The sequence below is a fragment of the Agromyces indicus genome (assembly GCF_031432295.1).
In the GTDB taxonomy this organism is placed as follows: domain Bacteria; phylum Actinomycetota; class Actinomycetes; order Actinomycetales; family Microbacteriaceae; genus Agromyces; species Agromyces indicus.
In genome coordinates this window covers 622360-677500 of the sequence record NZ_JAVKGS010000002.1, presented here as the reverse complement: position 1 = coordinate 677500, position 55141 = coordinate 622360, and the positions used below count along the sequence as shown (strand labels likewise).

Genomic DNA, 55141 nt, shown 5'->3' with positions numbered 1-55141 from the left:
CTCTGATGAGGCGTGGGAACTGCGTGCCGCCCTGGAACGCGCGCTGGGCGAACTCGGCGTCCCGGTGCCCGACCCCGACCCCGGAACCCGTCCGATGGCGATGCGCGCACTCGCGGCGCTGCTGCTCCGCGACCGCATCTCGGTGCGCGAGCTCGTCGACTGGGCGCGCGGCGTCGTCGGCGACGCCGACCCCGGCGAGGCGCGCCGCTTTCTCGAGATCGGCGACGAGCTCGACGCGGGGCGGATCACCCCGCACGAGGCGCAGCTCGCTGCGATCGACGAGGCGGCTCGCTACCTCCGCGTCACCGCCGCCCACGGGGCGTGATCGGCGGACGTGTCCGCTGCGGCGGCACGGGCACGACGAAGGCCCCGTCGATGCGACGGGGCCTTCGGGTGCGGCAGTGTCTTACTTGCCGAAGTTCTTGAAGCGCTGGTTGAACTTCTCGACGCGACCGGCCGAGTCCATGATGCGCTGCTTGCCCGTGTAGAACGGGTGCGAGGCCGACGAGATCTCGACGTCGATGACCGGGTAGGTCTGGCCGTCGAGCTCGATCGTCTTGTCGCTGGTCACCGTCGAGCGCGTGAGGAACGTCTCGCCCGAGGCGAGGTCGCGGAAGACGACGGCGTTGTAGGCGGGGTGGATGTCGGTCTTCATGGAGACTTCCTTGTTGATTCGGATTCGGATTCGCCCCGCCTTCGGGCAGGGAAAGCATGTCGGCCGTCGGGCCAGCACACAAGTCTAGCAGAGGGTGAGCGGATGGCGCGTCAGCGGGCGGCGCGCGCCGCGTAGCGCCCGTCCCGCTCGGTGAGCTCGATCGGAAGTCCGAACGTCTCGGTGAGCGTCTCGGACGTCAGCGCCTCGCCGATCGGCCCGGCGGACCGGATGGTGCCGTCGGCGAGCAGCATGGCGTGCGTGAAGCCCTGCGGGATCTCCTCGACGTGGTGGGTCACCATGACGATCGCCGGCGACGAGGCCGACGACGCGTAGCCGCCGAGCAGCTCGACGAGCTCCTCGCGCGCACCCAGGTCGAGCGACGCCGCGGGCTCGTCGAGCAGCAGCAGCTCGGGGTCGGTCATGACCGAGCGGGCGATCTGCACCCGCTTCTGCTCGCCGTCGGAGAGGCTGCCGAAGCGGCGGTCGGCGAACCCCTCGAGCTGCCATTCCTTGAGCACCCGCTGGGCACGGCGGTCGTCGATCGTCTCGTACTCCTCGTTCCACCGGCCCGTGACCGAGTACGCGGCGGTGAGGACCGAGTCGATGACGGTCTCGTTCTTCGGGATCCGGCGCGCCATCGCGGTGGAGGCGAAGCCGATCATCGGACGGAGCTCGAAGACGTCGGTCTTGCCGAGCGGCTCGCCGAGGACCTCGACGGACCCCTTGGTCGGGTGCATGGCGGCGGCGGCGATCTGCAGCAGCGTGGTCTTGCCGGCACCGTTCGGCCCGAGGATCACCCAGCGCTCGTCGGAGGCGACGTTCCAGTCCATGTCGTCGAGGATCGCGTTCCCGTCGCGGACCACCGACACGTGCTGGAACTGCAGAACCGTAGACGCCATGCTGACCATGCTAGTGGGACGTTCGAACCCGTCCCGCGCACCGGCGGCGGGGTCAGCGCCCGGCGAGGACCCGCTCGTAGAGCGCGCGCGTCTCGTCGGCGATCGCGGCCCACGCGAAGTGCTGCTCGGCCCGCACCCGCCCCGCCGCGCCCATCTCGCGGGCACGCCCGGGGTCGCTCACGACGCGCGTGAGCGCCGCCGCGAGGTCGGCCACGAACCGATCCGGATCGAGCGGCGTGCCCGTCCCGTCATCGGCCTGGTCGATGGGCACGAGCACCCCCGTCACGCCGTCGTCGACGACCTCGGGGATGCCGCCCGTGGCCGTGCCGACGACCGCCGCCCCGCAGGCCATGGCCTCGAGGTTCACGATGCCGAGGGGCTCGTAGACCGAGGGGCACACGAAGCACGTCGCCGCGGTGAGCAGTGCCGTGAGCTCGGCGCGCGGGAGGTGCCGATCGATCCACACCACGCCACGGCGGGTCTCCGCGAGCTCGGCGACGAGCCCGGAGACCTCGGCCATGATCTCGGGCGTGTCGGGGGCGCCCGCGCACAGCACGAGCTGCACGTCGTCCGGGAGCGAGCGCGCCGCGCGCAGCAGGTACGGCAGGCCCTTCTGCCGCGTGATGCGCCCGACGAACACGATCGACGGCAGGTCGGGGTCGACCCCCAGCGAGCGCACCAGGTCGGGGTCGTGGTTCGGACGCCAGTCCTCGAGGTCGATGCCGTTGTAGACGACCGAGACGCGCGCCGGGTCGATCGAGGGGTACGACCGCAGGATGTCTCGTCGCATGCCGTCGCTCACCGCGACCACCGCGTCGGCGTCCTCGAAGGCGGCGCGCTCGACCCAGCTCGAGACGCGGTAGCCCCCGCCGAGCTGCTCCGCCTTCCACGGCCGGAGCGGCTCGAGGCTGTGCGCCGTGACCACGTGCGGGATCCCGTGCAGCTTCTTGGCGACGAAGCCGGCGAAGTTGGCGTACCAGGTGTGCGAGTGGACCAGGTCGGCGCCCGCGGCATCCGCGGCCATCAGCAGGTCGACGCCCATCGTCGACAGCGCCGCGTTGACGTCGGTGAACTCGGCGGGCGTGCCGTAGCCGGTCGTGCCCTCCTCGTCGCGGGGCGCGCCGAACGCGCGGACCCGCACGTCGACGTCGCGGCGGAGCGCTCGGACCAGTTCGGCGACGTGCACCCCGGCCCCTCCGTAGATCTCGGGCGGGTACTCGCGGGTGAGCAGGTCGACGCGCATGCGGCAACGTTAGCCCGTCGCGGTCACGCGCCGTCAACCTCCTGTGCCATGCGGCATCCGTCTGACTACGCTGGGCACATGGTGGCGACGCGCAAGATCTTCGGCATTGTCCTTGCTGGCGGCGAGGGGAAGCGCCTGATGCCCCTGACCGAGGACCGCGCGAAGCCCGCGGTGCCGTTCGGGGGGCAGTACCGGCTCATCGACTTCGCGCTGTCGAACCTCGTGAACTCGGGCCTGCGCCAGATCGTCGTGCTCACCCAGTACAAGTCGCACAGCCTCGACCGGCACGTGTCGCAGACCTGGCACCTCGACGGGCTCCTCGGGTCGTACGTCGCCTCCGTGCCCGCGCAGCAGCGGCTCGGCAAGCGGTGGTTCTCCGGTTCGGCCGACGCGATCCTGCAGAGCCTCAACCTCATCTACGACGAGCAGCCCGACATCATCGTCGTGGTCGGCGCCGACCACGTCTACCGCATGGACTTCAGCCAGATGATCGAGGCGCACATCGAGTCCGGAGCGGATGCCACGGTGGCCGCCATCCGCCAGCCGATCTCGCTCGCCAACCAGTTCGGCGTCATCGAGGTCGACCCGAACGCGCCCGACCGCATCCACCAGTTCCTCGAGAAGCCGAGCGACCCGGAGGGGCTGCCCGACTCGCCGAACGAGGTGCTCGCCTCGATGGGCAACTACGTCTTCAACGCCGACGCCCTCATCGACGCCGTGCTGCGCGACGGCGAGCGCACCGACTCCAGCCACGACATGGGCGGCGACATCATCCCCGCGTTCGTGGCACAGGGCAACGCCGGCGTCTACGACCTCAAGCGCAACGACGTGCCCGGCTCGACCGATCGCGACCGCTACTACTGGCGCGACGTGGGAACGATCGACTCGTTCTTTGAGGCGCACCAGGACCTCATCTCGGTGCTGCCGATCTTCAACCTGTACAACCGCGAGTGGCCGATCTTCAGCCAGCAGGTGAACTCGCCGCCCGCGAAGTTCACGCGCGATGCCCGCGGTTCGCTCGGCACGGTCATCGACTCGATCGTGTCGCTGGGTTCGGTGATCTCGGGCGCGCACGTCGAGCGGAGCGTGCTCGGTCCGTGGGCGATCGTCGGCTCGGGCGCGAACGTGTCCGACTCGATCCTGTTCGACCGCGCGCGCATCGAGGCCGGGGCGACGGTGCGTCGCGCCATCCTCGACAAGGAGGTCGTCGTCGAGGAGGGCGCCCACATCGGGCTGAACCGCGCCGAGGACCTCGCGCGCGGCTTCGTCGTCACCGAGAGCGGCGTGACCGTGGTGGGCAAGGGCTCGCACGTGCGAGCCTCGGCGTGACCGCGGGCCCATCCGGCCGCGAGGGCGGCCTGCTCGTCGTGCTCGACGCCGACTCGACGCTCATCCGCGAGGAGGCGATCGAGCTGCTCGCCGAGGCGGCCGGGAGCCTGCAGCACGTCGCCGACGTGACCGAGCGCGCCATGCGCGGCGAACTCGACTTCGCCGCGAGCCTCAGGGAGCGCGTCGCGACGCTCGCGGGGTTGCCCGTCGCCGAGGTCCTGGCGGCCCGAGACCGGCTCACGCCCACGCCGGGGGTCCGCGAGCTCATCGATGGGGTGCACGCCGCGGGCGGCCGCGTCGGCGTGGTCTCCGGCGGGTTCCACGAGCTGCTCGATCCGCTCGCCGAGCGGCTCGGGCTCGACTTCTGCCGCGCGAACCGGCTCGAGACGGACGGCGATCGACTCACCGGGCGCGTGCTCGGCGACGTCGTCGACGCTGAGGCGAAGCGTCGTGCGCTCGAGGAGTGGGCGGCGGCATCCGGCACCCCGATCTCGCGGACGATCGCCGTGGGCGACGGTGCGAACGACCTGCGGATGCTCGATCGCGCGGCGCTCGGTGTCGCGTTCTGCGCCAAGCCCGTGGTGCGGGCGCAGGCGGATGTCGCGATCGACCGCGTCGACCTCAGCGGCGTGCTCGCGCTCGCCGGGCTCCGCGGGTAGCGGCTCGGGTAACGCCGTCCTCCCCGGCCGACGATCTGGCCGCCGGCTGGTCGAGGTCTGCGAGTTCCATCCGAATGCATGGATCGTGCTCGCGTCCGGCCTAGCGTGAGGGCATGAAGACTCGAACCGCCGTCGTTTCGTCCGCTTCCCTCGCCGCCCTGGCGCTCGTCGCCCTCGGGTTCACCCCGGCCGCCTCGGCGGCGCCGGCGCCTTCAGCCCCACGCGGGGCGCTGCAGGACGCCATCCCACTCCCCGACGGCTTCCAGCCCGAGGGGATCGCCATCGACGCGCGCGGCACCGCCTACTTCGGGTCGCTGGCCGACGGCGACATCTACGCGGCCGACGTGCGCAGCGGCGCCGGCGACGTCATCGCCGAAGGCCCCGGCACGCCGTCGGTCGGCCTCGACGTCGACCAGCGCGGCCGCCTGTTCGTCGCCGGCGGCCCGGCCGGCGATGCCCGCGTCATCGACACGCGCACGGGCGAGTTGCTCGCGAGCTACCGGCTCGGTTCCGGCGCGACGTTCGTCAACGACGTCATCGTCACGCGGGACGCCGCATGGTTCACCGACAGCCAGCAGGCGCAGCTCTACCGGCTCCCCCTCGGACCGGCCGGGGCGCTGCCCCCGCAGGACGCGGTCGAGGCCCTTCCACTCACCGGCGACTTCGTCCTGCAGCCGGGCTTCAACGCGAACGGCATCGAGGTGACGCCGGACGGAAAGGCCCTGCTCGTCATCCAGTCGGCGACCTCGACCCTCTTCCGGGTGGATCCCGCGACCGGTGTCGCGACCGCGGTCGACCTCGGCGGCGTGCCGCTCACGAACGGCGACGGACTCCTCGTCGAGGGGCGCACCCTGTACGTCGTGCAGAACCGGCTCAACCTCGTCGGCGTGGTGGAGCTCGCCGCAGACGGCCGGAGCGGGACGTACGTCGACCAGCTCACGAGCCAGGCGTTCGACGTGCCAACGACGGTCGCGTCGTACGCGAACTCGCTCTACCTGCCGAACGCGCGCTTCGGCACGCCTCCGCAGGGCGCCGAGTACTCGGCGAACCGGATCGACCGCTGATCCCTGCGCGACCGCTCTCCCCTGTCGGCGGTGGTCAGTGCCCCATGCCGAGGCCGCCGTCGACCGGGATGACGGCGCCCGAGATGTAGCCGGCGTCGTCGCCCGCGAGCCACGCGACGACCTTCGCGACCTCGCCGGGCGTGGCGAAGCGGCCGGCGGGGATGTTCTTCCTGTACTCGGCCTGCTGCTCCGCGGGCAGCGCATCCGTCATGTCGGTCTCGATGAACCCGGGGGCGACGACGTTGGCGGTGATGTTCCTCGCGCCGAGCTCGCGCGTGATCGAGCGCGCCATGCCCACGAGGCCCGCCTTCGACGACGAGTAGTTCACCTGCCCGGCACCGCCGAACAGCCCTACGACGCTCGAGATGAGCACGACGCGACCGAAGCGCGCCTTGAGCATGCCCTTCGACGCGCGCTTGACCACGCGGAAGGCGCCCGTGAGGTTCGTGTCGACGACGCTCGTGAACTCCTCCTCGCTCATGCGCATGAGCAGGGTGTCGCGGGTGATGCCGGCGTTGGCGATGACGACCTCGACGGGTCCGAGCGCGGCCTCGATCTCGGTGAACGCGCGGTCGATCGACTCGGCGTCGGTGACGTCGGCGCGCACGGTGAGCGCCCCCTCGGGACCCTCGCCGGAGCGGGCCGTCACGGCGACCCGGTGCCCCTGCGCGAGGAACTCCTCGGCGATCGCGTAGCCGATGCCGCGGTTGCCCCCGGTCACCAGAACGGTACGGCTCGTGGTCATGGCGGACTCCGTCTCTCTCCAGGGGGTGCGCGTCAAGGCCGAACGGCCCGTCCCAGCATAGAGGTTGCCGTGTAGCGGCATCCGCTGCCCCTATCGGACGTACCCTTGGAGGTGAGGAGCGCCGCCAGCCCCGGCGACCACCATGAAGCACCAGCCCACCCAGTCGATCACGTCGTTGCCGGCGTCGCCGGACGACGAGCGGCGTGCGCGCATGATCAAGTACTCGGTCATGATGGGCATCCGCGTCGCCTGCATCTTCGCGCTGCTGTTCGCGCAGGGCTGGTGGATCCTCGTCTTCGCCGCCGGGGCGGTCTTCCTCCCCTACTTCGCGGTGATCGTCGCGAACGTCGGCACGTCGCGCCGCGACCAGGAGGTGCTGCGGCCCGGCGGGCTGATGCCGCTGCCCCCGGGCTCGCCCGGCGCTCCCCTGTCCGACGACGCAGCGGCGGGCGACGACGAGACGCGCGAGCCGCGCTCCCGGGGGGACGCCGCGTGATCGGCTCGCTCGACGCCGCCCCCGCGGGCGGCTGCTCCCGCGCGGGGTGCCGCAAGGCGGCGACCAGCCGCATCGACTGGCGCAACCCCAAGATCCACGCCGAGGACCGCGTCAAGACCTGGCTCGCGTGCGACGAGCACGTCGACTACCTGCGCGAGTTCCTCGCCGCACGCTCGTTCCCGGTGCGCGTGTCGTCCTTCGAGGCGACGGATGCCGCAGCACCCGCGCCCTCGCCCGGCGCCGGCCCGGTCGGGGGTGGCTCGGCGTGAGCCGATGGCGATTCCTCGCCTCGCCGCGCTGGGCGGGGTACCTCGCGCTCGTGGTGGTCTTCGCGATCGCCTGCTCGGCGCTCGGCACCTGGCAGTTCAATCGCCGCGCCGAGGCGCTCGCCGAGGTCGCGCGGATCGACGCGAACTACGACGCCGACCCGATCCCGGTCGCCGAGGCGCTGCCCGATCCCTACTCGTTCGACATCGACCAGCGCTGGCAGGTCGTGGCCCTGTCGGGCGAGTACCTCCACGACGAGGAGGTCGTGGTGCGCAACCGCCCGGGGGCCGGGAGCACCGGCTTCGAGGTGCTGACCCCCCTCCGGCTCGACGACGGCACGGTGTTCGTGGTCGATCGCGGATGGATCCCGCAGGACTCCGAAGGGCGCCCGTCCGAGTTCCCGGCCGCGCCCGACGGCCGCGTGGAGGTGACGGCGCGCCTCAAGGCGGGCGAGCAGCAGATCGCCGGCCGAACCTCGTCGGGTGCCGAGTTCGCCACGATCGACCTCGACGAACTCGCCGAGCGGGTCGGCGAACCCACCTACACGGGCGCCTACGGCATCCTCGTTCAGACCGGAGCGGATGCGTCCGAGCCACCCGTCGCCCTGCCCCGCCCCGAGCGCGACGAGGGCCCGCACCTCTCCTATGCGCTGCAGTGGTTCGTGTTCGCCCTCATGGGCTTCGTCGCCCTGGGCTGGTTCGCCAACCAGGAGCGCAAGCTGCTCGCCGCGGATGCCGCAGAGCGGTCGGGCCCGCCGCGGCATCCGTCGACCGAGCCCAAGCGGCCGCCCAAGCCGTCGCGCAGCCGGAGCGACGCCGACGTGGAGGACGAGATCCTCGATCGCCGATGACGCGTCGGCGCGTCATCCGGGAGCGAATCGGAACCTGCTGCATCGTTACCCCAGTTCACGATTCGATCGGGGTCATCGCATCGTGTCGAGGATGGCGGCGAGCTGCTCGAACGTCGTGAGCGGGTTCACGATGGCGAAGCGGGTGTTCGGCCGGCCGGCGTGGGAGCTCGGCGTGACGAACGCGTGCTGGGCCTCGAGGAGCCGCGCGGACCACGCGTCGTAGTCGGCCTTCGTCCAGCCCTCGCGCTCGAAGACGACGACGGAGAGCTGCGGGTCGCGCACCAGGCGGAACCCGCCGCGCCGGTCGATCTCCGCGGCGATCTCGTGCGCGAGCCGGATCGAGGCGGTGATGGCGTCCCGGTACGCCGCGGCACCGTGGGTGGCGAGCGAGAACCACAGCGGGAGGCCACGCGCCCGGCGCGTGAGGTGCGCGGCATAGTCCGACGGGCTCCACTCGCTCGTCTCGGTGAGCGTGTCCAGGTACTCGGCGTGCTGGGTGTGCGCGCGCCGGCCGGCCTCGGGGTCGCGGTAGATCAGCGCGCAGGCATCGAAGGGCGCGAACAGCCACTTGTGCGGGTCGACGATGACCGAGTCGGCGCGCTCCACCCCGGTGAACCGGTCGCGCGCGAGGGGCGAGAGCATCGCGGCCAGGCCGTAGGCCCCGTCGACGTGGAGCCAGAAGTCGTACTCGTCCTTCAGGGCCGCGATCGAGGCGAGGTCGTCGACGATGCCGAAGTTCGTCGATCCCGCCGTCGCGACGACGGCGAACACGGAGGCCCCGTGCTCGTCGAGCGCGGCGCGCACGGCGTCGCCCCGCAGCATCCCGTCGTCGCCGGGCGCCACGGGAACCACCTCCACGTCCATGACCCGGGCCGCGGAGGCGATCGAGGAGTGTGCCTCGCCGCTGCACACCACGCGCCAGCGATCCGGCATCGGCGCGCCCGCGAGGGTCATCGCGAGGCGGGCGTGCTCGCGCGCGGCGACGAGCGCGGAGAGGTTGCCGAGGGTGCCGCCCTGCACGAAGACGCCGCCCGCGGTGGCCGGCAGGCCGAATTCGCGAGCGAGCCACGCGAGCACCTCGTTCTCGGCGTACACGGCACCTGCGCCCTCGAGCCACGATCCGCCGTAGAGGGCGCTCGCGGACACCACGAGGTCGAACGCGATCGCGGCCTTGGTCGGCGCGGTCGGGATGAACGACAGGTACTGGGCGTGGTCGGTCGTGATGCAGGCCGGTGCGAGCACGTGCTCGAAGCGCGACAGCGCCTGCTCCGCGCCGATGCCGTGCTCATCGATGCTGCGACCGGCGCGACGGTCGAGCTCGAACTCCGAGATCGGTCGGTCGAGCGGGGTGTCGTCCGCGAGCAGGCGGCGGCGCGAGTAGTCCAGCACGAGGTCGACGAGGTCGGTGGTCTCGGCGGACACCTCGTGCATGCGGGTGGGGCGGGGCGAGCGCGACGGTTCGGACGTGGTCATGCGGGGAATCCCTCCGGTCGATCTGGAGCCTGCGCAAGTGTGCGTCAAAGACCGGGCGGATGCAACTCGACAGCGCTTCGACGCCACCAAGCGCATCATCAATGCGTCAGTCGACGTTCGGACGCAACGATCGCGCGCAGAGTACGAGTCGCCCGAAGCGCGCCCGAGACCGGCTCGGCCCGCACCGCGACGCCGATCAGGCGAGCTCGATGAGCTCCTGGTAGTCCCGGCTCCAGTGGTCCTCCGTGCCATCCGGCATGATGAGCACCCGCTCGGGGTTCAGCGCCTCGACCGCGCCCGGGTCGTGCGAGACGAGCACGACCGAGCCCTCGTAGTGGGCGAGCGCGTCGAGGATCTCTGCGCGGCTCGCCGGGTCGAGGTTGTTCGTGGGCTCGTCGAGCAGGAGCACGTTCGCGCCCGAGACGACGATCATGGCGAGCGCCAGCCGGGTCTTCTCGCCGCCAGAGAGCACGCCGGCGGGCTTGTGCACGTCGTCACCGGTGAACAGGAAGGACCCGAGCACCTTGCGCGCCTCGGTCTCGGTGAGGTTCGGCGACGCGCTGACCATGTTCTGCAGCACCGTGCGAGCGACGTCGAGGGTCTCGTGCTCCTGGGCGTAGTAGCCGATGCGGAGCCCGTGGCCGGCCTCCACGACGCCGGTGTCGGGTCGGTCGACGCCCGCGAGGATGCGCAGCAGCGTCGTCTTGCCGGCGCCGTTCAGGCCGATGATGACCACCTTGGAGCCGCGATCGATCGCGAGGTCGACGGCGGTGAAGATCTCGAGCGACCCGTAGCTCTTCGAGAGGTCGGATGCCGTGAGCGGCGTGCGGCCGCAGGGGGCGGGCGTCGGGAACCGCAGCTTCGCCACCCGGTCGACCGACCGCACCTCCTCGAGGCCGGCGAGCAGCTTCTCGGCGCGCGCGACCATCTGGTGCGCGGCCGCCGCCTTCGACGCCTTCGCGCCGAACTTCGCCGCCTGCGCCTGCAGCGCTCCCGCCTTCTTCTCGGCGTTGGCCCGCTCCTTCTTCCGACGCTCCTCGTCGGCGGCGCGCTGGCGGAGGTAGTGCTTCCAGCCCATGTTGTAGATGTCGATGAGCGCGCGGTTCGCGTCGAGGTAGAACACGCGGTTCACGACCTCGCCCACGAGCTCCACGTCGTGGCTGATGACGATGACGCCGCCCTTGTAGTTCTTCAGGAACTCGCGGAGCCACACGACGGAGTCGGCGTCGAGGTGGTTCGTCGGCTCGTCGAGGATCATCGTGTCGGCGTCGGAGAACAGGATGCGCGCGAGTTCGATGCGCCGGCGCTGACCGCCCGAGAGGGTCTTCAGCGGCTGGTCGAGGATCCGGTCGGGCAGGTTGAGGTTCGACGCGATCGACGCCGCCTCGGCTTCGGCGGCGTAGCCGCCGAGCGCCTGGAACCGGTCGGTCAGGGTGCCGTAGCGCTTCATGGCCTTCTCGGCGACCGCAGGATCGTCGGAGCCCATCTTCTCGGACGCCTCGCGCATGCCGAGCACGAGCGAACCGAGACCGCGGGCGTCGAGGATGCGCGTGCGCGCCAGCATCTCGGGGTCGCCCGACCGCGGGTCCTGCGGCAGGTAGCCGATCTCGCCCGATCGGTCGATGCGACCGCCGGTGGGCAGCGTCTCGCCCGCGAGCGTCTTCGTGAGCGTCGTCTTGCCGGCGCCGTTGCGACCGACGAGGCCGATCTTGTCGCCCTCGGAGACGCGGAAGCTGACGCCCTCCATGAGCAGGCGCGCGCCAACGCGGATCTCGAGGTCCTGGACGGCGAGCACGGACGACCTCCGGTCGGGATGGGCGGGGTGGGCGTGCCGAGCGGCACAGCCCTCCAGTCTACCGGGCGGTGACGGATGCCGCAGGTCGGCGGTCCACGGCAGACTGACGGCATGCCGGCCGGAGACTCCCCCGCGATGCGCGCCGCACGACTCGCCTCGCACGGATTCCGCGAGCTCGCCGATGATCCCGTCGCGGTCGTCGAGCGGCTGGGTGCGGTGCAGGCGCAGGACCTCGGTGCCGCGAAGTGGGCGGTGGGCAGCCGGATGTCGCGACCGTCGGTGGCGGCGGTCGACGCGGCCATCGAGTCCCGCCGCATCGTGCGGTCGTGGCCGATGCGCGGCACCCTCCATTTCATGCCGGCCCGGCTGCTGCGTCCCGCGCTGAGGATCACCGGCCCGCGGATCACCGCCGCGTCCCGATCCCGACTCGTGCAGCTTGAGCTCGACGACACCGACTACCGAGTCGCGCGCGATGCCGCCGAACGGCTGCTCGCGGCATCCGGCACCGCATCGCGAGACGAGCTCGCGGCGACGTGGGCGGCCGCGGGCATCCGTCCGGACGGACAGCGTGCCTACCACCTCATCGCGTGGCTCGCGCGCGACGGGGTGCTGTGCGGCGGCCCCGTCGACGGGCGCAGCCAGCGATTCGCGCTGCTCGACGACTGGGCGCCCGCCGACGGGGGCGAGCCGGCCGAGCGCGACGAGACGCTGGCCGAGCTGTTCACCGCGTACGCGACGGGCCATGGTCCAGCGACGGTCGCCGACTTCGCGTGGTGGATGGGGGTCACGAAGACCGACGCCGCGACGGCGCTCGCGGCGGCGGGCGACCGCGTCGAGCGGTTCGGGCCCGAGCCCGACCGCTTCGTCGCAGCCGGGTCGACGGATGCCGCGGCATCCCGCCCGCGGGGGGCACTTGCGCTCGCGGCCTTCGACGAGTACTTCCTCGGCTACGCCGACCGCTCCCCCGTGTGCGATCCCCGCTTCGCCGATCGCGTGATCCCCGGCGGGAACGGCGTGTTCCAGCCGCTGCTCGTGCTGGACGGGCGCGTGGTCGGCACCTGGCGTCGCGCGGGCACCGCCGCGAAGCCGCGGGTGGAGCTCCGCTGGTTCGAGCCGCCGAGCCGGGCGGCATCCGATCGGTTCACGCGTCCGCTCGCGGCCTGGGCGCGATTCCACGGTGTCGAACTGCACGTGGTCGACTCGGCGGCGGACGAGTGAGGGCGGCCCGGGCCGGAGCCCGGGCCGCCCTCAGCGCGACCACGCGCGGCGCGTTCACTCCTGGACGAGCGCCGCCTGCAGCTCGATCGTGATCGTGACCTGCTCGCCGACGAGCACGCCGCCGGTCTCGAGGGCCGCGTTCCACGACAGGCCGAAGTCCTCGCGGTTGATCACGGTCTTCGCCGTGGCGCCGCCCTTGTAGTTGCCGTAGGGGTCGGTGCCGAAGCCGCCGAAGTCGAAGTCGAACGTGACCGGCTTGGTCACGCCCTTGATCGTGAGGTCGCCGTCCACCTTGAAGTCGCCGTCGACGACGCGGACGCCGGTCGAGACGAACTCGATCGTCGGGTACTGGTCGGCCTGGAAGAAGTCGTTCGTGCGAAGGTGCGCGTCGCGGTTCGGCTCGTTCGTGTTGATCGAGGCGACCTCGGCGGTGGCCGTCACGCGGGAGTCGAGCGGGTCCTCGCCGGTGACGAAGGTCGCGTCGAAGCGCTCGAACTTGCCCTTGACCTTGCTGATCATGAGGTGGCGGACGCTGAAGGCCACCTCGCTGTGCGTCGGGTCGATCTTCCAGGTTCCGGCCTTGTAGCCCGGGATCTCGATGGTCGTCTCGGTCGTCGTCATTCGGTCATGCTCCTTCGATGCATTCTCGGCCGGTTCCGGCCACGTTCAATGCAAACGCATCGAGCAGCGGGATCTATTCCCCGGATTCCGCGACGAGTTCCCGACGGAGCTCGAGGACCCGCGTGGCCGCCTCATCGAGTCGCGCCTCCGGGATCCGACCGGACGCGACGGCCTCGGAGATCGAGGCGACCAGCCCGTCGACGCTGATCCCGAACTCCGCGGGATCGGCGGGCAGCACGTAGAGCAGCAGGTCGCCACCCGCGGCGAGCGCGCGCACCGCGTTCTCTCCGGGGTCGGCGTACTCCGGCAGCTGGTTGTGCTGCAGCATGAGCATGTCGTCGGTGACGACGACTCCGTCGAAGCCGAGTTCCTCGCGCAGGATCCGGTGCCACTCGGGCGAGAGCGAGGCCGGCGCGGGGTCGACGGCGGGGTACGCCAGGTGACCGGTCATGACGAGTTCGACGTCGGCCTCGATCGCGGCGGCGAACGGCAGCGCCGGGCCGGCGCGCCATTCCTCGAGCGTGAGGGGCGCGGACGGTACGGAGACGTGCGAGTCGCCCGGCGCGGCGCCGTGGCCCGGGAAGTGCTTGACGGTGCTCGCGACGGTGCCGCGTTCCCCGGCGACGGCGGCGGCGACGCGCTCGCCGGCGCCGGCCGGGTCGGTGCCGAGGACGCGGTCGAAGATGAACGAGGCGGGGTCGGCCGTGACGTCCGCCACGATGCCGAAGTTGACGTTGACGCCCGCGGCCGACAGGGCGGCGGCGCGCGCCGCGAAGGCCTCCTGCGCGGCCTGCGGGGGCTGCGCGCGCACGTCGGCGGGGCCCGGTGCGGGATCCCAGTCGATCCGGCTGACGATGCTGCCCTCCTGGTCGATCCCGATGAGGGTCGCCGCGTCGGGGTCGTGCTGCAGGTCGGCGGTGAGCGCGGCGAGGGAGGCCTCGTCGCCGGGCATGTTGTCGCCCATGAGGATGACTCCGGCGATGCCGTCGTCGAGGAGGGCGCGCATGGCGGCCGGGTCGGTTCCGGGGGCGTGGAGCATGAGCACCGAGGCGGCCTTCTCGTCGACGGTCATGCCCGACACCCGGTCGGTCGCCCATTCCTCGGCCGTCTGCGGGGTGGGCGTCGGCGTCGGGGACGGGGTCGTGATGGCTTCGCTCGGGGTGGGTGAGGCCGGGGCCGGGGCCGAGCATCCGGCGAGCACCGCCGTGCCCGCGAGGGCGAGGGCGGCGAGGGTCGTGGGGAGGCTCCGGCGCACCCGGTGAGTCTACGCGGCCCAGCCTGCGAGCCGACCGGATGCGGGCGCGGTAGAACGGATGGGATGGATGAGGCACACGACCGCGCGATCCTGCGCCGGCATGCGGCGGACGGGACGCTCATGGCCGGCGGCGCGGCGGCGATCCTGCTGCAACTGGCCGATCCGCGCGTCGCGGCGGGGGTCGCCCGGCACAGCGCGTTCCGTGAGCGTCCGCTGGATCGGCTGGACGGGACGCACCAGTACCTGACCGCGCTGGTGTTCGGCGATGATCGCGACATCGATCACGTGGTCCGCGTCGTCGACGCGCGGCATGCGCGCGTGCGCGGCGACCGCCCGCGTCCGTACGACGCGCGTGATGCGGATGCGCAGCGGTGGGTCGCGGCGACCATCCTCGCCGTGGCGCTCGAACTGGAGGAGCGGCTCACCGGGCGCCCGCTGGATGCGCCGACGGCGGACGCGCTCGTTCGCGGTTACGCGCCGATCGCGGCGCAGCTGCAGGGGGCGGATGCCGGGTGGCCGGCGACGCGTCGCGAGTTCGATGCGTGGTGGGCCGAGCGGATGCCGCGGCTGGAGGTGGGCGACGACGCACGGGCGGTGGCGCGCGACCTGCTCGCCGGGACCGGACTGCCGCCTTCGTTGCGGGTGCTCATGCCGGCGGTGCGCCTGCTGACGGCCGCGCTCCTCCCCCCGGCGCTGCGGGAGGCGTACGGGTTCCGCTGGACTCCTCGTGCGCGGCGGGTCGCCGCGGCCTGGTTGCGGGGGTTGGGCGTCGCGCGCCGCATCGTGCCGGCGAGGCTCCGGGCCCTGCCCACGCGGGTCTCGCTCCGACGGCTCCGTCGGCGCAGCCGGTACGCTGGGAACGAACCGCGAGGACGAGGATGACCCAGCAGGCAGCACATCGAGGCGAACCGCTCGACGCGATCGACCGGCGGATCGTCGCGGAGCTCAGTCGTGACGGCCGGCTGTCCGTCCGCACCCTCGCCGAACGCGTCCACATCTCCCGTACGGCGGCGCACAACCGCGTGCTCGCACTGCAGCAGCGCGGTGTCATCACCGGATTCGGTGCCCAGATCGATCGCAAGGCGATCGGCCTGAACATCTCCGCGCTCGTCGTGGTGCGCATCGGCGACGTCTCGTGGGAGGAGATCGCGGCGAAGCTCGCGACGCTGCCGTTCGTCGAGAAGGTCCAGGCCGTCTCGGGCGACATCGACATCATGCTCACCGTGAGCGCTCCCGACCACGAGCAGCTGAGCCAGGCGATCCTCCGGGACATCCACGACATGCCCGGCGTGGTGTCGACCCGCTCGCACCTGATCCTCGCCGAGATCGACGGTCGGCCGCCCGCGCAGTCGCTGGACATCTGGCGCTCCTGACCGCCCTCCCGAAGGACGCGCGGCATCCGTTCGCCCCCTTGCGTGCCGTTCGTTCACCGTTGCCGCGTACCCCCAGCGGGGGTGCTGCAGACTGGCGCACCATGGCCGTATGAGCCTCAACGTCGAGCACCACGAATCACGGGTCCTGCCCTCCGAGAAGCCAGTGCGACTCCTCGACAACGCGGGTCATGCGTTGCGCGGGCCCGAGACCGGCGGCTTCGAGCTGCCCGCCACCGAGACCCTCCTCGAGCTCTACCGGCGGATGGTGATCGCCCGCCGGTTCGACGTCCAGGTCACGGCGCTCACCAAGCAGGGCCGGCTCGCCACGTATCCGTCCGCGTACGGCCAGGAGGCCTGCGAGATCGGCGTCGTCTCGGCGATCACCGCCGACGACTGGTTCTTCCCCACGTACCGCGACAGCATCGCCCTCCTCACCCGCGGCCTCGAGCCGGCCGACATCCTGCAGTCCTTCCGGGGCGACTGGCACAACGGCTACGACCAGCGGGCGCACCGCACCGCCGCGCAGGCCACGCCCCTGGCCACGCAGGCGCTGCACGCCGTGGGCCTCGCCCACGCCGCGCGCCTGCGCCGCGACCCGATCGTGACCCTCACCTACCTCGGCGACGGCGCCACGAGCGAGGGCGACGCGCACGAGGCGTTCAACTTCGCGGCGGTCTGGCAGACCCCGACCGTCTTCCTCGTGCAGAACAACCAGTTCGCGATCAGCACGCCGCTCTCGCGTCAGTCGCGCGCGACGACCCTGGCTGACAAGGCGGTCGGCTACGGCATGCCCGGCTACCACGTCGACGGCAACGACGTCGCCGCGATGTACGCCGTCGCCACCGCCGCGGTCGATCGGGCGCGAGCCGGCGGCGGCCCGACGCTGATCGAGGGGCTCACCTACCGCATCGAACCGCACACGAACTCCGACGACCCGACGCGCTACCGCCCGGGCCGCGAGGTCGAGCACTGGAAGCGCCGCGACCCGATCGAGCGCCTCGAGAAGTACCTGGTGTCCGAGGGCGTCCTCACCGACGAGGTCCGCACCGAGATCGGCGAGGCCGCCGAGGCGCTCGCCGCCCGCACCCGGGAGGCGATGAACGAGCAGCCCGAGCTCGACCCGCTGGAGCTGTTCGACCACGTCTACTCGACCCCGCGCACCGCGCTCGCCGAGCAGCGCGCCGCCCTCGAGGCCGAGCTCGTCGCCCACCGCGCCGAGGAGGAGGTGACGGCCCGATGAGCCGCACCGCGACCGAACGCGCCGCCGACGCCGCGGCCGCCGCCGCCCAGCCGATGACCATGGCGGGCGCGCTCAACGCGGCCCTCCGCGACGCGATGGAGGCCGACGACCGCGTGGTCGTCTACGGCGAGGACGTCGGCCCGCTCGGCGGGGTCTTCCGCGTCACCGACGGCCTGCAGTCCCGGTTCGGCGACGAGCGCGTGTGGGACTCGCCGCTCGCCGAGTCCGGCATCATCGGCACCGCCGTCGGCATGGCCATGTACGGCATGCGGCCCGTCGTCGAGATGCAGTTCGACGCCTTCAGCTATCCGGCGTTCGAGCAGATCGTCTCGCACGTCGCCAAGATGCGGAACCGCACCAAGGGACGGCTCGAGCTGCCCATGGTGATCCGGATCCCCTGCGCCGGCGCCATCGGCGGGGTCGAGCACCACTCCGACTCGTCCGAGGCGTACTGGGCCGCCACGCCGGGCCTGACGGTGGTCATGCCCTCCAACCCCGCCGACGCGTACTCGATGCTGCGCGAGGCGATCGACAGCGACGACCCGGTCGTGTTCATGGAGCCGAAGAGCCGCTACTGGTCCAAGGCGAGCCTCGAGCTGCCCGTCCGCACGGAGCCGATGAACCGGGCGAAGGTCGTCCGCGAGGGCACGGACGTCACGCTCATCGGGTACGGGCCGACCGTGCGGACCGCCCTCGACGCGGCATCCGCTGCCGAGGCCGAAGGGCTGTCGATCGAGGTCGTCGACCTGCGGAGCCTCTCGCCCTTCGACGACGAGACCGTGAGCGCCTCGGTGCGGAAGACCTCCCGCGCCGCCGTCATCCACGAGGCCGCGCAGTTCGGCGGCTACGGCGCCGAGGTCGCAGCCCGGCTCACCGAACGGAACTTCTTCCACCTCGCCGCGCCGATCCTCCGCATCACGGGGTACGACATCCCGTACCCGTCGCCCAAGCTCGAGGAGCACTACCTGCCGACGCCCGACCGGGTGCTGGACGCGCTCGCCTCGTGGGAATGGGACCTCGCATGAGCGCGCACGAATTCATCCTGCCCGACCTCGGCGAGGGCCTCACCGAGGCGGAGGTCGTCGCCTGGCTGGTGCAGCCCGGCGACGAGGTGAGCGTCGACCAGCCCGTCGTCGAGCTCGAGTCGGCCAAGTCGGTCGTACAACTCCCGACGCCGATCGCCGGAGTCGTCGAGTCCCTCGGGGGCGAGGTCGGCCAGGTGCTCCACGCGGGCGAGGTCCTGCTCCGGCTCGCTCCCGTGGGCGCGAACGTCGAGGGCACGGATGCCGCACCCGAGACCGCGCCGGCGGGGACCGCCCAGCACACGGACACGACCACGGCACCGGCGGCGGCCGAGCCCGGCATCGCGGTGCCGACGGATGCCGCGGCCGAGGAGTCCGGCGCCGTGCTCATCGGCTACGGCACCCGCACCGCCGCGGCCTCGGCCCGCTCCTCGTCGGCGCCGTCCCGCTTCGGACGGCGGCGGAGCGAGGGCACAGGCGGACCCGAGCGCGCAACCGCGGAGCCGACGGCGACGTCGTCCGAGGCATCCGAACCGTCCGCTCCGGCGGCGGAGGCCGCGGACGGCGGCGAGCACCACGGACTCCTCGAGCAGGGACGCCGCTCCCCCGTCATCTCGCCCATCGTGCGGCGCCTGGCCCGCGAGCACGGCTTCGACGCGAGCGAACTGCTCGGCACCGGACCGGACGGCCTCGTCACCCGGGGCGACGTGGAGGCCTTCATCCGCGAGCTGGACGACGCCCGCCGCGCTCCGGCCGAGACGGCGGCCGCGCCGGCTCCTCCGGCGGTCACCGCGCCGACCGCTGGCGGCGACCGGCGCGTTCCGCTCGACCGGCTGCAGCGTGCCGCCGCCGCGCACTTCACGCGCTCCCGCCGCGAGATCCCCGAGGCGACCGTGTGGCTGGACGTCGACGCGACCCAACTGCTCGCCGCGAAACGGCAGCTCCAGGAGGCGACCGGCGAGCGCTTCGGGATGACGGCGCTCGTCGCACGATTCGTCGTGGCCGGGCTGAAGCGGCACCCGTCGTTGAACGCGAGCTTCGACGCCGACCGCGACGAACTGGTGCTGCACTCGGCTGTCAACCTCGGCCTGGCCGCCCAGACCCCGCGCGGGCTCCTCGTGCCGGTGGTGCACGGTGCCGAGCGGATGTCGCTGCGCGAGCTGCGCGACGCCGTGCAGGCGCGCACCGAGCAGGCGGCCACGGGCGCGTTCCCGCCCGACGCCCTGTCGGGCGGCACGTTCACCCTCAACAACTACGGCACCCTCGGCGTGGACGGCTCGGCCGCGATCATCAACCACCCGGAGGCCGCGATGCTCGGGATCGGCCGGCTCGTCCAGCGCCCGTGGGTCGTCGACGGCGAGCTCGCCGTGCGCACCGTCACGGAGCTGACGATCTCGTTCGACCACCGCGTCTGCGACGGCGCCGAGGCCGCCGCGTTCCTGACCTACGTGGCCGGGTGCATCGAGCGGCCCGTCTCGCTGCTCGCCGACCTCTGACCCGGTGAACGGATCGAGGCGCATCCCGTCGGGATGCGCCTCGATCGCTTCCGGGCTCCGGCCGGTCTAGAAGAAGTCGTCGGGTGTGCCGGCGGCGCGCTCCACGTCACGCGTGTCGATGCGCGCTCCGGCCAGCTTGGAGACGGCGAGCCTGAGGCCCGACTCCATCTGCGCGGCCCACGCATCGGATTCGCGCGCGGTCGCCTCGGCGGCGCGAGCGCGGGACTCGGCGGCATCCGCTGCCCGGCGGGCCTCGGAGACCTGCCGGAGCACGATGGTGATGCCGTAGTAGGCGGCGACCATGGTGGCGATCGGCGCCGCGACGATCGCGAGCGCGGTGACCCCGGAGGCATCGGGTGAGAAGGCGACCACGAGCGCGAACGCCAGGAACAGGACCACGATGGCGGCGAGGACGACGGCCATGAACCGCAGGTCCCGGCTCCACGCGCCACGCGACCGGGTCGCGCCCCCCGAGGGCTGTGCACCACCTCCGACGGTCGCCTGGACGTCGTCGGCCCCGAGCACGGCGGTGTCGCCGTGCGCGGGATCCACGAGCGCCGGGTCGGTCGGACGGGTGGTGGTGTCGCTCATCGATGGTGCCCCTTGCGTTCGGATCGTGCCCTCATTGTCCCGCCGCCGTCACGAGGCGGTCAAGGAAGCGCGCCGCGCGCAAGGGGTGCCCGCCGCAGACACCGGACGGTACCGTCGGAATCGTCGACGAACGGAGGCACGGTGCCAGGTGACGCTGCGCGGCGCGCGGGGACGCGCGAGGGCGCGCGCTCGAACGACCCCCCGGGGACCGTGCACGAGGCGTACCGGGTGAACGGCCGGCAGTACGGCATGCACCGGTCGGGCGGTGCGGAGGTCGCGGCCACCTCGGTCCTGCTGGTCCACGGCATCGGCATGACCCATGCGTCGCTCGCCACGGTCCAGGGGCGGATCCCGCCGTCCGTGCGGACGTGGAACGTCGACCTCGCCGGGTTCGGCGACACGGAGCGGCCCGCGCGGGCGACGAGCGTCGAGGAGTACGCGGAGGACCTCGCCGAGCTGCTCGATCGGCTGGACGGGTGGCCGGTGGTCGCCGCGGGCCACTCGATGGGCACGCAGATCGTGCTCGAGCTGGCGCGGCTGCGGTCCGACGGCGTGCGCCACGTCGTCATGGTCGGGCCCGTCGTCGACGTGGAGCGGCGCTCGGTTCGGCAGCAGGCGCTCGACCTGCTGCGCGACACCCTGGGCGAGCCGATGCCGGTCAACGCGCTCGTGGTCCGCGACTACTTCCGCGGCGGCGTCCGCTGGTACCTCAAGGTGCTGCGCGAGATGATGCGGTACCCCACCCTCGAGCGGATGCCGGGCTGCACGGTTCCCGCGACGGTGGTGCGCGGCGAGCGGGATCCGATCGCCCGCGAGGCCTGGTGCCGGCGCCTCGTTGCGGAGAACGGCGCCGAGGCGCGCCTCGTGTCGGTCGCGGGCGACCATCACGTGGTCCCCCGCACCTCCCCCGACCGGCTCGCCGCCGAGCTGGTCCGCCTGGCCGGTGGTCCCGCCGCGGATGTCGGTGGGTCCTGAGATGCTCTCAGTATGGAAGCCGTCGAACTCAAGCAGACCATCCAGCTCGCCGTCGGCGACACGCTGGTCAGCGCGGCCGGCAGCGTGTACGAGATCACCAAGCTCGCGCGCGTCGGCCGCGGCATCCGCGTGCATTACGTGACCGAGGCCGGGCACGCCGGCCGCTTCACCGCAGCACCCGACGCCGTGACCCGCGTCCGTCGCTCGGGCTCGCTGCAGGCGGCGTGATCCGGCACCCCCGCCGGACGTGAACCTCATCCTGAGAACGCAAGAACCCCGCCACACTCGGTGGCGGGGTTCTCGATGATGGTGGATCTGAGGGGACTCGAACCCCTGACCCCCTGCATGCCATGCAGGTGCGCTACCAGCTGCGCCACAGACCCGTTCGGGATGCCGCCCCGTGCGGGGCAACGGATTCAGCGTACACCAGCCCAGGCCCCGAAATGAAATCGAGGGAGCCTCACGCGGACGGCGCCGCGGGCCCCCCGGTCGAGGTGTCGTGGCGCTCCAGCAGCGGTGCCACGGGGATCGCCGGGCAGTCCCGCCAGAGCCGCTCCAGCCCGTAGTAGAGGCGCTCCTCCTGGTGGAAGACGTGGACCACGAGGTCGCCGAAGTCGAGCAGCGCCCAGCGTCCGCCGTCGCGCCCCTCACGCCGCGCGACGTCCTGTCCGGCTTCGCGGACGGCCTCGACCACGGCATCGGCGATCGCGACGACGTTCCGCTCCGAATTGCCGCTGACGAGGAGGAAGACGTCCGCGAACGGCAGCGGCTCGGACACGTCCAGCGCGACCAGGTCCTCGCCCCCCTTGGCGTCCGCCGCGCGTGCGGCGACGGCGAGCAGGCGATGTGCGTGGTCGGATGCGGTCATGTACTCGACTTCCTGGTTGCGGACACGATGGATGGCCTAGAAGAGCCCGGCGATGGCGCCGACGACGAGGGTGGCCACTACACCGAGCGCGAGCACGCCGGCGGTGACGGCGAGCACGAGCGGGACGTTCATGCCCTCCTTCGACGGCGGCGCCACCATCGCGCGGTTCTGGCCCTGCGTGCTGATCGCCCGGGTCGCGGCGACGGGCGCGACGCCCGGACCCGCGACATCCTCGACGCTGCTGTCGAAGAGCCGGTCGACGTCGGCGGAGTCGATCTGGCTCGGGTGCACGCCGGTGGCGCCGTAGCTCCGCGGCAGGTCGATCGAGCCGGTCACCATGATCTCGCCGCTGGGCGCCAGTGGCGTGCCGAGCGCACCCTGGTCCGGCAGCGTGGGGAGGATGAGCGCGTTCGTGGTCGTGGGAACGCCACGAGGCGATCCGCCACGGGAGAGCACCTGGTCGTAGGGCTCCTCGCGGTCGTCCGGCAGGTTCAGCTGCGACGTCCAGTGGCCGACCGGCTTCGGGGCGACGACCGGCTCATCGAGGCCGGCGTCGACGGTCGTGTGCGGGGCGGCCGCCCGGATCGGCGCCTGGTGCGGTGCCGAACGGTGCGGGGCCTCGGGCCGTGCCGCGGATCGCGGCGGCGACTCCCCCGCGGCCGGGCGCTGCGGCGCCGAGCCGCGATCGGGCGCGGGCCGACGCTGGTCGTCGAGGTCGTCGTCGCCCTCGAACCCGTCGGCCGCGTGAGCGTCGAGCATGGCGCGCAGTTCCCGCCGGGTCAGCGTGCGCTCGGGCGTGTTGAGCTGCGAGGGCGCAGGCTGCGGCGCCGCCGTGCGCACCTCGGGCTGCGACGGACGCTGCGGCTGCGGGCGTGCCGGAGCCGGCGTCGGCATCGCGCCGGACGACGTCGCGGACAGGCCGCCGGAGGCCGTCGCCGACAGGCCGCCGGAGGTCGTCGCCGACAGGCCGCCGGAGGTCGTCGCCGAGCGCTGGGCCTGCGAGGGGACCGGTCCGGACGAGGTGGCCGTACCCGGATGCGAACGTTGCGCGGGCGGAAGCTCGTCGTAGCGCGGCATCGGCGCGCCCTGGCGGGGCGCTCCCGGCTGCTGCGGCCGCTGCTGTGGCGCAGGTCCGGGCCGGGCCTCGCCGTGGCGGCGGTCGGCGGGCGAGGGCCCCTGGGGGCTCCGCGCCGGCATCGGTCCGCGGGCGGGCGCTCCCCCGTACCCGCCGGGCTGCGGCGCGCCCGACGTGGCGGGCTGCGGCACGCGCGGCTGCTGCGGGTACGGCTGCGAGGCGGGCGGAGGCGCGGGTGCGGCATCCGTCGACTGGGCCGCGGCGGCTTCGGAACGCTGCTGCTCGGCCAGCCGCTCGCGCTCGCGGATCTCGCGACGCGTGAGCGGCGGTTCCTGCGACGACGTCATTCGACACTCCGGTAGAGGTGGTGCTTGGAGATGTACTGGACGACCCCGTCAGGCACCAGATACCACACCGGGAAGCCCCGGCGCGTCCGATCCCGGCAGTCCGTCGACGAGATCGCCAGCGCCGGTACTTCGAGCAAGCTTACGTCCTGCTCAGGCAATCCCGAAACGGACAGCACGTGTCCCGGGCGACTCACAGCCACGAAATGCGCCAGCGACCAGAGCTCCTCGACGTCCTTCCAGGACAGGATCTGGGCGATCGCATCGGCTCCCGAGATGAAGAACAGGTCGGCATCGGGACGCTCGGCGCGCATGTCGCGCAGGGTGTCGATCGTGTAGGTCGGCTTCTGCCGGTCGATGTCGACCCGGCTGACGGTGAACCGCGGGTTCGAGGCCGTGGCGATCACGGTCATGAGATACCGGTGCTCGGCCGGCGTCACGACCTCTTTGTAGTAGGGCCGCCCGGTCGGCACGAACACGACCTCGTCGAGGTCGAACGACTGCGCGGCCTCGCTCGCCGCCACGAGGTGACCGTGGTGGATGGGATCGAAGGTGCCGCCCATCACGCCGATGCGTGGTCGGCGCGATTCGGTCGCCATGGCCGTTCCGACGACCTCAGTGACCGCCGTGCTCGCCTCCCGCGTGGCGCGCGGCGTACGCGGCGGCCTTGGCGCGGTGACGGTTCGCCACGTCGCGGTAGGAGTACGTGACGGCGCCGAGTGCGAAGAAGATCACGAGCGTGATGATGCCGTAGACGAAGGGCTCGAACGGGAGCTCCCGTGCGAACTCGGTCTCGGTGAACACCGTGTTCGTCAGCACTGCCGTCGCAAGGCTCATCGCCGTTCCTCCAGGTCTCGCGGATGTCGCTCCGGACAGTCTACCGGTCGGAACGCGGTCGTCCGACCCGAGCCGGGCACCGGCGCGTCAGGCGCGCGCGTGCCCCGCGCCGCGCACGATCCACTTGGTGCTCGTGAGCTCCGGCAGGCCCATGGGTCCGCGCGCGTGCAGCTTCTGCGTCGAGATGCCGACCTCCGCACCGAAGCCGAACTCGGCACCGTCGGTGAAGCGCGTCGAGGCGTTGACCATGACGGCCGCCGCGTCGACCTCCTCGAGGAACCGCTCGGCATTGCCGAGGTCGTTCGTGATGATCGACTCGGTGTGCTTCGTCGAGTACCGCCGGATGTGGTCGAGCGCCTCGTCGAGCGAGTCCACGATGCCGACGGACAGGTCGAGGCTCATGTGCTCCGTCGCCCAGTCCTCCTCGGTCGTGGGCACGGCGGAGGGGTGCAGTTCGCGCACGCGCTCGTCGCCGTGCACCGTCACGCCCGACGCCTCGAGGCGATCCAGCACGGGCGGAAGCAGCCGCGCCGCGGCATCCGAATGCACCAGGAGGGTCTCGAGCGCGTTGCACACGCTGGGCCGCTGCACCTTGGCGTTGTGGACCAGGTCGACCGACCAGTCCTCGCGCGCGCTCGCGTCGAGGAACATGTGGACCACGCCGGCGCCCGTCTCGATGACGGGCACCGTGGCCTCGTCGACGACCGCGCGGATCAGCGCGGCGCTCCCGCGCGGGATGAGGACGTCGACGTGGTCGCGGGCGCGCATGAGGTGGCGTGCGCCCTCGCGACCGTAGTCGTCGACCGTCTGAACGGCGTCGCCGGGCAGGCCCGAGCTCGAGATCGCGTCGCGCAGCACCTCGACGAGCACGGCGTTGGTGCGCTCGGCGGCCGAGCCGCCACGCAGCGCAACGGCGTTGCCGCTCTTCAACGCCAGCGCCGCGATGTCGACCGTGACGTTCGGGCGCGCCTCGTAGATCGCGCCGACGACGCCGAGCGGGACGCGGACCTGTTCGATGCGGACGCCGTTCGGCAGGGTGCGCCCGCTCACCGTCTCGCCCACGGGATCGGTGAGGGCCACGACGTCGAGCACGGCGTCGGCGATCGCCCCGATGCGCCGCTCGTCGAGGGTGAGTCGATCGAGCAGCCCGGTGCTGAGACCGGAGCGGCGCCCGGCGTCGAGGTCGGCGGCGTTGGCGGCGACGATCTCGTCGACGCGGGCCCGGAGCCGTTCCGCGATCGCCGTCAGCGCGGCGTCCTTCTCGGCGGTGGTCGCGCGAGCGAGCCGGCGCGACGCCTCCTTCGCAGTGGCGAGCCGCCCGTCGAGGACGGACGCGAGGTTCGACTCGAGGTCGATGGCGGGGTCGGGGCGGACGTCGGTCATGCGGCCTAGCCTAGTTCGCGCTCGGGCGTGCGACCGCCCGTGTGACGTCAGCGGGCGGCCGGCTCGAACCAGGTGCCGACACGGGCTCCGGTGAGCGCGTCGGCCACGAGCGAGGTGGCCGTGACGAGCACGCCGGTGCCGGATGCCGCGGCGATCCGCGCGGCGGACACCTTGGTCTCCGCTCCCCCGGTTCCGACGCCCGCGCGCCCGATCGAGCCGATCTCCACGCCGGCGAGCTCGTCGCCGTACGCGACGTGCGGGATCGGCTCGGCGCCCTCGAGGTGCGGCGGTCGGGTGTACAGCGCGTCGACGTCGGAGAGCAGCACGAGCAGGTCGGCGCCGATGAGCTCGGCGACCATGGCCGCGAGGCGGTCGTTGTCGCCGAAGCGGATCTCATGGGTGGCGACCGTGTCGTTCTCGTTCACGATCGGCATGATCCGGAGGCCGAGGAGGCGTTCCATCGCCCGCTGGGCGTTCAGGCGGTGGGTGTCGTTCTCGAGGTCGCCCGCGGTGAGCAGCACCTGCCCCGCGACGATCCCGAACCGCCGCAGCGACTCCTGGTAGCGGTAGATGAGGATGTTCTGCCCGACGGAGGCGGCCGCCTGCTGCGTCGCGAGGTCGTCTGGGCGGGCGTCGAGCCGCAGGTACGGCATGCCGGTCGCGATCGCGCCGGACGACACGAGGACGACCTCCGCGCCGCGCTCGTGCGAGCTCGCGAGGGCGTCCACGAGCGGGGCGATCTGTCCGACGTTCTCGCCCGAGATCGAGGAGGACCCGACCTTCACCACGATGCGCCGGGCGTCAGCCACCCGATCGCGCGTGAGCGGCTCGTGCGTCATCCGCGCTCCTCGTCCTCGGCGTCCTCGCCCGCGCCACCCGTCCAGAGGCCGGCCTCGCGCTCGCGCTCCAGCTCGGCACGGGCCTCGGCCTTCGCGTCCATGCGCTCGTGGTACTCGCCCCGGCGCTCGGCGCGCGTGGCGCGCCGGTTGTCGTCGAGGCGGATGTCGCTGCCGCGCGGCGACGTGATGAGCTCGGCCGTCGAGGTGAGCGTGGGCTCCCAGTCGAACACCACGCCGGAGCCCGGACCGATGACCACAGTGGAGCCGGCGACCGCGCCGGCGCGCACGAGCTCGTCCTCCACGCCGAGGCGGGCGAGCCGGTCGGCGAGGTAGCCGACGGCCTCGTCGTTCGTGAAGTCGGTCTGCGCCACCCACCGCTCGGGCTTCGCGCCGAGCACGCGGTAGATCGTGCCGTAGCTGCCGCCCTCGGGCTTCACCACGAACCCGGCGTCGTGCACGGGCTTCGGGCGGAGCACGATGCGCGGCGGCGCCGGGGCGGCCGCGGCCTCCGCTCGCGCGCGGTCGACGATCTCGCCGAGCGCGAAGCCCAGCTGGCGCAGGCCCTCGTGGCTCACCGTGGAGATCTCGAAGACGCGGTAGCCGCGCGACTCGAGCTCGGGGCGGACGAACTCGGCGAGCTCGCGCGCCTCGGGCACGTCGATCTTGTTCAGGGCGACGAGCTGGGGGCGCTCGAGCAGCGGCGTCTGGCCCTCGGGCACCTCGTACGCCTCGAGCTCGCGGAGGATGACCTCGAGGTCGGAGACCGGGTCGCGCCCCGGCTCGAGCGTGGCGCAGTCGAGCACGTGCAGCAGCGCCGAGCAGCGCTCGACGTGGCGGAGGAACTCGAGCCCGAGCCCCTTGCCCTCGCTCGCACCCTCGATGAGCCCGGGCACGTCGGCGACCGTGAACCGGTGGTCGCCGGCCTGGACCACGCCGAGGTTCGGGTGCAGCGTGGTGAACGGGTAGTCGGCGATCTTGGGCCGCGCGGCGGACATCGCCGCGATCAGGCTCGACTTGCCCGCGGAGGGGAAGCCCACGAGCGCGACGTCCGCGATCGTCTTCAGCTCGAGGGTGACCTCGCCCTCGAAGCCCGGGGTGCCGAGCAGCGCGAAGCCGGGCGCCTTGCGCTTCTGCGAGGCGAGCGCGGCGTTGCCCAGCCCGCCCTGGCCGCCGGGGGCCACCACGAAGCGCATGCCGGGCTCGGTGAGGTCGGCGAGTTCGGTGCCGTCGGCGTCCTTCACGACGGTGCCGACGGGGACGGGCAGCTCGAGCGGCTCGCCGGTCGCGCCGGAGCGGTTGTCGCCCATGCCGGGCTGGCCGTTCTCGGACGACCGGTGGGGTCGCCCGTGGTAGGCGAGGAGGGTGGTCACCTGCGGGTCGGCGACGAGGATGATGTCGCCGCCGTCACCGCCGTTGCCGCCGTCGGGGCCGGCGAGCGGCTTGAACTTCTCGCGGCGCACCGACACGCAGCCGTTGCCGCCGTGTCCGGCGCGCAGGAACAGCCGGACCTGGTCGACGAAGCTCACCATGCCGCTGCCCTCCTCTCAGGAAACACGTGAGGGCGAGCCGAAGCCCGCCCTCACGAAACCGATCCCGCTTACGCGTCGACCGAAACGATGTTCACGACCTTGCGGCCGCCCTTGTTGCCGAACTCGACCGCACCCGCCTCGAGGGCGAAGAGCGTGTCGTCGCCGCCGCGGCCCACGCCCGCACCGGGGTGGAAGTGGGTGCCGCGCTGACGGACGAGGATCTCGCCCGCCGAGACGACCTGGCCGCCGAAGCGCTTCACACCGAGGCGCTTGGCGTTCGAGTCACGACCGTTGCGAGTGGAGCTCGCACCCTTCTTGTGTGCCATTGTCCCTGTCTCCTCTGGCCGTTACTTGATGCCGGTGATCTTGACGCGCGTGAGCTCCTGACGGTGGCCCTGGCGCTTCTTGTAGCCGGTCTTGTTCTTGAACTTCTGAATGACGATCTTCGGACCGCGCAGGTCGTTCAGGACCTCGGCCGTGACCGTGACCTTGGCGAGCGACTCGGCGTCGGAGGTGATCGAGTCGCCGTCGACGAGGAGGACGGGCGTGAGCTGCACGTTGCCGTCCTTGTCGGCCTTGATCCGGTCCATCGTCACGATGGTGCCGACCTCGACCTTCTCCTGCCGACCACCGGCGCGCACTACTGCGTAAACCACTTCTCGTACCTATCTCCAGGGAGCCATGCGGCTCCGCCTAACTGATGGGATGTCACTGCGCGGATGACCCCAGCGGGAAGGAGGGTCGTCACTGCCAGAAAACTGTGCGTGCCCACCGGGATAAGCGGCGGCACCAACGGTCGAGTTTACACGGATGCCGCGGGGCCGGTCAAACGCGCGCGACCCGCGTGTCCCGGCCCGGTCGGAGGGGCGCCGCGCTCCCCCGGCGTACACTCGGCGCCATGGCCGTGCTCATCGATCCGCCGCTGTGGCCCAAGCACGGCACCGTCTGGTCGCACCTCGTCAGCGACACCTCGATCGACGAGCTGGTCGCCTTCGCTGAGCGCAACGGGATTCCCGCCCGCGGGTTCGACCTCGACCACTACGACGTGCCCGCCGAGCGGTACGACGAGCTCGTCGCCGCGGGCGCCGAGCCGGTGCCCGCTCGCGAGCTCGTGCGCCGGCTCCGCGCGAGCGGGCTCCGGGTCACGCCCCGCGAGCGGCGCGGCTCAGTCGGACGCTGAGCCGCCCTCGCCGTCGGGCCGCGTGATCACGGGCGGCGCGCCCGCGGGGCTCAGCGCCGCCGTGGAGACGCGACGACTCCGCGACCGCGCGCGTCCCTCACCGGGCTGCTTGGGCGCGGGCAGGGCGTCGAGCATCGAGTCGAGGAGCACCTCGGCCTCGGGCACGCGCGCCGGACGCTCGCGTCGGACGGGCGGCTCGGGCAGGTCGATGATCGGTGCCGGACGCTCCGCGGCGGGCTCGGCCGAACCCGTCGGCGTCTCGGCCTCGGCGCGTTCCTCCGGGACGGCGGGCGCCTCGGCCGCGGCCTCTCGCTCGCCGGCGCCGCCGCCCGAGCCCCGCGACGCGCGACGACGACCACGCCGGCGCCCGCCGCCCTCGGCCGGCGCCTCGGCGCCCGGCGTGGCGTCGGCGACCGCCGACGACGGCTCGGATGCGGCATCCGTCGGCGCCTTCTGCTCGGCGTGCGCGACGGTCGACGCGGCGATCTGCGCGAGCGCGTGCTTCACGTCCTCGGTGATCGCGTGCGTGCCCTGGTGCGCCTTGTCGGCCGCGGGCGCCTGCGACGACCCGCCGTTGTTGCCGTTGCCGCCGCCGCGGTTCCGGCGGCGCTCGACCTGCTGCTGCGGCGCGCGGTGCTTCGCGATCGGCTCGTGGTGGACGATGATGCCGCGCCCGGCGCAGACCTCGCACGCCTCGGAGAACGACTCGAGCAGCCCGAGCCCGAGCTTCTTGCGGGTCATCTGCACGAGGCCGAGGGAGGTGACCTCGGCGACCTGGTGCTTCGTGCGGTCGCGCGAGAGGCACTCGACGAGTCGACGCAGCACGAGGTCGCGGTTGGACTCGAGCACCATGTCGATGAAGTCGACGACGATGATGCCGCCGATGTCGCGGAGTCGCAGCTGGCGGACGATCTCCTCCGCCGCCTCGAGGTTGTTCTTGGTGACCGTCTCCTCGAGGTTGCCGCCGGAGCCGACGAACTTGCCCGTGTTGACGTCGATGACGGTCATCGCCTCGGTGCGGTCGATGATCAGCGAACCGCCGGACGGCAGCCACACCTTGCGCTCGAGCGCCTTCTCGATCTGCTCGGTGATGCGGAACTCGTCGAACGCGTCGCGCTCGCCCTCGTAGGCCTCGACGCGCTCGAGCAGGTCCGGCGCGACCTGGCCGAGGTACTTCTCGATCGTGCGGCGCGCCTCGTCGCCGGCGATGATCATCTTCTGGAAGTCCTCGTTGAAGACGTCGCGGACGATCTTGATGAGCAGGTCCGGCTCGGAGTGCAGGAGCGCCGGCGCCTGGACCTTCTCGATCGTCTGCGAGATGTCGGCCCACTGGCTGATGAGCCGGTTGACGTCGCGCGTGAGCTGCTCCTCGGTGGCGCCCTCGGCCGCGGTGCGCACGATGACGCCCTGGTTCTCGGGGAGCACCTCCTTGAGGATCTTCTTCAGGCGCGCGCGCTCCGTGTCGGGGAGCTTGCGGCTGATGCCGTTCATCGAGCCGTTCGGCACGTACACGAGGTAACGGCCGGGAAGCGAGATCTGGCTGGTCAGGCGTGCGCCCTTGTGGCCCACCGGGTCCTTCGTCACCTGGACGAGCACCCGGTCGCCCGGCTTCAGCGCGAGCTCGATGCGTCGGGGCTGGTTCTTCTCGCCGTTCTCGGCAGCGGCATCCCAGTCGACCTCGCCCGAGTACAGCACGGCGTTGCGGCCGCGGCCGATGTCGACGAACGCGGCCTCCATGCTCGGCAGCACGTTCTGCACGCGGCCGAGGTACACGTTGCCGATGAGCGACGCGTCCTGGTTGCGCGCGACGTAGTGCTCGACGAGCACGCCGTCCTCCATGACGCCGATCTGGATGCGGCCGCCCTTCTGGCGCACGACCATCTGGCGGTCGACCGACTCGCGGCGCGCGAGGAACTCGGCCTCGGTGATCACGGCCCGGCGGCGCCCGGCGTCACGACCGTCGCGGCGACGCTGCTTCTTCGCCTCGAGGCGCGTGGAGCCCTTGACCTTCTGCGGCTCGGTGATCAGCTCCGGCTCGCGGGGCTTGCGGACCTTGACGACCGTGTTCTCGGGCTCGTCGCCGGCGTTGCGCGACTCCTCGCCGCTGCGGCGACGGGACCGGCGACGGACGCTCGAACCCTCACCCTGGGCGTCGCGCTCACGGTCGCGGTCGCGGTCCCGATCGCCGCGTTCGGACCGGTCGGACCGGTCGCCGGCCGGCGGCTCGAACACCGGCGGGGCGTGGAAGATCAGCGAGGTGGTCGTCAGCACCGCGGGGATCGGCGACGCCGGCTCGGCCTCCGCGTCGGATCCGGCGGCCTCGGCCGGAGTCTCCGCCGCCGCCGCCTCGCCGGCCTGCGGGGCAGCGGATGCCGCAGCGTCGGCCGGAGCGTCCGCCACCGCCTCCGCGGCCGCCTCGACCGGCTCCGCGGGCGCGTCGCCCCGGCGCTCCTGCCCGTCGCCGTGCGTGAGGACCGGCGCGGCGGACTCCTCCGTCACCGGTGCGCTCGGGCCCGCGGGGGGCTCGGCGGCGGCCGGCGCGGCGGCATCCGCGGTCTCGTGCTCGCTGCGCGGCACGACCTGGGTCGCACGGCGGCCGGTGCGACGGGCCCCGAAGAGCCCCACCTTGCGCCGGGGCGGCTCGCCTGACGTTGCGTTCGTCGGTGTTCCGTTGTCTTCCACCATCTCTGGTGCACTCCTACGCCGGGAGCGGTGGCCGCGCCACCTCACCCCGTACTCCTCGGAGCGGTCCCGCGCCGTGCGCCGGACCGCCAATCCTTCTCTGCTGCGCCCGACGGGTGCCGGTGACGCCAAATCTCGCGGTTCGTCCGCGGATGCGGATGCGGTGCATCCTCAAAGCCCTCGTTGGCGTCGCACCGAGCGCGGCTCGGGCGACTGCAACGATTATCGCACGGTCTCCCAGCGCTGCGCGGAATCGGCGTGCCAGAATACCGGGCATGCCCGACTCCCCCCGCCCGGCACGGCCGGTCGCGCTCGCCGTGTTCCTCGTCGTCGCGGGGGCGCTGGGCCTGCTCGCGGCGTTCGAGCTGACGCTCGAGAAGATCCTCACGCTGTCCGATCCCGACTACGTGCCGGCGTGCAACGTGGGCGTCCTCGTCGGGTGCAGCGTGAACCTCGGGTCGGACCAGGGCGCGCTGTTCGGGTTCCCCAATCCGCTGATCGGGCTCATGGCCTGGCCGGTGGTCATCACGACCGGGGTGGCCCTGCTCGCCGGTGCCCGCTTCGCGCGCTGGTACTGGATCGGGCTGAACGTGGGCGTCACGGGTGCGCTGGCCTTCGTGATCTGGCTCATCGCGCAGAGCATCTACGTGCTCGACGTGCTCTGCCCGTGGTGCATGCTCACGTGGGCGGTCACGATCCCCGTCTTCCTGGTCGTCACGCTCCGGAACCTCCGCGAGGGGGCGATCCCGGCCTCGCCCGCCGTACGGCGCGTCGCGGACACGCTCATGGGATGGGTGGTCGTCATCACGATCGCCTGCTACGCCGTGGTCATCCTGCTCGCGCAGGCGCAGATGAACGCCATCCCGCGCGTGATCATCGACCTGCAGAACCTGTTCTGATCGGCGCACGCGGTACGGCGGCGGCATCCGTCGCCGGACACCGCCGCCGCGCGGTCGAGCGGACGGCTCAGTCGAACCAGAGCGCGAGCTCGCGCTCGGCCGACTCCACCGAGTCGGAGCCGTGCACGAGGTTCTGCTGCACCTTGAGACCCCAGTCGCGGCCGAAGTCGCCGCGGATGGTACCGGGCGCGGCGGTCGTCGGGTCGGTGGTGCCGGCGAGGACGCGGAAGCCCTCGATGACCCTGTTGCCGGCGACGCGCATCGCGACGACCGGACCGGACTCCATGAACTCCACGAGCGGCTCGTAGAAGGGCTTGCCCTCGTGCTCGGCGTAGTGCTTCGCGAGCAGTTCGCGGTCGGGCTGCACCATGCGGATGTCGACGAGCGAGTAGCCCTTCGCCTCGATGCGGCGGAGGATCTCGCCGGTGAGGTTGCGCGCGACCCCGTCGGGCTTCACGAGCACGAGGGTCTCTTCGATGGCGGTGGTCATTGGGGTTCCCTTCCTGGGGCGGCGGACGCCGCCCGATCACGGTCGATGCGCCCGCCGACGATCATGCAGTACGCCCACATGCCGCCGAACAGGGCACCCACGACGAACATCGCCGGGTTGAGCAGACCCGACGCGAAGATGACGGCCTGCAGCGCCCAGCCGAGGCCGTAGGCCCACTCGTGGCGGAGCAGGCCGAGGGTGAGCAGGAGCCCCATGATCACCACGCCGCCACCGGCGAGCGGTGCCCACTCGGGCAGGCCCAGGATGCCGCCCTCCTCGCGCGACAGCCCCCAGATCACGAGCGCGGCGAGGAACACGACGACGACCTCGAACGCGAGCACGATGCTCGCGAGGGTGCGGCGCACCGACCGCGGGCCGCCCGGGATCGGAGCGGCGGGCTCGGCCGTGGTCACCGGTCGCTCCAGCCGCGGTCGTCGGCGATCGCGATGGCGTCGCCGACGAGGGTGATCGACCCGGTGACGAGGACGCCGCGCTTCTCGCCGCGCGCCGCCCAGTCGCGGGCGTCGTCGAGCGCGTCGTCGAGGCGCTCGACCACGTCGACGCGGTCGGGGCCGACCACCGCTGCCACGGATGCCGCGAGCTCGCCGGCCGGGATGGCCCGGTCGGACTCGGACTGCGTGGCGAGGAAGCGCGCCCCGGTCGGCTCGAGCGCCCGGACGATCCCCGTGGCATCCTTGTCGCCCAGCACGCCGAGGACGATGACGAGCTCGTCGAAGTCGAAGTACTCGCCGAGCGCCTCGATGAGGGCGGCGGCGCCGTGCGGGTTGTGCGCCGCGTCGACGAGGACGGTCGGGTCGACCGAGACCGGGTGCAGGCGGCCCGGCGAGGTCGCCGCGCCGAGCCCAGCCTCGAGCACGTCGTCGGCCAGTCGGACGGTTCCGCCGAGGAACGACTCGACGGCCGCGATGGCCAGGGCCGCGTTCTCCGACTGGTGGCGCCCGTAGAGCGGGAGCGCGAGGTCTCGGTACTCGCCCGCGAGGCCGCGCACCGAGACGAGCTGGCCGCCCACGGCCACGCGCGAGTCGAGCACGGCGAACGCGCCGCCCTCGACCGCGACGCTCGCCTCGCGCGCGTCGGCGACCTCGTGCAGCACCTCGAGCGCCTCGGGCGCCTGGAAGGCCGTCACGACGGCCGCGCCCGGCTTGATGATGCCGGACTTGGTGCGGGCGATCTCCGCGATCGTCCGGCCGAGGCGCTCGGCGTGGTCGATGGCGATGGGCGTGATGACGGCCACCTGGCCGTCGGCGACGTTGGTGGAGTCCCACTCGCCGCCCATGCCGACCTCGAGCACCACCACGTCGACGGGCGCGTCGGCGAAGGCGGCGAAGGCGAGCACGGTGAGCGCCTCGAAGTACGTCAGCGGCACCTCCCCGCGACCCTCGAGCTCCGCGTCGACGAGGCCGAGCACCGGGAGGATCTCCTCCCAGATGCGGGCGACCGCCTCATCGGCGATCGGCTCGCCGTCGATGCGGATGCGCTCGGTGAACCGCACGAGGTGCGGGCTCGTCATGAGTCCCGTTCGAAGGCCCTGCGCGCGCAGGATGCTCTCGATCATCCGGCTCGTCGAGGTCTTGCCGTTGGTCCCGGTCAGGTGGATCACGGGCGCAGCGCGGTGCGGGTCGCCGAGCAGTTCGACGGCTCGACGCGTGGCATCGAGCCGCGGCTGCGGCTGGGCCTCGCCGACGCGCGCGAGCAGCGCGGCGTACACGGCGTCGGCGGCGTCGCGCTCCTCGGGCGTGGACTCGGGCGTCACGGTGCTCATCGGGCGGTCACCTCCGCGAGCTTCTCGACCCGCACCGCGAGCTTCGAGCCGTCGCCGACCGAACGCGCCTCGTCGCCGTTCGGCGACCCCTCGGCGATCACGACCTCCGGAGCGAGCGTCTCGCGGCCGATGAGGTCGCGATGCGCCTCGGCGGCGGCGACGCCCGCTGCGTCGAGCGTGAGCGAGAGCCGGATCCGGTCGCCGACCTCGAGGCCGGCCGCCTTGCGGGCGTCCTGCACGGCGCGGACCACGTCGCGCGCGAGGCCCTCCGCCTCGAGCTCGGGCGTCGTCACCGTGTCGAGGATGGCGAAGCCGCCGTCGGCGAGGAGGCCCAGCGCCTGGCCGTCGCCCGCCGCGCCGGCCTCGAGCACCAGGTCGTACTCCCCCGCCTCCAGCGGGATGCCGCCCGCGACGACCGCGTCGCCGTCGAGGGTCCAGTCGCCCGACCGGGCGGCCTGGATCGCCTGCTGCACCTGCTTGCCGAGCCGGGGTCCGGCCGCGCGGGCGTTGACGGTCAGTCGCTTCGTGACGCCGTACGTGGCGGCGCTCGACTCGTCGAGCTCGACGAGGTCGACGCGCTTGACGTTGAGCTCGTCGCGGAGGATGCCCTCGAACGGCGCGAGCGCCGCGGCATCCGTCGTCACGACAGTGAGCGCCGCGAGCGGCAGCCGCACGCGCCGGCCGGCCTGCTTGCGCAGTGCGAGCACAGCGCCCGTGACCTCGCGCACGCCGTCCATGGCGGCGACGAGCTCGGGGTCGGCGGGGAACTCGTCGGCCACGGGCCAGTCGGTCAGGTGCACGCTCCGTCCGCCGGTGAGCCCGCGCCACACCTGCTCGGTCACGAGCGGCAGCAGCGGCGCGGCCAGGCGCGTCAGCGTCTCGAGCACGGTGTACAGGGTGTCGAAGGCCTCGCTGCCGGTGCCGTCCTCGGCGACGCCGCCCCAGAAGCGGTCGCGCGAGCGGCGCACGTACCAGTTCGTGAGCACGTCGCCGAAGTCGCGCAGCTTCTGCGCCGCGAGCGGCGAATCGAAGTCCTCGAGGTCGACGGTGACGGCGTCGACGAGGTCGCGGAGCTTGGCGAGCAGGTACCGGTCGAGCACGTCGGTCGAGTCGGTGCGGCGGGATGCCTCGTATCCGCCCTCGCGCGCGGTGTTGGCGTAGAGCGAGAAGAAGTACCAGGTGCTCCACAGCGGCAGCATGAGCTGGCGGACGCCCTCGCGGATGCCCTCCTCGGTCACGATCAGGTTGCCGCCGCGCAGCACCGAGCTCGACATGAGGAACCAGCGCATCGCGTCGGAGCCGTCGCGGTCGAACACCTCGTTGACGTCCGGGTAGTTGCGCAGCGACTTCGACATCTTCTGCCCGTCGTTGCCGAGGACGATGCCGTGGCTCACGACGTTCTCGAACGCCGGCCGGTCGAACAGCGCGGTCGAGAGCACGTGGAGGGTGTAGAACCAGCCGCGCGTCTGCCCGATGTACTCGACGATGAAGTCGGCCGGGTTGTGGGTGTCGAACCACTCGCGGTTCTCGAACGGGTAGTGCACCTGCGCGAAGGGCATCGACCCGGAGTCGAACCAGACGTCGAGCACGTCGGGGATGCGGCGCATGGTCGACTGGCCGGTCGGGTCGTCGGGGTTCGGCCGGGTCAGCTCGTCGATGTACGGGCGGTGCAGGTCGGGCTCGCCGTGCTGGTTCAGCGGCAGGCGGCCGAAGTCGCGCTCGAGCTCCTCGAGCGAGCCGTACACGTCGATGCGCGGGTGGGCGGGGTCGTCGCTCTTCCAGACCGGGATCGGCGAGCCCCAGTAGCGGTTGCGGCTGATCGACCAGTCGCGCGCACCCGAGAGCCACTTGCCGAACTGGCCGTCCTTGACGTTCGCCGGGACCCAGTTCACCTCCTGGTTGAGCTCCTCCATGCGGTCGCGGAACTCCGGCACGCGCACGAACCAGCTCGACACCGCCCGGTAGATGAGCGGGTTGCGGCACCGCCAGCAGTGCGGGTACGAGTGCTCGTAGCTGGCCTGGCGGAGCAGGCGCCCCTCGGCCTTCAGCAGCTGCGTGAGCGGCTTGTTCGCGTCGCTCCAGAGGAGCCCCGCGACATCCGTCACCTCGGGGAGGAACTTGCCGCCGTCGTCGAGCGAGAGCACGACCGGGATGCCCGCGGCCTCGCACGCCTTCTGGTCCTCCTCGCCGTAGGCGGGGGCCTGATGCACGATGCCCGTGCCGTCCTCGGTCGTGACGTAGTCGGCGACGAGGATGGTCCACGCGTTCTCGAGGCCCCAGCGCTCGACGTCGGCGTAGTAGTCGAAGAGGCGGTCGTACGTGATGCCCTCGAGCTCCGCCCCGCGGACCGTCCGCGAGACCGCGGCGCGGGCGTCGTCGGCCGACTCGTAGCCGAGTTCCTTCGCGTAGTTGCCGACGAGGTCGATCGCGATGAGGTACTCGGCGCCGAGCACCTCGGTGTCGGATGCCGCGCCGCCGGCGCGCTCGCGGAGGACCGTGGCGTCCGGGGTGCCGTTCGGCCCCGCTGGCACGACCGCGTACTCGATGTCGGGTCCGACGGCGAGTGCGAAGTTGGTCGGGAGCGTCCAGGGCGTGGTGGTCCAGGCGAGGGCGCGCACCGCGGTGAGGCCGAGCGACTCCGCCTTCGCGCCCGTGAGGGGGAAGGTGACGGTGACGGTCTGGTCCTGGACGTTCTTGTAGACGTCGTCGTCCATGCGCAGCTCGTGGTTCGACAGCGGCGTCTGGTCGCGCCAGCAGTACGGCAGCACGCGGTGGCCCTCGTACGCGAGGCCCTTCTCGTGGAGCTGCTTGAAGGCCCAGATCACCGACTCCATGAAGGTGACGTCGAGCGTCTTGTAGTCGTGCTCGAAGTCGACCCAGCGCGCCTGGCGGGTGACGTACTCCTCCCACTCCTTCGTGTAGCGGAGGACGGCGTCGCGCGCGGCCTGGTTGAACGCGGCGATGCCCATGCGCTCGATCTCGGCCTTGTCGGTGATGCCGAGCTGCCGCTCCGCCTCGAGTTCGGCGGGAAGGCCGTGGGTGTCCCAGCCGAAGCGGCGGTGCACCTGCTTGCCGCGCATGGTCTGGAAGCGCGGGAAGAGGTCCTTGGCGTAGCCGGTGAGCAGGTGCCCGTAATGCGGCAGGCCGTTGGCGAAGGGCGGGCCGTCGTAGAAGACCCACTCCTCGGCGCCGTCGCGCTGGTCGATGGACGCCTGGAACGTGCCGTCGGCCTTCCAGTGCGCGAGGACGTCGCGCTCGATGGCGGGGAAGTCGGGCGACGGGGCCACGGGCTGGTCGTCGTTGCGGGGGTACACGCGCGCTCCTTGCGGGACGGATCACCTACCGCGAGGACGCCGGCGCCCGTTCGGACGCCTGCGCGGTACCACCCCGCTTGCCCGGCGGCGGAGCGCCGGACCTCTCGTGCTGCGGCTGTGACGGGCCTGCCCCGTTCGGTTCTACTTGGCCCGCGGTCGTGCTGCGGGCGGTTCTTCCGAAGACTCCCCGGTGATGGCCGGATCGATGTCGGTCCCTCCAGACTACCGGGTCGTCGGGGGGCGGCGCACGCCGGTGGGCGGCGCCCCTGGGGCCCAGCGATACGCCTCGCTGATCAGCGCGAGCAGGGCGGGCTCGCCGATGTCGCGCGCCTTGGCCTCGTCGACGAGGTCGTGGATGGCGCCCGCGAGCGCGCCGTGCCCGCCGAGGCGGACGAGGACGACGGCGCCCCGCCCGCGGTGGAGTTCGATGAGCCCCTCGTCACGGAGTCGGCGGTAGGCGTGCAGGACGGTGTGCATGTTCACGCCGACGGATGCCGCGAGGACGCGGGCCGCCGGCAGGCGCTCGCCGCCGGCGAGCCGACCGTCGATGATCGAGGCGCGGATGCCGCGCGCGAGCTGCTCGTGGAGCGGCAGCGGGTCGCCGGGGTCGACGCGGATCAGCACACCGTGAAGCGTATTGTTCTATTCATAGGCGCACAAGTCGCTTGTGAGCGGTCGTCGCCGGTGTCAGGATGATTCCGGCCCCGACGACGTGCGGCCCACCCCTCCCCCTGTCGCAAGGACTTCGATGCGCGCTGCACCCGTGAACCGACGGCCCCTCGGCCGTTCCGCCCTGATCGCCGCCGGCCTGGTGTCGGCCCTCGCGCTCGCCGGTTGCCAGGCCGACGAGCCGCAGGCCTCCGACGAGCCCGTGGAGGGCGGCACGCTCGTCTACGCGAGCGGCGACGCGGAGCCGACCTGCCTGGACCCGCACGTCGGCGGCAACTACCCGCAGGCGCTCATCGCGGGGCAGTTCCTCGAGTCGCTCGTCTCCCGCGACGACTCCGGCGAGATCATCCCGTGGCTCGCCGAGTCGTGGGAGGCGTCGGAGGACGGCCTCGCGTGGGAGTTCACGCTGCGCGACGGGGTGACGTTCACCGACGGCACGCCGCTGGACGCCGAGGCCGTGAAGGTCAACGTCGAGCACCTGCAGGATCCGGCGACGCAGTCGTCCACCGGCTACCTCGCGATGGGCAAGGTCGAGCGTGTCGAGGTCGTCGACGACCTCACGGCGCGTTTCGTCCTCACCACGCCCGACAGTGCACTGCTCGAGTCGCTGAGCCAGCCGTGGACCGCCATCCAGTCCCCCGCCGGCATCGCCCGCGGCATGGAGGAGAACTGCGAGGCGCCGATCGGCACCGGGCCGTTCGTCGTCGACGAGTGGGTGAAGCAGGACCGCGTGATGCTGGTGCGCAACGACGAGTACTCCTCGCCGCCCGCCGACGCCGGGCACGAGGGTCCCGCCTACCTCGAGGCGATCGAGTGGCGCTTCGTGCCGGATGCCGCATCCCGGTACGCCGCGCTGCAGGGCGGCCAGGTCGACGTGATCGACAACCCGCAGCCCGACACCATCGCCGCCGCCGAGGAGTCCGGGAACCTCACGTGGCTCGACGCGCCGCGTCCGGGCGCCTCGAACCGCATCGAGCTGAACTCGGGGCAGGCGCCCTTCGACGACGAGCGCGTGCGCGAGGCGTTCATCCGCGCCGTCCAGGTCGACGAGGGCATCGACGCGCTGTTCTTCGGCACCGCCGAGCGGTCGTACTCGGCCCTGTCCTCGGTCGAGGCGCTCGCGTACTCCGACGCGTCGCGGTTCGAGCCCGATCTCGAGCGCGCGAACGAGCTGCTCGACGAGGCCGGGTGGACCGAGCGCGACGCCGACGGCACGCGCCTGAAGGACGGGCAGCGCCTGACGCTGCGCTTCCCGGTGAGCACCAACCAGTCGATCCCCGCCGAGCAGTCGCTGTTCGAGCAGGTGCAGGCCACCGCGAAGGAGGCCGGCTTCGACGTCGTCATCGACCTGCTCGACCTGTCCAGCTGGTACGGGCGCCTGTTCGCGAACGAGTACGAGATCGTGAGCGCCCCGTACACCAAGGTCGGCCCCGACGTGCTGCGGATCCTGTACCACTCCGACAGCATCACGCCCGCACCGAGCGGCTACTTCGCCAACCTCGCCCAGCTGGACGACCCCGAGGTCGACGCACTGCTGACGGAGGCCGCCGCCGAGAGCGACGCCGACGCCCGCGCCGACCTGTACGAGCAGGCGCAGCAGCGCATCCTCGGCGGGTACTACCTCCTCCCGCTGTACGACCAGCAGAACAGCTTCCTGCTCGACCCGTCGGTGCGCGGCGCTCGCGCCATGCCGACGGTGTCCACGCCGAGCTTCCATGACGCCTGGCTCGCCGACTGAGCCGATCCGGCGCCGCCGCAGCACCGCCCGTCACGCGGCGGTGCTCGTCGGCGGCGCCGTCTTCGTCATGTGGGCCGTCGCCACGCTCACCTTCTTCGCCATCCGGCTGATCCCCGGGGATCCCGCCCAGGCGATCCTCGGCGGTCCCGGATCGCAGGCGTCCCAGGAGGCGCTCGACCTCGTGCGCGAGGAGTACGGCCTCGACCAGCCGCTGGTCGTGCAGTACCTCGCGATGCTCGGCCGGCTGCTCACCGGCGACCTCGGCTCGTCCTACGCCCTCCGCGTCCCCGTCGCCGACCTCCTCGCCGCGCAGGTCGGCGGCACGCTCCTGCTCGCGGTGCTCTCGCTCGCACTCGCCTGGGTGCTCGCGCTCGGTCTCGCGCTCTGGTCGACGGGGCGTGGTCGCATCGCGGCGGCCGTCGGCGAGGGCGTCGAGCTCACCGCCGCAGCGCTCCCCCACTTCTGGCTGGCCGGGGTCCTCATCGCCGTCTTCAGCTCAGGCCTGGGCTGGCTCCCGCCGGTCGCGACGGGCACGCCCGCCGGTCTCGTGCTGCCGGTCGTGACCCTCGCCGTCCCACTCGCGGGCTTCCTCGCCCAAGTCATGCGCGAGAGCCTGCTCGACGCGCTCGAGCAGCCGTTCGTCGTCTCGGCGCGGGCCCGCGGTGAGAGCACCGCCGGGGTCCGGCTCCGCCACACCATCCGCCACGCCGCGCTGCCCGGCATCAGCCTGTCGGGGTGGGCGCTCGGCTGGCTGCTCTCGGGCGCCGTCGTCGTCGAGACGATCTTCGCGATGCCCGGGCTCGGCCGCACGCTCCTGCAGGCGGTCACGCTCCGCGACATCCCGGTCGTCGTCGGCGTGGTGCTGTTCGTCGCGCTCGTCTACGTGGTCATGACCGTGGTCACCGACCTCGTCGCCCGCGTCGCCGACCCGCGCCTCCGGCAGGAGGGAGCCCGGTGAGCGAGCTCGAACTGCGGCAGACGACCGTCGTGTCGGCGGCCGAGCACGAGGCGGCGCGCCCCGCACGGCGGATGCCCCGCATCGGGACGCTGCTCGCGTTCGCCTTCGTGGCCTTCCTCGCCGTCGCCGCGTTCGCGCCGGGGCTGGTGCAGACGCATCCGCCGAACGCGATCTCCGCAGTCGAGGCATTCCAGGCGCCGTCGTTCGCGCACTGGTTCGGCACCGATGAATCGGGCCGCGACGTCTACAGCCGCGTCGTCGCCGGGACCGGGACCTCCCTCCTCATCGGCGTCACGGCGACGTTCATCGGGCTCGCGCTGGGCGCCGTGCTCGGCGTGCTCGCGAGCTTCGGCGGCCGGGCGGTCGACTTCGGCGTCAGCCGGCTCGTCGAGGTGCTGTTCGCGTTCCCCGGGCTGCTCCTCGCGCTGCTCGTCATCGTCATCGCGGGACCGGGGCCCGTGACGGCCACGATCGCCGTGGGGCTCTCGACCGCGCCCGGGTACGCGCGCATCATCCGCGGGCAGCTCGTCGCGATCCGCAGCGCGCCCTTCGTCGAGTCGGCGCGGGTCCTCGGACACGCGCCCGGACGCATCCTCGTGCAGCACATCCTGCCGAACGCACTCGTGCCGCTCCTCGTGCTCGCCACGCTGGGCATCGGGCAGGCGATCGTGTGGGCGTCGGCGCTCAGCTACCTCGGCCTCGGAGCGCAGCCGCCGGCCGCCGAGTGGGGCGCGATGCTCGCGGCGGGCCGCACCTACCTCGGCACCGCGTGGTGGATGACGGTGTTCCCCGGGCTCATGATCGTCGGCACGACCGTGGCGACCACGGTCCTCGGCCGGGCGCTCACCCGACGCGACCAGGAGGTGCGATGACCGCCCGAGCGGATGCCGCCACCGCGGCCCCCCTCCTCGACGTCGAGGGGCTGCGCGTCGCGTTCGACGGCCGCGAGGTCGTGCACGGCCTGTCGCTGCGGATCATGCCCGGCGAGTGCGTCGCCATCGTCGGCGAGTCCGGCTCCGGCAAGAGCGTCACGGCGCGATCGCTCCTGGGTCTCGCCGGTCCGGGCTCGACCACCACGGCCGAACGGCTCGAGGTCCTCGGCCGCGACCTCGCCCGAGCCGGTGAGCGCGAATGGCGCAGCGTCCGCGGCCGCAGCATCGGCCTGATCCTGCAGGACGCGCTCGTGTCGCTCGACCCGCTCCGGCCGATCGGTCGCGAGATCGACGACGCGCTGCGCATCCACGAACGGATGCCGCCCGCGGACCGGCGGACGCGGGTGGTCGACCTGCTCGACCGGGTGGGCATGCCCGACCCCGCCGAGGCCGCCGACCGCCGCTCCGGGGAACTGTCCGGCGGGCTGCGACAGCGCGCGCTCATCGCCGCCGCGCTCGCCCTCGACCCGCCGCTGCTCATCGCCGACGAGCCGACGACGGCGCTCGACGTCACCGTGCAGGCGCGCATCCTCGCACTGCTCGGCGAGATCCGCTCGCGCGGCACGGGGATCCTCCTGATCAGCCACGACCTCGCCGTCGTCGGCGGCCTCGCCGACCGCATCCTCGTCATGCGGGGCGGCCGCCTCGTCGAGGAGGGTCCCGCCGAGCAGGTGCTCCGCACGCCCCGCCACGCGTACACGCGGGCGCTCATCGCCGCCGTGCCCACCGACCGCGCCCGAGGCGAGCGCCTGAGCGTGTCGTCCGCCCCGGTCACCGGCGATGGCGGCTCCGACGACGCGTTCCGGACCGGCGATCGCCCCGCGCCGCCCGCGCGGACCGCGGTCGGAGAGCGACCCGTGCTCCGCCTCGACGGCGTGACGAAGACCTTCCCCGTGGCCGGCGGACGCCTCGCCGCGGTCGACGACGTGTCCCTCGACGTGCGCCGCGGAGAGACTCTCGGGCTCGTCGGCGAGTCCGGATCGGGCAAGACGACCGTGGCGCGCCTGGCCCTCGCCCTCACCGCGCCGGATGCGGGCGAGGTGCTCCTCGACGGCCGGCCGTGGTCGAGCCTCCCCGAGCGCGAGCGCCGGCCGACGCGCCGCCGCATCGGCGCCGTCTACCAGGACGCGCTGAGCTCGTTCGACCCGCGTTGGAGCGTCCGCGGCATCCTCGACGACGCCATCGGCACCGTCCTGCCCCGAGCCGGACGCCGCGAGCGGGACCGGCGGGTCGCGGAGCTGCTCGACCAGGTCGGCCTCGCGGCATCCGTCGGCGCACGCCGACCGCTCACCCTCTCGGGCGGCCAGCGGCAGCGCGTCGCGATCGCCCGCGCCCTCGCCGCCGCACCGGACGTGCTGATCTGCGACGAGCCGGTCTCGGCGCTGGACGTCACGATCCAGGCGCAGATCCTCGACCTGCTCGACGACCTGCAGCGCCGGGACGGACTCGCGCTCCTGTTCATCTCGCACGACCTCGGAGTGGTCCGCCACATGAGCGACCGGGTCGCCGTCATGCGCTCGGGGCGCATCGTCGAGACCGGGAGCTCGGACGAGGTCTTCGGCTCCCCGCAGCATCCGTACACGGCGCAGCTCGTCGCGGACGCCCCGCGCCTGACCGCCTGAGGATCCCCCGGCTTCGAGCGCGCAGCACCCCTCCGGTAAGCTGGAGCGTCGCACATTCAGGCACCCCCACGGACTCGGTGCCGCACATACCGAACCGGAGCATCATGACCGACACCGCGCGCATCCCCGACAAGCCCGCTCTCGAGGGCCTCGAAGCCAAGTGGGGCGGTGTCTGGGAGTCCGACGGCACGTATCGGTTCGACCGCTCCGGCGCCACGCGGGAGGCGATGTACTCGATCGACACCCCTCCGCCCACCGCGTCGGGCTCGCTGCACATCGGCCACGTCTTCTCGTACACCCACACCGACGTCATGGCCCGCTTCCAGCGCATGCGGGGCAAGTGCGTCTTCTACCCGATGGGCTGGGACGACAACGGACTGCCGACCGAGCGCCGCGTCCAGAACTACTACGGCGTCCGCTGCGACCCGTCGCTCCCTTACGACGCCGACTTCACGCCGCCGTTCGAGGGCACCGAGGGCAAGACGATCAAGCCCGCCGACCAGGTGCCGATCAGCCGCCGCAACTTCATCGAGCTGTGCGAGCGGCTCACGGCGGAGGACGAGCAGCAGTTCGAGGCGCTGTGGCGCACCCTGGGGCTCTCCGTCGACTGGACGCAGACCTACCGCACCATCGCCGACGAGGCGCTGTTCACCTCGCAGCTGGCCTTCATCCGCAACGTCGAGCGCGGCGAGGCGTACCAGGCGCTCGCCCCCACGCTGTGGGACGTCACGTTCCGCACGGCCGTCGCGCAGGCCGAGCTGGAGGACCGGGAGCAGCCCGGTCACTACCACCGCGTCGCCTTCCACAAGCCCGGTGGCGGTCACGTCGAGATCGAGACGAGCCGCCCCGAGCTGATCCCCGCGTGCGTCGCGCTCGTCGCCCACCCCGACGACGAGCGGTACCAGCCGCTCTTCGGCACGACCGTCACCACGCCCGTGTTCGGCGTCGAGGTGCCCGTCGTGGCGCACCACCTCGCCCAGAAGGACAAGGGCACGGGCATCGCCATGATCTGCACCTTCGGCGATGTCACCGACGTCGTCTGGTGGCGTGAGCTGGGCCTGCCCAACCGCGCCATCATCGGCTTCGACGGCCGCGTGATCGCCGACGCGCCCGACGCGATCGCCTCCGATGCGGGCCGCGAGGCCTACGCGAAGCTCGCCGGCAAGACGACCTTCTCGGCCAAGCAGGCCGTCGTCGAGCTGCTGCGCGAATCGGGTGACCTGCTCGCCGACCCCAAGGCGATCACGCACCCGGTGAAGTTCTACGAGAAGGGCGACCGCCCGCTCGAGATCGTGTCGACGCGACAGTGGTACATCGTCAACGGCGCGCGCGACGAACCGCTCCGCCAGCGCCTCGTCGACCGCGGTCGCGAGATCGACTGGCACCCCGACTTCATGCGCGTCCGCTACGAGAACTGGGTCGGCGGCCTGGCCGGCGACTGGCTCATCTCGCGCCAGCGCTTCTTCGGCGTGCCGATCCCGGTCTGGTACCCGCTCGACGGCAACGGCGACCCCGTCTACGACGAGCCGATCGTGGCGACCCGCGAGATGCTGCCCGTCGACCCGTCGTCGACCCCCGCCCCCGGCTTCGAGGAGTCGCAGCGGGGCGCGCCCGGCGGCTTCGTCGGCGAGCACGACATCATGGACACCTGGGCCACCTCCTCCCTGACGCCGCAGCTCGCGGGCGGCTGGGAGCGCGACCCGGAGCTGTTCGACCTCGTCTTCCCCTACTCGCTGCGTCCGCAGGGGCAGGACATCATCCGCACGTGGCTGTTCTCGACGGCGCTGCGCGCCGAGCTCGAGCACGGCGTCGCCCCGTGGGCGAACGCCGCGATCTCCGGCTTCATCGTCGACCCCGACCGCAAGAAGATGTCGAAGTCGAAGGGCAACGTGGTCACCCCTGCGGGACTGCTCGAGCAGCACGGTTCCGACGCGGTCCGCTACTGGGCGGCATCCTCGCGCCTCGGTACCGACGCGGCGTTCGACCCGCAGAATCCCACCCAGGTGAAGATCGGCCGACGCCTCGCGATCAAGGTGCTGAACGCCGCGAAGTTCATCCTCGGCTTCGAGGGCGCAGCGGATGCCGCGGTGACGGTGCCCGTCGACCGCAGCATGCTCGCGGGCCTCGCGAGCGTGGTCGAGCAGGCGACCCGCGCGCTCGAGTCCTACGACCACGCCCGCGCCCTCGAGGTGACCGAGACGTTCTTCTGGACGTTCTGCGACGACTACCTCGAGCTGGTCAAGGAGCGGGCCTACGGCGAGCCGAGCCCGGAGCAGGCCTCCGCGGTCGCGGCACTCAAGACCGCGCTGCGCGTGCTCCTGCGCCTGTTCGCCCCCTTCATCCCGTTCGCCGCCGAGGAGGCGTGGAGCTGGTCGAACGAGGGGTCCGTCCACGTCGCCGCCTGGCCGACCGTCGGCGAGCTCGCGGCGCGTGGTGAGGCCGGCGTCGAGCTGCTCGAACTCGCGAGCCTCGCGCTCACGGGCATCCGGCGCGCGAAGACCGACGCCAAGGCGTCGCAGAAGACCCCCGTCGCCCGGGCCGTGATCGCGGCACCGGAGCCGGCGGCGACCCTGCTCGCGTCCGCCGAGGGCGACCTGCGCGCCGTCGGCCGGATCGCCGAGCTCCGCTTCGACACGGCGGAAGCGCTCGAGGTGCGCGAGGTCGTGCTCGAGATCCCGGCAGAGGAGGCCAGCGCATGAGCGTGACGATCCGCGACGTCCGAGACGGCGACTTCTTCGGGTGGCTGCCGTTGTTCGACGCGTACTGCCGGGCCCGCGGCGCGGCGCTCGACGACACCAAGGCGCTCATCGTGTGGAGCTGGATCCAGGATCCGCGGAGCGCCCTCCGCGGCATCGTGGCGGTCGACGACGAGGGCGCGCCGGTGGGACTCGTGCACTACCACCCGGAACCGCGCACGATCGACGCGAGCGTCGGTCTCGTCGTCGACGACCTCTATGTCGACGACGCGCATCGCGGCAACGGCGTGGCCCGGCAGCTGCTCGCGCGGGTGCGCGAGCGAGCCGGCGAGCTCCACGCCACCCGCGTGAGCTGGACGGCCGACCCGGCCGACCAGGACGGGATCCGCGTGTCCGACGAGGTGGCCCGGCGCAATCCGGCCATCGCGTTCGAGATGGACCTCTGATGCGCCTCGGCACGCGGTGGGAGTTCGGCGCGGAGCCGCCGGCGTCCGTGCCCGCGGAACTGCGGCCGCTCATCGCCACGGCGGAGTCGCGCGTCGCCTCGGGCGAGGGCCGTCATTGGACCCTCACCTGGCTCGAGGGGCGTCCGATCGCCGAACTCGACGACGGCACGATCGTGACGACCGGCGCCCTGCCCGACGGCGGCGACGAGGACGACTGGTGATCCCGGCCTGAACCACCGTGCATGACGAACGGCCCGCCCCCGAGGGGACGGGCCGTTCGCGATGTTCGGACTGGGTCAGATCGCGAAGCCGAGGGCGCGCATCATGTCGCGGCCGTCGTCGGTGATCCGCTCGGGACCCCACGGCGGCATCCACACCCAGTTGATGCGGAAGCGCTCCACGACGCCGTCGAGGGACTCGGCGGTCTGCTCCTCGATGACGTCGGTGAGCGGGCAGCCGGCGCTGGTCAGGGTCATGTGGATGACGAGGGCGTCGTGCTCGTCATCCCAGCTGAGGTCGTAGATCAGCCCGAGGTCGACGATGTTGACGCCGAGCTCGGGGTCGACGACATCCTTCAGCGCCTCGCTGATCTGGTCGTAGCGCTCGGGGGCGAGTGAGGTGACCATGGGTCGATTCTACCGGCGCCTACTGGGCGGCGGGCTCGGCCACGTGGTAGCGGTCGTAGCCCTCTTCCTCGAGGCGGTCGGCGAGCTCGGGACCGCCCTGCTCGGCGATCCGGCCCGCGACGAACACGTGCACGAAGTCCGGCTTGATGTAGCGGAGGATGCGCGTGTAGTGCGTGATCAGCAGGATGCCGAGGCCGGTGTTCGCCTTGGCCCGGTTCACGCCCTCGGAGACGACCTTGAGCGCGTCGACGTCGAGCCCCGAGTCGGTCTCGTCCAGGACGGCGAAGCGCGGCTTCAGCAGCTCGAGCTGGAGGATCTCGTTGCGCTTCTTCTCACCGCCGGAGAAGCCCTCGTTGACGTTGCGCTCGGCGAACGCGGCGTCCATGCGCAGGTTGCCCATGGACTCGCGCACGTCCTTCACCCAGCTGCGGATCGACGGCGCCTGGCCGTCGATCGCGGTCTTGGCGGTGCGGAGGAAGTTGGTGACGGTCACGCCGGGGATCTCGACCGGGTACTGCATCGCGAGGAACAGGCCGGCGCGCGCACGCTCGTCGACCGACATCTCGAGCACGTTCTCGCCGTCGAGCAGGATCTCGCCCTCGACGACGGTGTACTTCGGGTGGCCGGCGATCGTGTAGGCGAGCGTCGACTTGCCGGAGCCGTTCGGCCCCATGACGGCGTGGATCTCGCCCTCGTTGATGGTGAGGTCGACGCCGCGGAGGATCTCGCGGGTCCCCTGGTCGGTCTCGACGTTGACGTGGAGGTTCTTGATCTCGAGCACGGACATGGTGATTCGGTGGTCTCTTTCGTTGGTGTCGGCCCTGGGGCCGGAAGTCGGTGGGAGTCGGGACGGTCAGACGGGGAGCTTCACCTCGGGGTCGATGTGGACGCCCCCGTCGGTGATCTCGACCTTGAAGACGGGAACCGGCTCGTACGCGGGCAGTGTGAGCGGCTTGCCGGTCAGCAGCGAGAACTTGGAGCCGTGGGCCCAGCACTCGAGCGTGTCATCCTCGACGAACCCCTCGGAGAGGGAGATGTCGCCGTGCGTGCAGGTGTCGCCGATGGCGAAGATGTCGCCGGCGGCGTCCTTCACGACCGCGATCGGAACGCCCTCGACGACGAAGCGCTGGGCCTCATTGACGGCGAGGTCGTCGACCCCGCACACGCGAACGGATGCCACGTCAGCTCCCCTGCAGTTCGGCCTCGAGCGCCGACATCAGGCGCTCCTCGAGTTCGGCGTCGCCGATCTGCTGCACGACCTCGGCCAGGAAGCCGCGGACGACCAGACGGCGTGCCTCGTCCTCCGGGATCCCGCGGGCCTGAAGGTAGAACAGCTGCTCGTCGTCGAAGCGGCCCGTCGCGGACGCGTGACCCGCGCCCTCGATGTCACCGGTCTCGATCTCGAGGTTCGGGATCGAATCGGCACGCGTGCCGTCCGTGAGGACGAGGTTGCGGTTCTGCTCGTAGCTGTCGGTGCCGGTCGCGGCGTTGCCGATGAGGACGTCGCCGATCCAGACGCTGCGCGCGCCATCGCCCTGCAGCGCGCCCTTGTAGGTGACGCGCGACCGGGTGTGCGGGGCGTCGTGGTGCACGAACACCTGCTGCTCGAGGTGCTGGCCGGCGTCGGAGAAGTACAGCCCGAGCGCCTCGACGTCGCCGCCCTGCTCGGCGAGGTGCGTCGACGGGTTGACCCGGACGACCTTGCCGCCGAGCGAGACGACGATGTGCTTGAGCTTGGCGTCGCGGGCGATGCGCGCGAAGTGGCTGGCCAGGTGCACCGACTCGTCGGTCCACTCCTGGAGCGAGACGACGGTGAGGTTCGCGCCCTCGCCGACGACGATCTCGACGTTCTCGGCGAGGCGGGCGTCGCCGGTGCCGCGCAGCACGACGAGCGCGCGGCTGTTCGGCGCCGCCTCGATGACCGTGTGCGCGGCCCGCGGGGCGGACCCGAGGCCGGAGCGCGTGACGGTGACCGTCTTCGCCTCCTCACCCGTGACCGCGACGAGGAGCGCCTCGCCGAAGCTCGACCAGGCGTTGGCCGCGGCGCGGTCCTCCGGGAGGCCGGCCGTGCCGATGCGCTCGTCCTCGCGCGGGATCCACGAGAGCGCGACGCCCGCGGCATCCGTCGACGTCACCTCGAGGCGCGCGCCGTCGAGCTCGCCCGACGTGAGGTCGGCGAACGCCGCGACGGGCGAGTACTTCCACTCGTGCTCGCGACCGGTGACGGGGGCGAAGTCGGCGACCGCGGTGGAGCGGAAGCGCTCCGAGCGGGTCTGCACGGGCACGATCGGACCGTCGGAGTGCGGTCGGAAGCCGTGCTGCTCGGCGGTGGGCATAGTGGTGCTCTGCGTTGCGACGGTCATCCCTAGCCGACCGATCCTTCCATGCCCATCTCGATGAGCTTGTTGAGTTCCATCGCGTACTCCATGGGCAGCTCGCGCGCGATCGGCTCGATGAAGCCGCGCACGATCATGGCCATGGCCTCGTCCTCCTCGATGCCGCGCGACATCAGGTAGAACAGCTGCTCCTCGCTGACCTTCGAGACGGTGGCCTCGTGGCCGAGCTGCACGTCGTCGACGCGGATGTCGATCGCCGGGTAGGTGTCCGAGCGCGAGATCGTGTCGACGAGCAGCGCGTCGCAGCGCACGGTGTTGGCCGAGTGGTGCGCGTTCGCATCGACCCGTACCTCGCCGCGGTATCCCGCACGACCGCCGCCGCGGGCGATCGACTTCGACACGATCGAGGACTGCGTGTACGGCGCCATGTGGATCATCTTCGCGCCGGCGTCCTGGTGCTGGCCCGGGCCGGCGAACGCGACCGAGAGGGTCTCGCCCTTGGCGTGCTCGCCCATGAGGAAGATCGACGGGTACTTCATCGTCACCTTGGAGCCGATGTTGCCGTCGATCCACTCCATGGTGGCGCCCTCGTGGGCGACGGCCCGCTTCGTGACGAGGTTGTAGACGTTGTTCGACCAGTTCTGGATCGTCGTGTAGCGCACGCGGGCGTTCTTCTTCACGATGATCTCGACGACGGCCGAGTGCAGCGAGTCCGACTTGTAGATCGGGGCGGTGCAGCCCTCGATGTAGTGCACGTAGCTGTCCTCGTCGGCGATGATCAACGTGCGCTCGAACTGGCCCATGTTCTCGGTGTTGATCCGGAAGTAGGCCTGCAGCGGGATCTCGACGTGGACGCCCTTCGGCACGTAGACGAACGAGCCGCCCGACCACACCGCGGTGTTCAGCGCCGCGAACTTGTTGTCGCCGGCGGGGATCACCGTGCCGAAGTACTCCTCGAAGATCTCGGGGTGCTCCTTCAGCGCCGTGTCGGTGTCGAGGAAGATGACGCCCTGCTCCTCGAGGTCCTCGCGGATCTGGTGGTAGACGACCTCCGACTCGTACTGCGCGGCGACGCCCGCGACGAGGCGCTGGCGCTCCGCCTCGGGGATGCCGAGGCGCTCGTAGGTGTTGCGGATGTCCTCGGGCAGGTCCTCCCAGGTCTGGGCCTGCTTCTCGGTCGAGCGGACGAAGTACTTGATGTTCTCGAAGTCGATGCCCGAGAGGTCGGCGCCCCACGACGGCATGGGCTTGCGGTCGAAGAGCTGGAGCGCGCGCATGCGTCGCTGCAGCATCCACTCCGGCTCCCCCTTGAGGCGGGAGATGTCGGCCACCACCTCGGGCGACAGGCCGCGTCGAGCGGATGCCCCGGCCACGTCGGAGTCGGACCAGCCGAACTCGTACGTGCCGAGCCCCTCCAACTCGGGGCGGTCGATGAGTACGTCCGTCATGCTCTCCCTCTTCTCCTCCCGCGCACCGGCTATCAGTCCGGCCCACCCCCGCGGCCCGGTCGAGGTGCCGCTGCCGTCATGGGGTGATGTGCGGGTGGCTTCGTCGCGAACCTACAATGGCTGTTGGGTCCGCCCACGCGCTCACGCGTCGCACGGCCCCTGCCAACCAATCAAGTCTATAGGGTCGAAGGTCCCGGAGGTCCGACTCCCAGCGCCCTCCCACCGCGGCCCGGATCAGGAACGACGAGCGTGAACCGCTTCATCGCGTGGCTCCCCGACCGCATCGACCGCCGCGTACGCGTGGCCGCGTGGCTGTCCTTCCTGGCGCAGACCATCATCATCGCGACCGGCGGCGCCGTCCGGCTGACGGGGTCCGGCCTCGGCTGCCCCACCTGGCCCCTGTGCACCGAGGACTCACTCGTCTCCACACCCGAGATGGGCATCCACGGCGTGATCGAGTTCGGCAACCGATTGATGACCGGCGTCGTCGGCATCGTGGCGCTGCTCGTCCTCCTCTCGATCTGGCGCCTCCGACGCGAGCGGCGCGACCTGTGGCGGCTCGCCCTCGTCGTGGTCCTCGGCATCGTCGCGCAGGCCGTCGTCGGCGGCATCACGGTCTGGACGGGACTGAACCCGTTCATCGTCGGCTTCCACTACGTCGCGTCGCTCCTGCTCGTGTGCGTGACCGCGGCCTACCTCGTCCGGCTCCGCACGGTGCCGGGTCCTCGCGTCCTCGCGGTGCCGACCTGGTACGCGCGGCTCGCCTACGCCTCCACCGTCGTGCTGGCCGTCTCCATCGTCTTCGGCGTGCTCACCACGGCGTCCGGCCCGCACTCGGGCGACGTCGACGCCGGCCGGACCGGGTACAACGCCGAACTCCTCGAGCACATCCACGCCTGGCCAGGCTACGCGCTCCTGGTCCTCACGGTCGCGCTGGTCATCGCGGCGCGCCGACGGGGCCTGCCCGTGCTCGGGTGGTCGATGGTGCTCCTCGCGGTCGAGCTCGTCCAGATCGCCGTGGGGCTCTACCAGGCGCGCAACGGCCTCCCGCCGCTGCTGGTCGGCATCCACATGGTGCTCGCGGCGCTCATGGCCGCGACCATGACCGCCTTCCTGCTGCGCATGACGGAGCCGGCGCCCGCGGTCGCCGCGGCGACGGACGCCGAGCTCGCGGCATCCGCCCGGTGATGGCCGGGGAGCCTCGCGGCGGCTAGAAGGGCAGCAGCGGGTCGATGCCCACCGCGAGGAACAGCAGCGACAGGTAGACGATCGAGCCGTGGAAGACCCGCATCGGCGACACCTCCTCGCCGCGGATGGCGAGGCCGTACAGGCGGTGGGTCTCGTAGATGAACCAGCCGCCGGTCGCGAGCGCCACGGCCGTGTAGAGCACGCCCATGCCGGCGATCGGCACCAGCAGGAGCGTCGCCGCGACCGTCGCCCACGCGTAGAGGATCACCTGCAGGCCGACCTGGGCGCGTCCGCGGACGACGGCCAGCATCGGCACGCCCGCGGCGGCGTAGTCGTCCTTGTACTTCATGGACAGCGGCCAGTAGTGCGGCGGGGTCCAGAGGAAGATGATCAGGAACAGGATGAACGGCGCCCAGTCGAGGCTGCCGGTCACTGCAGCCCAGCCGATCAGCACGGGCATGCACCCGGCGACCCCGCCCCAGACGATGTTCTGCGCGGTGCGGCGCTTCAGGATGAGGCTGTAGAAGACGACGTAGAGCAGGATCGCGCCGAGCGACAGCGCGGCGGCGAGCCAGTTGGTGAACGCCCAGAGCCAGACGATGGATGCCGCACCGAGTGCGTACGCGAAGACGAGCGCCTCGCGATCGGTGAGCTCGCCGGTGACGAGGGGCCGGCCCTTGGTGCGCCGCATGACGCGATCGATGTCCCGGTCGATGTAGCAGTTGAACGCCCCGGCGGAGCCCGCGCTCATGGCGCCGCCGATGAGCGTGGCGAACACCAGCCACAGGTCCGGCAGGCCGCCGGCGGCGAGGATCATCGTGGGGGCGGTGACCACGAGCAGCAGCTCGATCACCCTCGGCTTCGTCAGGGCGACGTACGCGGCGACCTTGCGTCGCAGGCTCGTGGTCGTCCGTCGAGCGTCGGGCATGGTCGGTGCGGCCTGCATGAACTTCCTCTTCCAGGCGCGCGAGACTGGGCATGAGGCGCGCGCATTCCGTTCGAGTCTAGGCCATCGGCGCCCCCGGCGAGCCCGGCGCGTGGCGTACCGCGGGGTCCCGGGCGACGCGTCAAGCCCCGTCACAGAGCATGGCCGACTCCATATACTGAGGTCAGCGCGCCCGGGGCGCGGATTCGCCGTGCAACTCCACCTGACGCATGACCGGATCGGTCACCGGGCTCCACCGCGCCGTCGCGTTTCCCCGGCGGGTCCGGGAGCCGAATGGAGAGGCTCCCCGACGCCGTCACGACCGGAAGGAACCCCAACCCGTGGCAACTCTGCACTGGGACCCCATCGACGATCGCGCGGTCGACACGGCGCGCGTGCTCGCCGCCGACGCCGTGGAGAAGGTCGGCAACGGCCACCCCGGCACGGCGATGAGCCTCGCTCCCGTCGCCTACCTGCTCTACCAGAAGGTCATGCGCCGCGACCCCGCCGATCACGGCTGGCTCGGGCGGGACCGCTTCATCCTGTCCGCCGGGCACAGCTCGCTGACCCAGTACGTGCAGCTCTACCTCGCGGGCGACGGCCTCGAGCTCGAGGACCTGCAGGCGCTGCGGACCTGGGGCTCGAAGACGCCGGGGCACCCCGAGTACGGGCACACCGACGGCGTCGAGATCACCACCGGCCCGCTCGGCCAGGGCCTCGCGTCCGCGGTCGGCTTCGCCTACGCGGCCCGCTACGAGCGCGGGCTCTTCGACCCCGACGCGCCCGCAGGCGAGAGTCCGTTCGACCACCACGTGTACGTCATCGCGAGCGACGGCGACCTCCAGGAGGGCGTGACGGCCGAGGCCTCCTCCCTCGCGGGCCACCAGCAGCTCGGCAACCTGGTCGTGGTCTACGACTCGAACCAGATCTCGATCGAGGACGACACCGACATCGCCTTCACCGAGGACGTCGCCAAGCGCTACGAGGCGTACGGATGGCACGTCCAGACGGTCGACTGGAAGAAGTCCGGCCAGTACGTCGAGGACGTCGCCGAGCTCAACGACGCCG

General features: G+C 72.0%; 56 protein-coding genes and 1 tRNA gene (2 of these 57 running past the window's edge). 26 read left to right on the top strand and 31 right to left on the bottom strand.

Annotated features, from left to right (window positions below; genetic code table 11):
* Positions 1-325, top strand: the 3' portion of a protein-coding gene (locus RH861_RS09465; protein ID WP_310520764.1) for a hypothetical protein. Its footprint begins 167 nt before the window's first position; only the last 325 of its 492 coding nucleotides appear in the window; its start codon lies beyond the left edge, outside the window; its stop codon occupies positions 323-325.
* A gap of 81 nt (positions 326-406) precedes the next feature.
* Here RH861_RS09465 and RH861_RS09460 read toward each other — a convergent pair whose 3' ends face one another.
* The 3 genes from RH861_RS09460 to glgA all read right to left on the bottom strand — a co-directional run bounded on the left by RH861_RS09460 (position 407) and on the right by glgA (position 2797).
* Positions 407-655, bottom strand: a complete 249-nt coding sequence (locus tag RH861_RS09460) for a type B 50S ribosomal protein L31 (RefSeq protein WP_067946854.1) — start codon at positions 653-655, stop codon at positions 407-409.
* A gap of 110 nt (positions 656-765) precedes the next feature.
* Positions 766-1554 (bottom strand): ABC transporter ATP-binding protein, encoded by a 789-nt coding sequence (locus RH861_RS09455; protein WP_310520763.1) that lies wholly within the window; start codon positions 1552-1554, stop codon positions 766-768.
* Positions 1555-1606: 52 nt separating this feature from the next.
* On the bottom strand, positions 1607-2797 hold the full coding sequence (gene glgA / locus RH861_RS09450; protein WP_310520762.1) for a glycogen synthase: 1191 nt from the start codon (positions 2795-2797) through the stop codon (positions 1607-1609).
* 78 nt (positions 2798-2875) lie between these two features.
* Here glgA and glgC point away from each other — a divergent pair, with 78 nt between their 5' ends.
* The 3 genes from glgC to RH861_RS09435 all read left to right on the top strand — a co-directional run bounded on the left by glgC (position 2876) and on the right by RH861_RS09435 (position 5849).
* Entirely contained in the window at positions 2876-4126 is a 1251-nt protein-coding gene (gene glgC / locus RH861_RS09445) for a glucose-1-phosphate adenylyltransferase (protein ID WP_067946847.1), read from the top strand.
* A complete protein-coding gene (serB, locus tag RH861_RS09440; RefSeq protein WP_248599682.1) occupies positions 4123-4785 on the top strand; it encodes a phosphoserine phosphatase SerB in 663 nt (220 codons plus the stop codon). Before glgC ends, serB begins: the two co-directional genes overlap by 4 nt.
* A gap of 113 nt (positions 4786-4898) precedes the next feature.
* Positions 4899-5849 carry an SMP-30/gluconolactonase/LRE family protein gene (locus tag RH861_RS09435; RefSeq protein WP_310520761.1) on the top strand — a complete coding sequence of 317 codons (951 nt, stop codon included), beginning with the start codon at positions 4899-4901 and terminating at the stop codon, positions 5847-5849.
* A 34-nt stretch (positions 5850-5883) separates the two neighbouring features.
* Here the strand turns inward: RH861_RS09435 and RH861_RS09430 are convergent, their stop codons facing one another.
* Positions 5884-6594 (bottom strand): beta-ketoacyl-ACP reductase, encoded by a 711-nt coding sequence (locus RH861_RS09430; protein WP_310520760.1) that lies wholly within the window; start codon positions 6592-6594, stop codon positions 5884-5886.
* Between the two features lie 142 nt (positions 6595-6736).
* Here RH861_RS09430 and RH861_RS09425 point away from each other — a divergent pair, with 142 nt between their 5' ends.
* From RH861_RS09425 to RH861_RS09415, 3 genes are read left to right on the top strand one after another with little or no spacing between them, the layout of a single operon-like run.
* Entirely contained in the window at positions 6737-7090 is a 354-nt protein-coding gene (locus tag RH861_RS09425) for a DUF3099 domain-containing protein (protein WP_082847019.1), read from the top strand.
* Positions 7087-7359 (top strand): hypothetical protein, encoded by a 273-nt coding sequence (locus RH861_RS09420; RefSeq protein ID WP_374760969.1) that lies wholly within the window; start codon positions 7087-7089, stop codon positions 7357-7359. Before RH861_RS09425 ends, RH861_RS09420 begins: the two co-directional genes overlap by 4 nt.
* Entirely contained in the window at positions 7356-8207 is an 852-nt protein-coding gene (locus RH861_RS09415) for an SURF1 family cytochrome oxidase biogenesis protein (RefSeq protein ID WP_310520759.1), read from the top strand. The genes RH861_RS09420 and RH861_RS09415 overlap by 4 nt, the downstream gene beginning before the upstream one ends.
* A 72-nt stretch (positions 8208-8279) precedes the next feature.
* On the opposite strand, the gene RH861_RS09410 is transcribed toward RH861_RS09415, so the two are convergent.
* Entirely contained in the window at positions 8280-9680 is a 1401-nt protein-coding gene (locus RH861_RS09410) for a pyridoxal phosphate-dependent decarboxylase family protein (protein WP_310520758.1), read from the bottom strand.
* Positions 9681-9876: 196 nt separating this feature from the next.
* Positions 9877-11475 carry an ABC-F family ATP-binding cassette domain-containing protein gene (locus RH861_RS09405; protein ID WP_310520757.1) on the bottom strand — a complete coding sequence of 533 codons (1599 nt, stop codon included), beginning with the start codon at positions 11473-11475 and terminating at the stop codon, positions 9877-9879.
* Between the two features lie 111 nt (positions 11476-11586).
* On the opposite strand from RH861_RS09405, the gene RH861_RS09400 reads away from it, so the two are divergent.
* Positions 11587-12693, top strand: a complete 1107-nt coding sequence (locus RH861_RS09400) for a winged helix DNA-binding domain-containing protein (protein WP_310520756.1) — start codon at positions 11587-11589, stop codon at positions 12691-12693.
* Positions 12694-12747: 54 nt separating this feature from the next.
* On the opposite strand, the gene RH861_RS09395 is transcribed toward RH861_RS09400, so the two are convergent.
* A complete protein-coding gene (locus tag RH861_RS09395) occupies positions 12748-13314 on the bottom strand; it encodes a YceI family protein (RefSeq protein ID WP_067946831.1) in 567 nt (188 codons plus the stop codon).
* 73 nt (positions 13315-13387) lie between these two features.
* On the bottom strand, positions 13388-14569 hold the full coding sequence (locus RH861_RS09390) for a glycoside hydrolase family 3 N-terminal domain-containing protein (RefSeq protein ID WP_310520755.1): 1182 nt from the start codon (positions 14567-14569) through the stop codon (positions 13388-13390).
* A gap of 63 nt (positions 14570-14632) precedes the next feature.
* On the opposite strand from RH861_RS09390, the gene RH861_RS09385 reads away from it, so the two are divergent.
* The 5 genes from RH861_RS09385 (at position 14633) to RH861_RS09365 (ending at position 19700) form a co-directional block, all read left to right on the top strand.
* Positions 14633-15451 (top strand): oxygenase MpaB family protein, encoded by an 819-nt coding sequence (locus tag RH861_RS09385; protein ID WP_310520754.1) that lies wholly within the window; start codon positions 14633-14635, stop codon positions 15449-15451.
* Entirely contained in the window at positions 15448-15942 is a 495-nt protein-coding gene (locus RH861_RS09380; RefSeq protein WP_067946825.1) for an Lrp/AsnC family transcriptional regulator, read from the top strand. The genes RH861_RS09385 and RH861_RS09380 overlap by 4 nt, the downstream gene beginning before the upstream one ends.
* 109 nt (positions 15943-16051) lie before the next feature.
* Positions 16052-17182, top strand: coding sequence for a pyruvate dehydrogenase (acetyl-transferring) E1 component subunit alpha (gene pdhA, locus RH861_RS09375; RefSeq protein ID WP_310520753.1), 1131 nt, complete (start codon positions 16052-16054; stop codon positions 17180-17182).
* Complete coding sequence (locus RH861_RS09370) at positions 17179-18207, top strand: alpha-ketoacid dehydrogenase subunit beta (protein WP_310520752.1); 1029 nt, start codon at positions 17179-17181, stop codon at positions 18205-18207. Before pdhA ends, RH861_RS09370 begins: the two co-directional genes overlap by 4 nt.
* Positions 18204-19700: a dihydrolipoamide acetyltransferase family protein gene (locus RH861_RS09365; protein ID WP_310520751.1), complete on the top strand. Its 1497-nt coding sequence runs from the start codon at positions 18204-18206 to the stop codon at positions 19698-19700. The genes RH861_RS09370 and RH861_RS09365 overlap by 4 nt, the downstream gene beginning before the upstream one ends.
* Before the next feature lie 66 nt (positions 19701-19766).
* On the opposite strand, the gene RH861_RS09360 is transcribed toward RH861_RS09365, so the two are convergent.
* Positions 19767-20291, bottom strand: coding sequence for a hypothetical protein (locus RH861_RS09360; RefSeq protein WP_310520750.1), 525 nt, complete (start codon positions 20289-20291; stop codon positions 19767-19769).
* A 141-nt stretch (positions 20292-20432) separates the two neighbouring features.
* Between RH861_RS09360 and RH861_RS09355 the strand changes: the two genes are divergently transcribed.
* Complete coding sequence (locus tag RH861_RS09355) at positions 20433-21266, top strand: alpha/beta fold hydrolase (protein ID WP_310520749.1); 834 nt, start codon at positions 20433-20435, stop codon at positions 21264-21266.
* 12 nt (positions 21267-21278) lie between these two features.
* Positions 21279-21494, top strand: a complete 216-nt coding sequence (locus RH861_RS09350; protein ID WP_310520748.1) for a hypothetical protein — start codon at positions 21279-21281, stop codon at positions 21492-21494.
* A 79-nt stretch (positions 21495-21573) separates the two neighbouring features.
* On the opposite strand, the gene RH861_RS09345 is transcribed toward RH861_RS09350, so the two are convergent.
* The 10 genes from RH861_RS09345 to rplU form a co-directional block, all read right to left on the bottom strand.
* Positions 21574-21649, bottom strand: a tRNA-Ala gene (locus RH861_RS09345).
* Positions 21650-21726: 77 nt separating this feature from the next.
* A complete protein-coding gene (rsfS, locus tag RH861_RS09340) occupies positions 21727-22134 on the bottom strand; it encodes a ribosome silencing factor (RefSeq protein ID WP_067946814.1) in 408 nt (135 codons plus the stop codon).
* 36 nt (positions 22135-22170) lie between these two features.
* Positions 22171-23556, bottom strand: a complete 1386-nt coding sequence (locus RH861_RS09335) for a hypothetical protein (protein ID WP_310520747.1) — start codon at positions 23554-23556, stop codon at positions 22171-22173.
* Positions 23553-24152: a nicotinate-nucleotide adenylyltransferase gene (nadD, locus tag RH861_RS09330; protein WP_310520746.1), complete on the bottom strand. Its 600-nt coding sequence runs from the start codon at positions 24150-24152 to the stop codon at positions 23553-23555. The genes RH861_RS09335 and nadD overlap by 4 nt, the downstream gene beginning before the upstream one ends.
* A gap of 16 nt (positions 24153-24168) precedes the next feature.
* A complete protein-coding gene (locus tag RH861_RS09325) occupies positions 24169-24390 on the bottom strand; it encodes a hypothetical protein (RefSeq protein ID WP_067948495.1) in 222 nt (73 codons plus the stop codon).
* Between the two features lie 87 nt (positions 24391-24477).
* Entirely contained in the window at positions 24478-25773 is a 1296-nt protein-coding gene (locus RH861_RS09320) for a glutamate-5-semialdehyde dehydrogenase (RefSeq protein ID WP_310520745.1), read from the bottom strand.
* A 47-nt stretch (positions 25774-25820) separates the two neighbouring features.
* Positions 25821-26612 (bottom strand): glutamate 5-kinase, encoded by a 792-nt coding sequence (gene proB / locus RH861_RS09315; RefSeq protein ID WP_310520744.1) that lies wholly within the window; start codon positions 26610-26612, stop codon positions 25821-25823.
* Positions 26609-28141, bottom strand: coding sequence for a GTPase ObgE (gene obgE / locus RH861_RS09310; RefSeq protein WP_310520743.1), 1533 nt, complete (start codon positions 28139-28141; stop codon positions 26609-26611). The genes proB and obgE overlap by 4 nt, the downstream gene beginning before the upstream one ends.
* A 68-nt stretch (positions 28142-28209) precedes the next feature.
* Positions 28210-28467, bottom strand: a complete 258-nt coding sequence (gene rpmA / locus RH861_RS09305; protein ID WP_067948501.1) for a 50S ribosomal protein L27 — start codon at positions 28465-28467, stop codon at positions 28210-28212.
* Between the two features lie 21 nt (positions 28468-28488).
* Positions 28489-28797 (bottom strand): 50S ribosomal protein L21, encoded by a 309-nt coding sequence (gene rplU / locus RH861_RS09300; protein WP_067948503.1) that lies wholly within the window; start codon positions 28795-28797, stop codon positions 28489-28491.
* A gap of 242 nt (positions 28798-29039) precedes the next feature.
* Here rplU and RH861_RS09295 point away from each other — a divergent pair, with 242 nt between their 5' ends.
* Positions 29040-29321 (top strand): DUF4031 domain-containing protein, encoded by a 282-nt coding sequence (locus RH861_RS09295; RefSeq protein ID WP_310520742.1) that lies wholly within the window; start codon positions 29040-29042, stop codon positions 29319-29321.
* Here the strand turns inward: RH861_RS09295 and RH861_RS09290 are convergent.
* Positions 29307-32003 (bottom strand): Rne/Rng family ribonuclease, encoded by a 2697-nt coding sequence (locus RH861_RS09290; RefSeq protein WP_445423317.1) that lies wholly within the window; start codon positions 32001-32003, stop codon positions 29307-29309. The two genes, RH861_RS09295 and RH861_RS09290, sit on opposite strands and share 15 nt — an antisense overlap.
* A gap of 275 nt (positions 32004-32278) precedes the next feature.
* Between RH861_RS09290 and RH861_RS09285 the strand changes: the two genes are divergently transcribed.
* Positions 32279-32902 carry a vitamin K epoxide reductase family protein gene (locus RH861_RS09285; RefSeq protein ID WP_310520740.1) on the top strand — a complete coding sequence of 208 codons (624 nt, stop codon included), beginning with the start codon at positions 32279-32281 and terminating at the stop codon, positions 32900-32902.
* 67 nt (positions 32903-32969) lie between these two features.
* On the opposite strand, the gene ndk is transcribed toward RH861_RS09285, so the two are convergent.
* From ndk to RH861_RS09260, 5 genes are all read right to left on the bottom strand, one after another.
* A complete protein-coding gene (ndk, locus tag RH861_RS09280) occupies positions 32970-33392 on the bottom strand; it encodes a nucleoside-diphosphate kinase (protein WP_067947397.1) in 423 nt (140 codons plus the stop codon).
* Positions 33389-33805, bottom strand: a complete 417-nt coding sequence (locus RH861_RS09275; protein WP_310520739.1) for a DUF4233 domain-containing protein — start codon at positions 33803-33805, stop codon at positions 33389-33391. The genes ndk and RH861_RS09275 overlap by 4 nt, the downstream gene beginning before the upstream one ends.
* A complete protein-coding gene (locus RH861_RS09270; RefSeq protein ID WP_310520738.1) occupies positions 33802-35175 on the bottom strand; it encodes a bifunctional folylpolyglutamate synthase/dihydrofolate synthase in 1374 nt (457 codons plus the stop codon). The genes RH861_RS09275 and RH861_RS09270 overlap by 4 nt, the downstream gene beginning before the upstream one ends.
* The gene (ileS, locus tag RH861_RS09265) at positions 35172-38489 is read right to left on the bottom strand and encodes an isoleucine--tRNA ligase (RefSeq protein ID WP_310520737.1); all 3318 of its coding nucleotides are present in this window, start codon (positions 38487-38489) and stop codon (positions 35172-35174) included. Before ileS ends, RH861_RS09270 begins: the two co-directional genes overlap by 4 nt.
* A gap of 222 nt (positions 38490-38711) precedes the next feature.
* Positions 38712-39113, bottom strand: coding sequence for a GntR family transcriptional regulator (locus tag RH861_RS09260; protein WP_310520736.1), 402 nt, complete (start codon positions 39111-39113; stop codon positions 38712-38714).
* A gap of 124 nt (positions 39114-39237) precedes the next feature.
* Between RH861_RS09260 and RH861_RS09255 the strand changes: the two genes are divergently transcribed.
* The 7 genes from RH861_RS09255 (at position 39238) to RH861_RS09225 (ending at position 47771) form a co-directional block, all read left to right on the top strand.
* Complete coding sequence (locus RH861_RS09255) at positions 39238-40896, top strand: ABC transporter substrate-binding protein (RefSeq protein ID WP_310520735.1); 1659 nt, start codon at positions 39238-39240, stop codon at positions 40894-40896.
* Positions 40874-41854 carry an ABC transporter permease gene (locus RH861_RS09250; RefSeq protein ID WP_310520734.1) on the top strand — a complete coding sequence of 327 codons (981 nt, stop codon included), beginning with the start codon at positions 40874-40876 and terminating at the stop codon, positions 41852-41854. The genes RH861_RS09255 and RH861_RS09250 overlap by 23 nt, the downstream gene beginning before the upstream one ends.
* Positions 41851-42726: an ABC transporter permease gene (locus RH861_RS09245; RefSeq protein WP_310520733.1), complete on the top strand. Its 876-nt coding sequence runs from the start codon at positions 41851-41853 to the stop codon at positions 42724-42726. Before RH861_RS09250 ends, RH861_RS09245 begins: the two co-directional genes overlap by 4 nt.
* Positions 42723-44408: a dipeptide ABC transporter ATP-binding protein gene (locus RH861_RS09240; protein WP_310520732.1), complete on the top strand. Its 1686-nt coding sequence runs from the start codon at positions 42723-42725 to the stop codon at positions 44406-44408. Before RH861_RS09245 ends, RH861_RS09240 begins: the two co-directional genes overlap by 4 nt.
* Positions 44409-44512: 104 nt before the next feature.
* Entirely contained in the window at positions 44513-47107 is a 2595-nt protein-coding gene (gene valS / locus RH861_RS09235) for a valine--tRNA ligase (RefSeq protein WP_310520731.1), read from the top strand.
* Positions 47104-47550 (top strand): GNAT family N-acetyltransferase, encoded by a 447-nt coding sequence (locus tag RH861_RS09230; RefSeq protein ID WP_067947378.1) that lies wholly within the window; start codon positions 47104-47106, stop codon positions 47548-47550. The genes valS and RH861_RS09230 overlap by 4 nt, the downstream gene beginning before the upstream one ends.
* Complete coding sequence (locus tag RH861_RS09225) at positions 47550-47771, top strand: hypothetical protein (protein WP_310520730.1); 222 nt, start codon at positions 47550-47552, stop codon at positions 47769-47771. The genes RH861_RS09230 and RH861_RS09225 overlap by 1 nt, the downstream gene beginning before the upstream one ends.
* A 75-nt stretch (positions 47772-47846) precedes the next feature.
* On the opposite strand, the gene RH861_RS09220 is transcribed toward RH861_RS09225, so the two are convergent.
* The 5 genes from RH861_RS09220 to sufB form a co-directional block, all read right to left on the bottom strand.
* Positions 47847-48176, bottom strand: a complete 330-nt coding sequence (locus RH861_RS09220) for a metal-sulfur cluster assembly factor (RefSeq protein ID WP_067947374.1) — start codon at positions 48174-48176, stop codon at positions 47847-47849.
* Between the two features lie 19 nt (positions 48177-48195).
* Positions 48196-48963, bottom strand: coding sequence for a Fe-S cluster assembly ATPase SufC (sufC, locus tag RH861_RS09215; RefSeq protein ID WP_310520729.1), 768 nt, complete (start codon positions 48961-48963; stop codon positions 48196-48198).
* Positions 48964-49029: 66 nt separating this feature from the next.
* Positions 49030-49356, bottom strand: a complete 327-nt coding sequence (locus RH861_RS09210; RefSeq protein WP_067947370.1) for a non-heme iron oxygenase ferredoxin subunit — start codon at positions 49354-49356, stop codon at positions 49030-49032.
* Position 49357: 1 nt separating this feature from the next.
* Entirely contained in the window at positions 49358-50539 is a 1182-nt protein-coding gene (sufD, locus tag RH861_RS09205) for a Fe-S cluster assembly protein SufD (RefSeq protein WP_310520728.1), read from the bottom strand.
* A gap of 2 nt (positions 50540-50541) precedes the next feature.
* Positions 50542-51960: a Fe-S cluster assembly protein SufB gene (sufB, locus tag RH861_RS09200; RefSeq protein ID WP_310520727.1), complete on the bottom strand. Its 1419-nt coding sequence runs from the start codon at positions 51958-51960 to the stop codon at positions 50542-50544.
* Between the two features lie 249 nt (positions 51961-52209).
* Here sufB and RH861_RS09195 point away from each other — a divergent pair, with 249 nt between their 5' ends.
* Positions 52210-53148: a COX15/CtaA family protein gene (locus tag RH861_RS09195; RefSeq protein ID WP_310520726.1), complete on the top strand. Its 939-nt coding sequence runs from the start codon at positions 52210-52212 to the stop codon at positions 53146-53148.
* 22 nt (positions 53149-53170) lie between these two features.
* Here RH861_RS09195 and RH861_RS09190 read toward each other — a convergent pair whose 3' ends face one another.
* Positions 53171-54076, bottom strand: coding sequence for a heme o synthase (locus tag RH861_RS09190; protein ID WP_310520823.1), 906 nt, complete (start codon positions 54074-54076; stop codon positions 53171-53173).
* Positions 54077-54414: 338 nt separating this feature from the next.
* Between RH861_RS09190 and tkt the strand changes: the two genes are divergently transcribed.
* A protein-coding gene (tkt, locus tag RH861_RS09185; RefSeq protein ID WP_310520725.1) for a transketolase crosses the window boundary here: on the top strand, positions 54415-55141 show its start. It continues 1370 nt past the right edge of the window; the window shows 727 of its 2097 coding nt (coding positions 1-727); it begins with the start codon at positions 54415-54417; its stop codon lies off the right edge, out of view.

Excerpts from the sequence above, each read along its gene's own strand:
- RH861_RS09460 (WP_067946854.1), bottom strand. The coding sequence starts at position 655 with ATGAAGACCGACATCCACCCCGCCTACAACGCCGTCGTCTTCCGCGAC.
- RH861_RS09455 (WP_310520763.1), bottom strand. The coding sequence starts at position 1,554 with ATGGCGTCTACGGTTCTGCAGTTCCAGCACGTGTCGGTGGTCCGCGAC.
- glgA (WP_310520762.1), bottom strand. The coding sequence starts at position 2,797 with ATGCGCGTCGACCTGCTCACCCGCGAGTACCCGCCCGAGATCTACGGA.
- glgC (WP_067946847.1), top strand. The coding sequence starts at position 2,876 with ATGGTGGCGACGCGCAAGATCTTCGGCATTGTCCTTGCTGGCGGCGAG.
- RH861_RS09435 (WP_310520761.1), top strand. The coding sequence starts at position 4,899 with ATGAAGACTCGAACCGCCGTCGTTTCGTCCGCTTCCCTCGCCGCCCTG.
- RH861_RS09430 (WP_310520760.1), bottom strand. The coding sequence starts at position 6,594 with ATGACCACGAGCCGTACCGTTCTGGTGACCGGGGGCAACCGCGGCATC.
- RH861_RS09425 (WP_082847019.1), top strand. The coding sequence starts at position 6,737 with ATGAAGCACCAGCCCACCCAGTCGATCACGTCGTTGCCGGCGTCGCCG.
- RH861_RS09410 (WP_310520758.1), bottom strand. The coding sequence starts at position 9,680 with ATGACCACGTCCGAACCGTCGCGCTCGCCCCGCCCCACCCGCATGCAC.
- RH861_RS09400 (WP_310520756.1), top strand. The coding sequence starts at position 11,587 with ATGCCGGCCGGAGACTCCCCCGCGATGCGCGCCGCACGACTCGCCTCG.
- RH861_RS09395 (WP_067946831.1), bottom strand. The coding sequence starts at position 13,314 with ATGACGACGACCGAGACGACCATCGAGATCCCGGGCTACAAGGCCGGA.
- RH861_RS09385 (WP_310520754.1), top strand. The coding sequence starts at position 14,633 with ATGGATGAGGCACACGACCGCGCGATCCTGCGCCGGCATGCGGCGGAC.
- RH861_RS09380 (WP_067946825.1), top strand. The coding sequence starts at position 15,448 with ATGACCCAGCAGGCAGCACATCGAGGCGAACCGCTCGACGCGATCGAC.
- pdhA (WP_310520753.1), top strand. The coding sequence starts at position 16,052 with ATGAGCCTCAACGTCGAGCACCACGAATCACGGGTCCTGCCCTCCGAG.
- RH861_RS09370 (WP_310520752.1), top strand. The coding sequence starts at position 17,179 with ATGAGCCGCACCGCGACCGAACGCGCCGCCGACGCCGCGGCCGCCGCC.
- RH861_RS09365 (WP_310520751.1), top strand. The coding sequence starts at position 18,204 with ATGAGCGCGCACGAATTCATCCTGCCCGACCTCGGCGAGGGCCTCACC.
- RH861_RS09360 (WP_310520750.1), bottom strand. The coding sequence starts at position 20,291 with ATGAGCGACACCACCACCCGTCCGACCGACCCGGCGCTCGTGGATCCC.
- RH861_RS09350 (WP_310520748.1), top strand. The coding sequence starts at position 21,279 with ATGGAAGCCGTCGAACTCAAGCAGACCATCCAGCTCGCCGTCGGCGAC.
- rsfS (WP_067946814.1), bottom strand. The coding sequence starts at position 22,134 with ATGACCGCATCCGACCACGCACATCGCCTGCTCGCCGTCGCCGCACGC.
- RH861_RS09335 (WP_310520747.1), bottom strand. The coding sequence starts at position 23,556 with ATGACGTCGTCGCAGGAACCGCCGCTCACGCGTCGCGAGATCCGCGAG.
- nadD (WP_310520746.1), bottom strand. The coding sequence starts at position 24,152 with ATGGCGACCGAATCGCGCCGACCACGCATCGGCGTGATGGGCGGCACC.
- RH861_RS09325 (WP_067948495.1), bottom strand. The coding sequence starts at position 24,390 with ATGAGCCTTGCGACGGCAGTGCTGACGAACACGGTGTTCACCGAGACC.
- RH861_RS09320 (WP_310520745.1), bottom strand. The coding sequence starts at position 25,773 with ATGACCGACGTCCGCCCCGACCCCGCCATCGACCTCGAGTCGAACCTC.
- proB (WP_310520744.1), bottom strand. The coding sequence starts at position 26,612 with ATGACGCACGAGCCGCTCACGCGCGATCGGGTGGCTGACGCCCGGCGC.
- obgE (WP_310520743.1), bottom strand. The coding sequence starts at position 28,141 with ATGGTGAGCTTCGTCGACCAGGTCCGGCTGTTCCTGCGCGCCGGACAC.
- rpmA (WP_067948501.1), bottom strand. The coding sequence starts at position 28,467 with ATGGCACACAAGAAGGGTGCGAGCTCCACTCGCAACGGTCGTGACTCG.
- RH861_RS09295 (WP_310520742.1), top strand. The coding sequence starts at position 29,040 with ATGGCCGTGCTCATCGATCCGCCGCTGTGGCCCAAGCACGGCACCGTC.
- RH861_RS09285 (WP_310520740.1), top strand. The coding sequence starts at position 32,279 with ATGCCCGACTCCCCCCGCCCGGCACGGCCGGTCGCGCTCGCCGTGTTC.
- ndk (WP_067947397.1), bottom strand. The coding sequence starts at position 33,392 with ATGACCACCGCCATCGAAGAGACCCTCGTGCTCGTGAAGCCCGACGGG.
- RH861_RS09270 (WP_310520738.1), bottom strand. The coding sequence starts at position 35,175 with ATGAGCACCGTGACGCCCGAGTCCACGCCCGAGGAGCGCGACGCCGCC.
- RH861_RS09255 (WP_310520735.1), top strand. The coding sequence starts at position 39,238 with ATGCGCGCTGCACCCGTGAACCGACGGCCCCTCGGCCGTTCCGCCCTG.
- RH861_RS09250 (WP_310520734.1), top strand. The coding sequence starts at position 40,874 with ATGACGCCTGGCTCGCCGACTGAGCCGATCCGGCGCCGCCGCAGCACC.
- RH861_RS09240 (WP_310520732.1), top strand. The coding sequence starts at position 42,723 with ATGACCGCCCGAGCGGATGCCGCCACCGCGGCCCCCCTCCTCGACGTC.
- valS (WP_310520731.1), top strand. The coding sequence starts at position 44,513 with ATGACCGACACCGCGCGCATCCCCGACAAGCCCGCTCTCGAGGGCCTC.
- RH861_RS09230 (WP_067947378.1), top strand. The coding sequence starts at position 47,104 with ATGAGCGTGACGATCCGCGACGTCCGAGACGGCGACTTCTTCGGGTGG.
- RH861_RS09225 (WP_310520730.1), top strand. The coding sequence starts at position 47,550 with ATGCGCCTCGGCACGCGGTGGGAGTTCGGCGCGGAGCCGCCGGCGTCC.
- RH861_RS09220 (WP_067947374.1), bottom strand. The coding sequence starts at position 48,176 with ATGGTCACCTCACTCGCCCCCGAGCGCTACGACCAGATCAGCGAGGCG.
- sufC (WP_310520729.1), bottom strand. The coding sequence starts at position 48,963 with ATGTCCGTGCTCGAGATCAAGAACCTCCACGTCAACGTCGAGACCGAC.
- sufD (WP_310520728.1), bottom strand. The coding sequence starts at position 50,539 with ATGACCGTCGCAACGCAGAGCACCACTATGCCCACCGCCGAGCAGCAC.
- sufB (WP_310520727.1), bottom strand. The coding sequence starts at position 51,960 with ATGACGGACGTACTCATCGACCGCCCCGAGTTGGAGGGGCTCGGCACG.
- RH861_RS09190 (WP_310520823.1), bottom strand. The coding sequence starts at position 54,076 with ATGCCCGACGCTCGACGGACGACCACGAGCCTGCGACGCAAGGTCGCC.